Annotated in this window: 42 protein-coding genes, 1 tRNA gene and 1 pseudogene (2 of these 44 cut by a window edge); 23 read left to right on the forward strand and 21 right to left on the reverse strand. The window is 63.9% G+C overall.

The window, feature by feature from the left end:
* From fdhF to H5T74_08110, 7 genes are all read right to left on the reverse strand, one after another.
* Window positions 1–1638 carry the 5' portion of a formate dehydrogenase subunit alpha gene (gene fdhF, locus H5T74_08080; GenBank protein MBC7230331.1) on the reverse strand. It extends 435 nt beyond the left edge of the window, so the window shows 1638 of its 2073 coding nt (coding positions 1–1638); it begins with the start codon at window positions 1636–1638; the stop codon falls past the left edge of the window.
* 4 nt (window positions 1639–1642) lie between these two features.
* Window positions 1643–2449, reverse strand: a complete 807-nt coding sequence (locus H5T74_08085) for a 4Fe-4S ferredoxin (protein MBC7230332.1) — start codon at window positions 2447–2449, stop codon at window positions 1643–1645.
* On the reverse strand, window positions 2446–2898 hold the full coding sequence (locus H5T74_08090; protein ID MBC7230333.1) for a hydrogenase iron-sulfur subunit: 453 nt from the start codon (window positions 2896–2898) through the stop codon (window positions 2446–2448). The genes H5T74_08085 and H5T74_08090 overlap by 4 nt, the downstream gene beginning before the upstream one ends.
* A gap of 19 nt (window positions 2899–2917) precedes the next feature.
* Window positions 2918–6031 (reverse strand): CoB--CoM heterodisulfide reductase iron-sulfur subunit A family protein, encoded by a 3114-nt coding sequence (locus H5T74_08095; protein MBC7230334.1) that lies wholly within the window; start codon window positions 6029–6031, stop codon window positions 2918–2920.
* A gap of 223 nt (window positions 6032–6254) precedes the next feature.
* Window positions 6255–7127: a CoB--CoM heterodisulfide reductase iron-sulfur subunit B family protein gene (locus H5T74_08100; protein ID MBC7230335.1), complete on the reverse strand. Its 873-nt coding sequence runs from the start codon at window positions 7125–7127 to the stop codon at window positions 6255–6257.
* Between the two features lie 172 nt (window positions 7128–7299).
* Entirely contained in the window at window positions 7300–7836 is a 537-nt protein-coding gene (locus tag H5T74_08105) for a 4Fe-4S dicluster domain-containing protein (GenBank protein ID MBC7230336.1), read from the reverse strand.
* Between the two features lie 732 nt (window positions 7837–8568).
* Complete coding sequence (locus H5T74_08110; protein MBC7230337.1) at window positions 8569–9228, reverse strand: DUF3786 domain-containing protein; 660 nt, start codon at window positions 9226–9228, stop codon at window positions 8569–8571.
* A gap of 996 nt (window positions 9229–10224) precedes the next feature.
* Here H5T74_08110 and H5T74_08115 point away from each other — a divergent pair.
* The 7 genes from H5T74_08115 to H5T74_08145 all read left to right on the forward strand — a co-directional run bounded on the left by H5T74_08115 (window position 10225) and on the right by H5T74_08145 (window position 24198).
* A complete protein-coding gene (locus H5T74_08115; protein MBC7230338.1) occupies window positions 10225–11004 on the forward strand; it encodes a prepilin peptidase in 780 nt (259 codons plus the stop codon).
* Window positions 11005–11023: 19 nt separating this feature from the next.
* Window positions 11024–11542, forward strand: coding sequence for a DUF2889 domain-containing protein (locus H5T74_08120; protein ID MBC7230339.1), 519 nt, complete (start codon window positions 11024–11026; stop codon window positions 11540–11542).
* A 277-nt stretch (window positions 11543–11819) separates the two neighbouring features.
* Window positions 11820–14381 carry a hypothetical protein gene (locus H5T74_08125; GenBank protein ID MBC7230340.1) on the forward strand — a complete coding sequence of 854 codons (2562 nt, stop codon included), beginning with the start codon at window positions 11820–11822 and terminating at the stop codon, window positions 14379–14381.
* Complete coding sequence (locus H5T74_08130) at window positions 14378–16957, forward strand: hypothetical protein (protein ID MBC7230341.1); 2580 nt, start codon at window positions 14378–14380, stop codon at window positions 16955–16957. The genes H5T74_08125 and H5T74_08130 overlap by 4 nt, the downstream gene beginning before the upstream one ends.
* A 288-nt stretch (window positions 16958–17245) precedes the next feature.
* Window positions 17246–19786, forward strand: a complete 2541-nt coding sequence (locus tag H5T74_08135; protein ID MBC7230342.1) for a glycosyltransferase family 39 protein — start codon at window positions 17246–17248, stop codon at window positions 19784–19786.
* Window positions 19787–19841: 55 nt separating this feature from the next.
* Window positions 19842–21956: a DUF2723 domain-containing protein gene (locus tag H5T74_08140; GenBank protein MBC7230343.1), complete on the forward strand. Its 2115-nt coding sequence runs from the start codon at window positions 19842–19844 to the stop codon at window positions 21954–21956.
* The gene (locus tag H5T74_08145; GenBank protein ID MBC7230344.1) at window positions 21946–24198 is read left to right on the forward strand and encodes a YfhO family protein; all 2253 of its coding nucleotides are present in this window, start codon (window positions 21946–21948) and stop codon (window positions 24196–24198) included. Before H5T74_08140 ends, H5T74_08145 begins: the two co-directional genes overlap by 11 nt.
* 224 nt (window positions 24199–24422) lie before the next feature.
* On the opposite strand, the gene H5T74_08150 is transcribed toward H5T74_08145, so the two are convergent.
* The gene (locus H5T74_08150) at window positions 24423–24770 is read right to left on the reverse strand and encodes a prepilin-type N-terminal cleavage/methylation domain-containing protein (protein ID MBC7230345.1); all 348 of its coding nucleotides are present in this window, start codon (window positions 24768–24770) and stop codon (window positions 24423–24425) included.
* Between the two features lie 354 nt (window positions 24771–25124).
* On the opposite strand from H5T74_08150, the gene H5T74_08155 reads away from it, so the two are divergent.
* Window positions 25125–26231 carry a hypothetical protein gene (locus tag H5T74_08155; GenBank protein MBC7230346.1) on the forward strand — a complete coding sequence of 369 codons (1107 nt, stop codon included), beginning with the start codon at window positions 25125–25127 and terminating at the stop codon, window positions 26229–26231.
* 182 nt (window positions 26232–26413) lie between these two features.
* On the opposite strand, the gene H5T74_08160 is transcribed toward H5T74_08155, so the two are convergent.
* Entirely contained in the window at window positions 26414–27355 is a 942-nt protein-coding gene (locus H5T74_08160; protein ID MBC7230347.1) for a DMT family transporter, read from the reverse strand.
* 322 nt (window positions 27356–27677) lie between these two features.
* The gene (locus tag H5T74_08165) at window positions 27678–28070 is read right to left on the reverse strand and encodes a hypothetical protein (GenBank protein ID MBC7230348.1); all 393 of its coding nucleotides are present in this window, start codon (window positions 28068–28070) and stop codon (window positions 27678–27680) included.
* A gap of 255 nt (window positions 28071–28325) precedes the next feature.
* Between H5T74_08165 and H5T74_08170 the strand changes: the two genes are divergently transcribed.
* Together H5T74_08170 and H5T74_08175 are read left to right on the forward strand one after the other, a co-directional pair.
* The gene (locus H5T74_08170) at window positions 28326–28733 is read left to right on the forward strand and encodes a hypothetical protein (GenBank protein MBC7230349.1); all 408 of its coding nucleotides are present in this window, start codon (window positions 28326–28328) and stop codon (window positions 28731–28733) included.
* A 213-nt stretch (window positions 28734–28946) separates the two neighbouring features.
* Window positions 28947–31313 carry an FtsX-like permease family protein gene (locus H5T74_08175; GenBank protein MBC7230350.1) on the forward strand — a complete coding sequence of 789 codons (2367 nt, stop codon included), beginning with the start codon at window positions 28947–28949 and terminating at the stop codon, window positions 31311–31313.
* 254 nt (window positions 31314–31567) lie between these two features.
* Here H5T74_08175 and H5T74_08180 read toward each other — a convergent pair whose 3' ends face one another.
* A complete protein-coding gene (locus tag H5T74_08180) occupies window positions 31568–31960 on the reverse strand; it encodes a hypothetical protein (GenBank protein MBC7230351.1) in 393 nt (130 codons plus the stop codon).
* Between the two features lie 445 nt (window positions 31961–32405).
* Here H5T74_08180 and H5T74_08185 point away from each other — a divergent pair, with 445 nt between their 5' ends.
* The 3 genes from H5T74_08185 to H5T74_08195 all read left to right on the forward strand — a co-directional run bounded on the left by H5T74_08185 (window position 32406) and on the right by H5T74_08195 (window position 36275).
* Window positions 32406–32501, forward strand: coding sequence for an AURKAIP1/COX24 domain-containing protein (locus H5T74_08185; protein MBC7230352.1), 96 nt, complete (start codon window positions 32406–32408; stop codon window positions 32499–32501).
* 328 nt (window positions 32502–32829) lie between these two features.
* Entirely contained in the window at window positions 32830–34467 is a 1638-nt protein-coding gene (locus H5T74_08190) for a glycosyltransferase family 39 protein (protein ID MBC7230353.1), read from the forward strand.
* A 221-nt stretch (window positions 34468–34688) separates the two neighbouring features.
* A complete protein-coding gene (locus H5T74_08195; GenBank protein ID MBC7230354.1) occupies window positions 34689–36275 on the forward strand; it encodes a hypothetical protein in 1587 nt (528 codons plus the stop codon).
* A gap of 54 nt (window positions 36276–36329) precedes the next feature.
* Here H5T74_08195 and H5T74_08200 read toward each other — a convergent pair whose 3' ends face one another.
* From H5T74_08200 to H5T74_08220, 5 genes are all read right to left on the reverse strand, one after another.
* Complete coding sequence (locus H5T74_08200) at window positions 36330–37904, reverse strand: FecR domain-containing protein (protein MBC7230355.1); 1575 nt, start codon at window positions 37902–37904, stop codon at window positions 36330–36332.
* Window positions 37901–38476: a sigma-70 family RNA polymerase sigma factor gene (locus H5T74_08205; GenBank protein MBC7230356.1), complete on the reverse strand. Its 576-nt coding sequence runs from the start codon at window positions 38474–38476 to the stop codon at window positions 37901–37903. The genes H5T74_08200 and H5T74_08205 overlap by 4 nt, the downstream gene beginning before the upstream one ends.
* A 276-nt stretch (window positions 38477–38752) precedes the next feature.
* Window positions 38753–40327, reverse strand: coding sequence for an AMP-binding protein (locus tag H5T74_08210; protein ID MBC7230357.1), 1575 nt, complete (start codon window positions 40325–40327; stop codon window positions 38753–38755).
* A gap of 383 nt (window positions 40328–40710) precedes the next feature.
* Complete coding sequence (locus tag H5T74_08215; GenBank protein MBC7230358.1) at window positions 40711–41886, reverse strand: acetyl-CoA acetyltransferase; 1176 nt, start codon at window positions 41884–41886, stop codon at window positions 40711–40713.
* On the reverse strand, window positions 41883–43313 hold the full coding sequence (locus H5T74_08220) for a hydroxymethylglutaryl-CoA synthase family protein (protein ID MBC7230359.1): 1431 nt from the start codon (window positions 43311–43313) through the stop codon (window positions 41883–41885). Before H5T74_08220 ends, H5T74_08215 begins: the two co-directional genes overlap by 4 nt.
* Before the next feature lie 1088 nt (window positions 43314–44401).
* Between H5T74_08220 and H5T74_08225 the strand changes: the two genes are divergently transcribed.
* On the forward strand, window positions 44402–44818 hold the full coding sequence (locus tag H5T74_08225) for a hypothetical protein (protein MBC7230360.1): 417 nt from the start codon (window positions 44402–44404) through the stop codon (window positions 44816–44818).
* Window positions 44819–44851: 33 nt separating this feature from the next.
* Window positions 44852–45457, forward strand: a complete 606-nt coding sequence (locus H5T74_08230; GenBank protein MBC7230361.1) for a carboxypeptidase regulatory-like domain-containing protein — start codon at window positions 44852–44854, stop codon at window positions 45455–45457.
* 283 nt (window positions 45458–45740) lie between these two features.
* Here H5T74_08230 and H5T74_08235 read toward each other — a convergent pair whose 3' ends face one another.
* Window positions 45741–47885, reverse strand: coding sequence for a DUF3160 domain-containing protein (locus H5T74_08235; GenBank protein ID MBC7230362.1), 2145 nt, complete (start codon window positions 47883–47885; stop codon window positions 45741–45743).
* A 234-nt stretch (window positions 47886–48119) separates the two neighbouring features.
* On the opposite strand from H5T74_08235, the gene H5T74_08240 reads away from it, so the two are divergent.
* The 3 genes from H5T74_08240 to H5T74_08250 all read left to right on the forward strand — a co-directional run bounded on the left by H5T74_08240 (window position 48120) and on the right by H5T74_08250 (window position 51051).
* On the forward strand, window positions 48120–48662 hold the full coding sequence (locus H5T74_08240) for a hypothetical protein (GenBank protein MBC7230363.1): 543 nt from the start codon (window positions 48120–48122) through the stop codon (window positions 48660–48662).
* A 260-nt stretch (window positions 48663–48922) separates the two neighbouring features.
* Window positions 48923–49912, forward strand: coding sequence for a HAMP domain-containing histidine kinase (locus H5T74_08245; GenBank protein ID MBC7230364.1), 990 nt, complete (start codon window positions 48923–48925; stop codon window positions 49910–49912).
* 35 nt (window positions 49913–49947) lie between these two features.
* On the forward strand, window positions 49948–51051 hold the full coding sequence (locus H5T74_08250; protein MBC7230365.1) for a hypothetical protein: 1104 nt from the start codon (window positions 49948–49950) through the stop codon (window positions 51049–51051).
* A gap of 54 nt (window positions 51052–51105) precedes the next feature.
* Here the strand turns inward: H5T74_08250 and H5T74_08255 are convergent, their stop codons facing one another.
* The 3 genes from H5T74_08255 to H5T74_08265 all read right to left on the reverse strand — a co-directional run bounded on the left by H5T74_08255 (window position 51106) and on the right by H5T74_08265 (window position 54161).
* The gene (locus H5T74_08255) at window positions 51106–51483 is read right to left on the reverse strand and encodes a gamma-glutamylcyclotransferase (protein MBC7230366.1); all 378 of its coding nucleotides are present in this window, start codon (window positions 51481–51483) and stop codon (window positions 51106–51108) included.
* Between the two features lie 46 nt (window positions 51484–51529).
* Complete coding sequence (locus H5T74_08260; GenBank protein ID MBC7230367.1) at window positions 51530–53212, reverse strand: FAD-binding oxidoreductase; 1683 nt, start codon at window positions 53210–53212, stop codon at window positions 51530–51532.
* A gap of 157 nt (window positions 53213–53369) precedes the next feature.
* Window positions 53370–54161: a hypothetical protein gene (locus H5T74_08265; protein ID MBC7230368.1), complete on the reverse strand. Its 792-nt coding sequence runs from the start codon at window positions 54159–54161 to the stop codon at window positions 53370–53372.
* A 421-nt stretch (window positions 54162–54582) separates the two neighbouring features.
* Here H5T74_08265 and H5T74_08270 point away from each other — a divergent pair, with 421 nt between their 5' ends.
* The 5 genes and pseudogenes from H5T74_08270 (at window position 54583) to H5T74_08290 (ending at window position 57289) form a co-directional block, all read left to right on the forward strand.
* Window positions 54583–55347: a metallophosphoesterase family protein gene (locus H5T74_08270; GenBank protein ID MBC7230369.1), complete on the forward strand. Its 765-nt coding sequence runs from the start codon at window positions 54583–54585 to the stop codon at window positions 55345–55347.
* Window positions 55348–55400: 53 nt separating this feature from the next.
* Window positions 55401–56177 carry a HEAT repeat domain-containing protein gene (locus H5T74_08275; GenBank protein ID MBC7230370.1) on the forward strand — a complete coding sequence of 259 codons (777 nt, stop codon included), beginning with the start codon at window positions 55401–55403 and terminating at the stop codon, window positions 56175–56177.
* A 140-nt stretch (window positions 56178–56317) separates the two neighbouring features.
* Complete coding sequence (locus H5T74_08280; protein MBC7230371.1) at window positions 56318–56599, forward strand: HU family DNA-binding protein; 282 nt, start codon at window positions 56318–56320, stop codon at window positions 56597–56599.
* A 195-nt stretch (window positions 56600–56794) separates the two neighbouring features.
* Window positions 56795–56871, forward strand: a tRNA-Lys gene (locus H5T74_08285).
* Window positions 56872–56938: 67 nt separating this feature from the next.
* Window positions 56939–57289, forward strand: a pseudogene (locus H5T74_08290) (HEAT repeat domain-containing protein).
* A 35-nt stretch (window positions 57290–57324) separates the two neighbouring features.
* Here the strand turns inward: H5T74_08290 and H5T74_08295 are convergent.
* Window positions 57325–57671: the 3' portion of a 4Fe-4S binding protein gene (locus H5T74_08295; protein ID MBC7230372.1), read on the reverse strand. 721 nt of this gene lie beyond the right edge of the window; only the last 347 of its 1068 coding nucleotides appear in the window; its start codon lies off the right edge, out of view; its stop codon occupies window positions 57325–57327.

Below are 57671 nucleotides of genomic sequence, written 5' to 3' on the forward strand. Positions count from 1 at the left end.
CACGTGCAGGATGGGGGTCCCGGGGTGGTCCTCGGCCGGGCAGGGCCACTGCAGCCCCCTCGTCCCCAGGCGCGCGTAGGTCATGCCGGCGTAAGAGGGCGTTACCTTGCGGATCTCCTCGAAGACCTCCTCGGGGGAGGAGAACTCGAAGCCCGCGGCGCCCATCCTGCGGGCGATCTCGCATATGATCTCCCAATCCGCCCGGGCCTCTCCCACAGGGGCGATGGCCTTCCGGATGCGCTGCACCCTACGCTCGGTGTTGGTGAAGGTGCCGTCCTTCTCGGCGAAGGATGCCGCCGGAAGCACCACGTGGGCGAGCTCGGCCGTCTCGTTCTCCATGATGTCCGACACCACGAGGAAATCGAGCTTCTCCAAGGCCTCACGCACGTGGTTGATGTCGGGGTCGGAGACCATGGGGTTTTCGCCCATGACGAAGAGCGCGCGCAGACCGCCCTCCGCCGCCCGCCCGGTCATCTCCACCACGGTAAGCCCCGGCTGCCTGGAAAGCCCTTCCACTCCCCAGGCCGCCTCGAACTTGGCCGCCACCTCCTCGTCGTTGACCCGCTGGTAGCCGGGATAGACGTTGGGAAGGCCGCCCATGTCGCAGGCGCCCTGCACGTTGTTCTGTCCGCGCAGGGGGTTCACGCCGCTTCCCGGCTTGCCGATGTTGCCCGTGAGCAGGGCCAGGTCGGCCAGGGCGAGGACGTTGTCGGTGCCGGTGGTGTGCTGGGTTATGCCCATACAGTAGACGATGGAGGCCCGCTCCGCCCCCGCGTAGAGGCGAGCCGCCGCCGCCAGGTCCGCCGCGGGGATGCCCGTGAGCTGCTCCACCCTCTCGGGAGTGTATTCAGCCACTGCCTTCTTGAACTCCTCGAAGCCCTCGGTGCGCGCGGCGATGAACTCCCGGTCCTCGAGCCCCTCGGATACGATCACGTTGGCCAGGCCGTTGATGTACGCCACGTCGCTCCCCGGCCTGGGGCGCAGGTATATCTCCGCGAACTCGCTGAGGTGGATGGCGCGGGGGTCGATGACGATGAGTTTTGCCCCCTTGCGCGCCGCCGCCAGTATCTTTTCCCCGATGATGGGATGCTGCTCGGTGGTGTTGGACCCCACCACCAGGATGACCTCGGCCTCCTCCAGCTCTCCGATGGAGTTGGTCATGGCCCCGCTGCCGAAAGCTGTCGCCAGACCGGCGACGGTGGGGCTGTGTCATAAACGTGCGCAGTGGTCCACGTTGTTGGTGCCGACCACCGCGCGCGCCAGCTTCTGCAGCAGGTAGTTCTCCTCGTTGGTGCAGCGGGCAGAGGCGAAAAAGCCCAGCGCGTCGGGTCCGTGCTCCTTCGCCGCCTTCGCAAGCCCCTCGGCCACCGCCGCCAGGGCGGTATCCCAGTCCGCTTCCACCAGCTTCCCGTCTCTGCGCACCATGGGCCTGGTCAGGCGGCGCTCGCTGTGCACGAACTCGTGCGCATTCCAGCCCTTGATGCAGAGGGACCCCCTGGAGACGGGATGGTCCTTCTGGGGAAGGGTGCCCACCAACCTCCCGCCCCTCACCTCGAGCAGCACCCCGCAACCCGTCCCGCAGTACGCGCAGGTCGAGGGGACCGCGCGGTAGCTCAAGCCCTTGCCGTTCTCGCCCATGTCCTCACTCCCGTTCCAACTTCTCGATATCCTGCTCGCTGCCCAGGAAACTCAGGGGGCTCCTCTCCTCCGCGCTCTCCCCGGCGCGGTAGCCCAGCTTCTCCTCCATGATCTCCTGCATCTTGCGATAGAGGGAGCGCAGGGGGATCTCCGCCGGGCAGGCCTCCTCGCACAGGCCGCAGTCGATGCACCTCCCGGCCATGTCCAGGGCGCGGATGATATGGAAGGAGGGGAACTCCGGCGGGATGACCCCGGGTTCCACCAGGTGGGGGTTCTCCAGGGAGCAGTCCTTGCAGAAGCACATGGGGCAGATGTTGCGGCAGCCGTAGCACTTGATGCAGCGCGCGAACTGCTCCTTCCACCACTCCAGCCTCTCGGCATCGGAGAGCGCCTCCACCCTCAAGATGACCTCGCGACCCGGCGCCGCCTCCGCCTTCTCTCCCAGGGCGACCTCGGAGGGATAGGGGCGGGGGCAGCCGCACCTCTCCGCCTCTTCGGCGCTGCAGGCCACTCCCACCAGCACCAGGCGGTCGAGGTCCACCTGCTCCAACTTGGAGAGCTCGACGAGTGCCCGCTCATCGCAGCCGCGCACCAGCACCGCGAACCTTCCCTCGGGGTATTCCCGCAGCAGCTCCATGAGTATCTTCCCCAGGGGGTAGCGCGCCTCGCCCACCGCCGCCTGCTCCAGGTCGGGGGATTCGGGGTCGGTGATGAGCGCCGGGAGCAGCGTCCCGTCCTCCTCCCTCAAGCAGAGGAAGGCGTCGACACCTTCCTTCAGCTTCTCCCTTACCAGTGACTTGAGGTCACTCATGCCCCCACCTCCGCCTTCTTCCTGCGCAGCGGCGAAGGCCCCAGCGCCCTTATCTCCTCGGTGAAGGAGCGGATGACCTCGGCGTACTTCTCGCCCTCCGCCGCCGAGACCCACTCCAAGCGTAGCCTGCCCTCCTCCAGCCCCAGGAACTTCAATGCCTCCCTTAGCACCTGGAAGCGTTTGGCGGTCATGTAGTTGCCCTTGAGGTAGTGGCAGTCCCCGATATGGCAGCCGGCGATGAGCACCCCGTCCATGCCCTCCTGGAAGGCCTTGACGACGAAATAGGGCGAGATGGTGCCGGTGCACATCACCCTCACGTCCAACACGTTGGCGGGGTACTGCAGGCGCGAGACCCCCGCAAGGTCCGCCCCGGCGTACGAGCACCAGTTGCAGAGAAAGGCGAGTATGCGGATCTCCTCTTCTTCCCTTGCCTTGCTCTCCTCGGCCACGGAACCCACCTCCTCGCTCTCAATCCCGCCAGGCGGACGCCGCCGCCTCGATCTGCTCGAATATCTGGTCGGCGCGGAAGCCCTGCAGGCGGCTGGCGCCCGCCGTGCAGGCCGCGGTGCAGGTTCCGCAGCCCTTGCACAGCGAGGAGTTCACCACCGCTACCCTCCGCTCCGCGTCGTAGGTCACGGCCTCGAAGGGACAGAGCTCCACGCAGATGCGGCACCCCGAGCACCTCTCGGCGTCCACCACCGCCACCACGCCCTCGGTGACTATCTTCTCCTTGCTCAACACCGACTCCGCGCGCGCTGCCGCCGCCGCCGCCTGGGCCACCGACTCCTCAACGGACTTGGGGGCATGGGCCAGCCCGCACACGAAGACCCCGTCGGTGGCGAAATCCACCGGCCGCAGCTTCATGTGCGCCTCCAGGAAGAAGCCCTCGGCGTTGCGGGGCACCTTGAGCATGGGCGCGAGCTCGGCGTTGTCGGGGTTGGCGGTGACGCCCACCGAGAGCGCCACCAGGTCGGCGTTGAGGACCACCGTCTCCCCTCCCAGGTTGGCGTCGGGCACCCTCACCTGCAGCGTGCCCGCCACCTCGCGCACCTCGGGACGCACCACGTCATCGAAGCGGATGAAGACCACGCCCGCCTCCCGCGCCTCCCGGTAGAGGTCCTCGCGGAACCCGTAGGTGCGGATGTCGCGGTAGAGCACGAAGACCTCGGTGGAGGGGCTCAGCTCCTTGAGGGCCAGGGCGTTCTTCACCGCCTCGGTGCAGCACACCTTGGAACAGTACGGGCGCTCCTCCTCCCGCGAGCCCACGCACTGGATCATCACCACCCGCCCCGTGCGCCGCAGAGACTCGTTTTTTTGCGCGATGCGCTCCTCCAGCTCCCACTGGGTGAGTACGCGAGGGCTCTCGCCGTACAGGTATTCCGAGGGCCGGTACTGCCCTCCCCCCGTGGCCACGATCACCGCGCCGTGCTCGAGCAGGGTCTCCCTGCCCTCGCCGTCCCGGATGAGGGTCTTGAACTGGCCCACGAATCCTCCCACGTCCACCACCCGGTGGCCCTTTAACACGGTGATGAGCTCCTCGCGTTCCACCGCATCCACCAGCCCGCGCAGGTACTCCTGTACGTCTTTTCCGTCGCGGTTGAAACGGATGTTGCGCGCCAGGCCTCCCAGCTCCGCTTCCTTCTCCACCAGGTAGACCTGGAACCCGGAGCGGGCCAGGTTGAGGGCGGCGTTCATCCCCGCCACCCCGCCGCCGATGACCAGGCCGCGCGGCACGACCCCGCTCTCGCCCTCCGCCAGGGGCTCCAGACGGCGCGCCTTCTCCACCGCCATCTTCACCAGGTATTTGGCCTTGCGGGTGGCGTTCTCCGGCTCCTTCATGTGCACCCAGGAACAGTGCTCCCTGATGTTGGCCATCTCGAAGAGATATTTGTTCACCCCCGCCGACCGCAGGGTCTCTCGGAAGAGGGGCTGGTGGGTGCGGGGGGTGCATGATGCCACCACCAGGCGGTTGAGCCCGTGCTCATCCACCACCTGCCTTATCCATTCCTGGGCGTCCTGGGAACATGCGTAGAGGCGCTCCTCCGCGAACACCACGCCGGGGAGGCCGCGCGCGTATTCCACCACCGCCGGCACGTCCACGAAGCCCCCGATGTTGGAGCCGCAGCGGCAGATGATGGCTCCCACGCGCGGCTCCTCGCCGCTGACGTCCCTTTCCGGCGGATGCTCGCGGCGCGTGAGCAGGCTCCCCCTCGCCCCGTGCAGGGCCTGGGAGGCGATGCCCGCCGCGGCGGTGGCCTGGGTGACGGTGTCCGGGATGTCCTTGGGCTCCTGGGCCGCCCCGCATACCAGTACCCCCGGCCGAGAGGAGAGCACGGGGAGGAAGGAATCGGCCTCCGCGAAGCCGTAGCCGTTGACCTCCAGTCCCAGTCCCTCCCGGAGCCCGCATGGCGCCTCCAGCCCTATGGACAGCACCACCAGGTCGAACTCCTCCTCGCGCGTGCATCCCTCCTCGTCGGCGTAGCGCAGGAGGAGGTTTCTGGTACGCTGGCGCTCACGGATCCCCGAGACGAGGCCGCGCACGTAGCGAACACCCGACCTCTCCCCGGCGTTGACGTAATACTTCTCGAAGTCCTTGCCGTAGGCGCGCATATCGATGAAGAAGATGGTGGGCTCGATGGTGGGCAGGTGCTCCTTGGCGATGAGGGCCTGCTTGGTGGCGTACATGCAGCATACGCTGGAGCAGTAGCCGTTGCCCACCGTGACGTCGCGGGAGCCCACGCACTGGATGAAGGCGAGCTTTTTCACCTCCCGACCGTCGGAGGGGCGCGTCACGTGACCCTGGGTGGGGCCGTTGGCCCCCAGGATGCGCTCGAACTCCAGCGAGGTCACGACGTTCTCATACACCCCGTAGCCGTATTCCGTCTTGCGGGCGGCATCGAAGGGCCTGTATCCCTGCGCGGCGATGACCATGCCCACGCGGTAGACCTCCTCGCGCTCCTTCTGCTCGAAATCGATGGCTCCCGCCTGGCAGACCTTGGCACAGTTGCCGCATTTTCCCTTCGTCAGCATGCGGCAGACCTCGCCCTCGATGACCGCCGCCCCCGGCACCGCCTGAGGGAAGGGTACGCGGATGCAGCGCGTCTGGTTGAGGTCGGCGTTGTAGGGGTCGGGGATCTTTACCGGGCACTTGGCGGTGCAGTCGCCGCACCCGGTACATCTATCGATATCGACGTAACGGGGGCGGATGCGCAGCCGCACGCTCATGTCTCCCGGCTCCCCTTCGACGGAGAGCACGTCCGCCATGGTGATGACCTCGATGTTGATGTTGGAGGCCACCTCCACCATCTTGGGGGAGAGGATGCACATGGAGCATTCGTTGGTGGGAAAGGTCTTGTCCAGCATGCCCATGACCCCGCCGATGGAGGGGGACGAGTCCACGAGATAGACCCTGTACCCCAGGTCGGCCAGCTCCAAGGAGGCCTGGATGCCCCCCACGCCGCCCCCCACAACCATCACCGCGCCCACCGGGCCTTCGAGTGCCGGGCCGCCGTTTCCGGGCGTGCCGCTCTTTTCGACTGCCTTTCCGTGTCGGTCATTCCCTGTTTTCGTCGCCTGTTCCATCTTCTCGGGGGTCTTCTTGTTCCCGGCGGCCTTGACCTCGGCGGCCGATTTCTTCTCCCCGGCGGCCTTCCTTCCGCCACCGGTCGTCCTCTCCCTGTTCCCGGCGGCCTTTTTCTCTGTGTTGCTCTTTCTCTCCACGGATCCCATGCCTGTATCCTCCGCGCCCTTCGTACGCGCCGCGCCTTTCTTCCCGCTTTTCTCTTTCTCCGCCATCTCCGGCCTCCTACGCCAAGCCCTTCGCGTATAGCAGCGGCCGCGGGTCCACCAGGTGTTTGGCGAACCACTCCTCCGTCCCTTTCATGCCCAGTGCGAGGGCCATGAGCTCGGTGAAGAAGAACACCGGCAGGTCGTGTTCCAGACGGAAGAACAGCCTGCCCTCCCGCTGGCGCATCTCCAGGTTGGCCAGGCACATGGGACAGGCCACCACGATGCAGTTGGCGTCCGCTTCCTCCGCCGCCTCGAAAAGGCGGTTGACCAGCTTCACCACGATGTCGGTCCTGGTCAGCGAAAGACTGCCCCCGCAGCAGTCCGTCTTGTAGGACCACTTTCTCACCTCGGCGCCCATGGCCGAGAGCAGGTCGTCCATGAGGCGCGGGTTGTCGGGATCGTCGTTGGAGATCATGCCCCGCGGGCGCACCATGAGGCAGCCGTAATAGGATACGGGCCTCAACCCCTCCAGGGGCCTGGCTACCTTTTCCTTCAGCGCCTCCAGGCCCACTTCCTCGGCGATGACGTCCAGGAGGTGGACGATCCTGCCCTCGAAACGGGGATCGGAGCCCACGATGCGCTCCACCTGCGCTGCCGTGGAAGGGTCTTCCAGGATCTCCTTCTGGGCCTTCTTGAGGTTGTGGTAGCAGGCGGCGCAGACCACCACCAGGTCACCGCCCCGCTGCCTGGCCTTGGCCAGGTCGCGCCCGGGAAGGGAGAGGGCCAGCAAGTGGTTGGTCATGTGCGCCGAGGAGGCGCCGCAGCAGTTCCAGTCCGGCAGGGTCTCGAGCTTGAACCCCAGCCTCTCCGAGACCTTGAGGGCGGACTCCCCGTATTCCTCCGCCGAGGAGAGCTGGGAACATCCCGGATAAAAACTGTAGGTCTTCATACGGCCCTCCCTTTCGCCGTCTGCGGGCTTAAATTGCCGTGCGGGTCCACCGGGCTCGCATACCTCCCGCCCCGCTCGCCCTCTCCCGCCTTACGGTTAGTGTCTACCGCCTCGCCGGCACCGCTTATCCCGGATGCGGAAAAAGCCCCGGGGGAATACCGCCGCCCGGCCCTCATGACTTCGTCTCCTTGAAGATGCGCCGGACCTCGCGGTTGCCCCTGACCACGCTGGGGATGAGCTTGATCTTTCCTTTCTTGAGCATCTCCACCGCCAGCCCGATGTCGCTCAAGAGGTCCCCCGATAAGCTCTTGTACGCCCCCATGAGCACGGGCTCGCTGATGCGCCCCGTGGCCTGGATGTTGCCCAGGAAACAGCGGTGGAAGAGGGGTATGTTGCGCTCCGCGGGCTTCACGCCCTCCTCCAGCGCCATGGCTCTGAGGGTATCCATCACCCGCGCCACGTCGATGTCGTTGGGGCAGCGCGCGGTGCAGGTCTCGCAGGAGGCGCAGATCCAGATGGTATGGGACGCGAGCAACCTCTCCTTCTGCCCGTACTGCGCCAGCTTCATCACCTGGTGGGGGAGGATATCCATGGCGAAGTTGAATAGGCAGCCCGTGCTGCACTTCCCGCACTGGAAACACAGGCGCGGCTTCTCCCCGCTGCGCCTCTCGATCTCCCGCTCCAGTCCCGTGTCCAGGGTGTTGATCATTCCAGCACCTCCCATCCTACGGCGGAGACCCTCCCGGCTCTCGTCCATCTGCCGAAACCGGGAGGCGGTCATGGGTCACCGACATGCCTTACCCGTGCTCAACAGCTTCCTCTCTCGTCTCCACCGACTCCTCTTTTCCGACCTCCTCTTCACGACCGCTGCCACCGTCTTGTGGACGAAACGCCGTCCGAGACGCACAAGACGGAAAGATTCTATGCCCGCTGTGGGCCATCCGCCATAATCCATATCATCCGATAACGTATAAACCCGCACTTCAAATACCTACACGGGTTTTCGGGTGGCGTTACCCCTTCCATCTTTTAATATCACATTTGACTATTAAGTTCTAGTTAATGTCCGTTAACCTAATGCACCTCAATTGTAACCCTTTTCCGCGCCGCCATCCAGTACCCGCCCATCCAGTACCCGCCGAAAGATCGCGAGATGTTTGCGGGCTCCTTGGAGGCCGCAGGCAAAGCCCGGTTTTTCACTCACCGGGGGCATGCCGCCCCGCCGGTCACATCTCCCTTTTTTGCCACGCGAAATGATCGTCTCTTCCCGCCTCCCTCTCGGAGATATCTCGCCCCGGCAGAGGTGTTTTCCGTCAGTCCGCCCGTGGAACGTGGCGCGTGGCCGCCTCGCGAGGGTTTACCGCACGGCCAGATCTGCCGCGCCGGAAGCATGTCCGAGCAGGATGGAGGTCGGGACCTGGGAGAGGCGGGGAGCTTTTCTTCATTCCACCATCCAGAGGAGGTTTTCCGTCTCCTCCTCCGCGCCCGCGGCCCTGAGGAGGTAGGCCGCCAGCTGGGTGGCGAGTATCTTCAGGTCGTCGGTATTGAGATAACGCGAGCAGCAGCGGTCGAACAGCACCCGACAGTCGGCCGGGAACTCCTCGTCCCCACGGTGTAGGACCACCAGCAGCGGCACGCGTGGAAAGGCGCGGAAGACGAAGGACTCGTCGCCGTAATCCGCCCTCGCCCCCGCCAGCGGGGCGGCGGCGGCGGTGAGGGCGCCCGTGCTGTGCCCGAACACCCTGGCCAGGGGCTGCTCCACGGTGGGCACCAGGGTGGCGGCGTAGAACTTCCCTCCCGGAAGGTCGCGATAGGCTACCCACTCCCCCGTCTCCTCCGCGCCGCATGAGAGCTTGACATACCGCAATGCCAGCACCCGTAGGGAGAAGCTGTCTATTTCTTCGGGCACCTTCACGCGCCCTTCCGGCATCGCGACCTCGATCTCACGCCCGAAGGAAGGGATGACCAGCCTGAGTCCGCCCTCCGGGGTCTCCTGGGCGGAGAAGAGTCCCAGGCGGGCCTGCGCCCGAAGGTCAAGCCCCCTGATCTCATCGACGGCCCTCTCCAGGGTCGCCCTCTCACGTTCAACCGGGTCGGTCATGGGTCAAATATCCTCCGCTCCCCGCGCGGGTGCGCCCCTCTACAGTCGCCCCGATAACGGCGGGCAACGCCGTGTTAAGCGTAATCCACCCCACCCCGAGCGGTTTCCCTAAGCACCTACCGTTTTTCGGCTGCCGAACGCTCCACATCCGGTAGGCTGAAGGCGGTGTCGTTCTTAGGCTTGCGTGAGATCGCCTGCTTCGAGTACCTGCCCCGCCCGTTCCAGAAGTCGGGCACCAGCATGCGGGAATCCTTCATACGCCACCTCGCTCGTCATCAACCGTCTTTATAACATCAGTTTAATATAGTTTACTATACATTACAATAATTACTTTTCTTTATAATAATCAACATATCTTTTCCGGTATCCGTTCCTCCAGGACCTTCCTCAGATCGGGCAAACCGCACCATCTCCTGCCCCGGGGAGAAATGTCCGTTCACCTATCTCCGCCATCGTCCATACCCTCTTGCCGCTGCCGCGCATTTTCGCGAACGCGCCACACGCCGGCGACTCGCCGCCGTTGGCCGGTTGTAACTGCCCCCGACCGGCCGTGACCGTTATGGTCCCGACGCCGCCCCGGGACACCGACGCCGCGTTCTCTCGCTTAACGACGCGGTTTTTATTCTCTCACCTCCCGGAGACGTGAGGGCGATATCGGTGCCGGTTCGCGGGCATCCCTTCATCCGCGCGCGGGCGCCGTTCCCAATCCGCGACCCACCTTATGCACAGGCCGTTCTCTCGGGGGCAAGCCTTCTTATATATCCGGGTATCGCCGACGTGAGCCGCATTGCGGGCGCCGCAACCACACGGGGGGGACACTATACATTGTGTATTGAAAGCTATTTTCAGAGCAGGGTTCAAGGAACGCCTTCGCCTTGCCGTTCTTATGGAGGAGCGGTTAAGTGGCGGCGGCGGGACGACGGCGGCGCGGCCCCCAGGCCGGCACGACAGCTTTGGCAAGTGGACCTGGCTCTCTCCCCGGAGGTGCGGTGAGAGATGTTCGGAAAAGTCTATTACACCGTGGTGGCCTTTCTCTTCGGGCTGGTGGTCGGGAGCTTCGACAACGTGGCCATCTACCGCATCCCCGAAAAGATCTCCCTGTGGTCGCCCCGCTCCTTCTGCCCCTCCTGCGGCACCACCATAGCCTGGTATGACAACATCCCCCTGGTGAGCTTCCTGGTGCTCCGGCGCAGGTGCCGCCGCTGCGGCGCCCTCATCTCCTGGCGCTATCCCGCGGTGGAACTCTTAAGCGGCCTGCTCTTCGCGGCGGTCTACGTCGGGGTGGGTTTCCAGTGGACGGCGGAGTTGCTGCCGTATCTCTTCATGGTAACGGTGCTCGTCATCGTCTCCGCCATCGACCTGCGGCTGCAGATCATCCCCAACCGGGTCATGTACCCCGCCATCCCCGCGGCGCTGGCGGCCATGGGCGCGGTGGCGCTGGCGAGGGGGGACTATCATATAATCATCGACAGCCTGATAGGCATGGTCGTCATCTCGGTGCCCTGGGGGCTGGCGGCTCTGCTCTACCCCAAAGGCTTCGGGATGGGGGACGCCAAGCTGGCCGCCTTCACCGGAGCCATCCTGGGATGGCGGGCGGAGGTGGTGGGCTTCTTCATCGGCGTGGCGCTGGGCGCCCTCGCGGGTATCGCGCTGATGGTCGCGGGCAGGAAGGGCCGCAAGTCGCGCATCCCCTTCGGCCCTTTCCTGGCCGCCGGGTCGGTCATCGCCCTCTTCTGGGGCCAAAAGATATGGGATCTCTATACCGGGCTGCTGTAGAACGAGGAGGAACGGCAGGATGACGGAAGGATGGCAGTTCACGCGCGATATCGCCCTGAGAACCAGGCCCGGGGAAGAAGGGCGGCTGGTCATCGCCGCGTCGCTGAGGGATCACCGGCTGGGCGAGCCCATCCACTACATCGACGTGGAGGCGGAGGTGGGCATCGCGGACGGGACCATCCACCGCATACGGGGAGAGATGCCCCACATCCCGCATGAGGACTGCCGGCTGGCGCTCAGGCGCCTGGACCTCCTGGTGGGTGAGCGCATCATACCGGGGTTCTCGGACCTGGTAAGGGGCGTGGTGGGCTCCAGCGAGGGGTGCACCCACCTCGCGGTGCTGGTCATGAACCTCGGCAACGTGAGCGTGCAGGGGCGGGCCGCTTTCGCCCACGCCATGCTGGGAGAGGGGGAGGCGCGCCGCATGATAGCGGCGCAGGCGGAGGAACTCGGCCTTCCCGGAAGCTGCATCACCTGGCGCGAGGACGGCCCTATCATGAGCAGGTTACAGGATGCGCAGGGGGGCCTTGAGGCTTGAGGGCTCTTTGCAATGGGGATGACCTTCTTCGGGGAGTCTTTTCTCGCATGAACAGGGTATCTGTAAGATCAAGCTGTATTTTGCTGGGAAGAACCGGAAAAAGCCCTGACGGCGAGGGGTATTCGTCCGCGCTCAGACCTTTTGGTCGGATTCATTCTCCGGCAACGCTCTCGCGGATAGACGGCGAAAGCGATGGCCCCGCGTTCCTCGATCCGGAGGGTCGCCGCGTTCTAACCGGTTTATGGTTCCGTTATGATCGACAACGATCATGGGGCTGATGGCCTTGAAACCGAAGCTCATGCCATTCATTGGAAGAGAATCCGCCCTCGTCCTCCTCTTCTTCCTCCTCCTGGCGGTGGTCTTCACCTGGCCCCTCGCCCTCCATCTCCACGACGGCATCCTGGGGGGACACGGAGACCCCCTCCTCAACACCTGGATCCTTTCCTGGGATGCACGGACGGCGTTCACCCACCCCACCGGGCTGTTCCAGGCGAACATCATCTATCCCTCGCGAGACGTCCTCGCCTACTCGGAACACCTCATCACCCTCGGCGTGGCCGCGGCTCCCATCTATTACCTGAGCGGTAACCCTTTGCTCGCTTACAATCTCGTCCTGCTCCTGGGCCTCGTTTTCACCGCCTTCGCGGCTTACCTGCTCGCCAGGGAGCTCACCGGCAGCAGGTGGGGGGCGGTTGCCGCGGGGGTGTTTTTCGCCTTCTGTCCCTACAAGATAAGCAAGCTCGGACATATCCACATCCTGCTGGCCCCCTTCATGCCCTTGATGCTCCTCTACCTTTACCGCTACCTGGGCAAGGGCGGACGGAGGAACCTCGTCCTCTTCGGCCTCTTCCTGCTCCTGCAGTCCCTCTGCAGCTGGCACTACCTGGTATTCTGCTCTCTTTCCGCCGGGCTGCTCTGGCTCTGGTTCGCCCTCCTCTCCCGCAGGCGCTCCCTTCTGCCGCGCCTGGGATATGCGCTGGCCGCGATGCTGGCGGCCCTGGCGCTCACCCTGCCCTTCGCCCTTCCCTACCTCAGGGCGCACGCACGCCTCCCCGATTTCGAGAGGACCCTGCGGGAGGCCGAATACTATTCCGCCTCCCTCTCCGATTACCTGCGAGTCCCCCGGGAAAACCTCCTCTACGGACATGCGCCGGCGCCGTTCAGCAAGGGGGATGTGATGCCGGAAGGAGTGTTGTTCCCCGGCATCACCACCATCGCCCTCGCCCTCGCGGGCCTTTTCATACGCCGCCGAGAGGATGACTACCTGCCCGCCTTCGACCCCTGGAACTTCCGCTACGGCGCGCTCTACTTCCTCGTCCTCGCGCTGCTCGGATTCCTGCTCTCGTTCGGGCCCAAGATGGGAGGGATCACCAACTACCTCTATACCGTTCCCTTCCACCTGGGCCTGTTCAAGGTCATCAGGGCTCCGGCCCGCTTCTACGTCCTCTGCTCCCTGGGGCTCTCCATGCTGGCGGCCTTCGGGGTGACAAAGGTTTCCCTGCGCGTCTCCGCCCGCACCGGAAGCCCGCGGGCCGGCCGCCTGGCCGCCGCGTTCCTGATGGCCCTGCTGCTCCTGGAATGTCAGACCTTCAACCTCAAGGTGTACCCGGTGCCGACGGGGAAAGAGGTTCCCGAGGTCTACCGGTGGCTCTCCCGGCAGGGCGACGTGCGCATAATCGAGCTCCCGGCCCCCAAGCTCGGAGAGGGAGCATATCGATACGATGCATGGATGATGGGGTATACGCCCGAGGATATCCTGACCAATATGCCCAGGGAGGGCATGCTCGTCTACCTGAGCACCTATCACTGGAAGAAGACCGTGAACGGCTACAGCGGCTACCTGCCCTTCTTCTACCGCCGCATCATGACCGAGATGCAGGCCTTTCCCTCACGGCGCTCCCTCGAACTCCTTGGCGGACTGGATATAGACTACGTGCTCTGGCACTGGGACTGGGTCCCGGAGGAGGAAAGGGACGCCTGCCGCAACCGCCTCGACGCGCAGGACGGGATCTCCAGGGTTGCGGATATCGGCCAGGTGGAGGTCCTGGCAATCGACCGGCCGGCAGGGGCAACCCCGGAGGACCTCGAGTTCGCCCTGGCGGCTCCCGACTCCGCGCCCGCGGAGGAGGGATTCAACATATCTGTCCTGGTGAGAAACACCTCCAGTCTGCCGTACGTTGATTTTCGCGAGGGAGGACAAGATGTCAGGATCAGGATGACCTGCGGTGATGGACTTACCCGTGAAGAGGTCCTACGCGCCCCCCTGCCCTTTTTCCTGCAACCGAACGAGTCGGTAGCTCTGCCCGTTGAAATCGGTATCGCGCTGCCGCCCGGAAACTATTCACTCCAGGTCGAATCAGCCGATGAAGGGGGATACATGTTCTCATTCTCCAGGGAGATCGCCTTGCGAGATCCCTCATCCATGTGCGGCCAGGGCATCCTATCCGGAGCGGTAGGCGCCTTTTTCGGTGAAACGGACAACCTTTACGCCTCTCCCCACCAACTTTTACCCTTGTTGTTGAAGATCGAGAACGGCGGCGATGTTTTCTGGAAGTCGGAATGGACGGAAGAGGAGCTGAGGAAGGGGATCCCCTACGGCCTGGTATTCGTAGGCGCGCAGTGGATGGTCGATGACTCGCCTGCATGGGAAGCTCAAGCCGGCATCCTACCCTGCGACATAGCCCCGGGCCAGTCGATAATCGTTCCGGCGTTGTTAAGGACTCCCGATCTTCCTGGTAGATATACGCTCTTTCTATGCCCCCGGGAAAAGATCGAGGGTTGGTTCGGAGGTTATATCCTCCTGGAGATCGAAGTTCGACCGGAGGCGGAAAGTAGATGAGTCTTCCCTCGTGCCTCAGGATCCCCAACTTTTCCCGCAGGAAGGAATCCACCCTCGTCCTCCTCTTCTTCCTCCTCCTGGCGGTGGTCTTCACCTGGCCCCTCGCCCTCCATCTCCACGACGGCATCCTGGGGGGACACGGAGACCCCCTCCTCAACACCTGGATCCTTTCCTGGGATGCACGGACGGCGTTCACCCACCCCACCGGGCTGTTCCAGGCGAACATCATCTATCCCTCGCGAGACGTCCTCGCCTACTCGGAACACCTCATCACCCTCGGCGTGGCCGCGGCTCCCATCTATTACCTGAGCGGTAACCCTTTGCTCGCTTACAATCTCGTCCTGCTCCTGGGCCTCGTTTTCACCGCCTTCGCGGCTTACCTGCTCGCCAGGGAGCTCACCGGCAGCAGGTGGGGGGCGGTTGCCGCGGGGGTGTTTTTCGCCTTCTGTCCCTACAAGATAAGCAAGCTCGGACATATCCACATCCTGCTGGCCCCCTTCATGCCCTTGATGCTCCTCTACCTTTACCGCTACCTGGGCAAGGGCGGACGGAGGAACCTCGTCCTCTTCGGCCTCTTCCTGCTCCTGCAGTCCCTCTGCAGCTGGCACTACCTGGTATTCTGCTCTCTTTCCGCCGGGCTGCTCTGGCTCTGGTTCGCCCTCCTCTCCCGCAGGCGCTCCCTTCTGCCGCGCCTGGGATATGCGCTGGCCGCGATGCTGGCGGCCCTGGCGCTCACCCTGCCCTTCGCCCTTCCCTACCTCAGGGCGCACGCACGCCTCCCCGATTTCGAGAGGACCCTGCGGGAGGCCGAATACTATTCCGCCTCCCTCTCCGATTACCTGCGAGTCCCCCGGGAAAACCTCCTCTACGGACATGCGCCGGCGCCGTTCAGCAAGGGGGATGTGATGCCGGAAGGAGTGTTGTTCCCCGGCATCACCACCATCGCCCTCGCCCTCGCGGGCCTTTTCATACGCCGCCGAGAGGATGACTACCTGCCCGCCTTCGACCCCTGGAACTTCCGCTACGGCGCGCTCTACTTCCTCGTCCTCGCGCTGCTCGGATTCCTGCTCTCGTTCGGGCCCAAGATGGGAGGGATCACCAACTACCTCTATACCGTTCCCTTCCACCTGGGCCTGTTCAAGGTGGTCCGTTTCTCGGCCCGCTTCTACGTCCTCTGCTCCCTGGGGCTCTCCATGCTGGCGGCCTTCGGGGTGACAAAGGTTTCCCTGCGCGTCTCCGCCCGCACCGGAAGCCCGCGGGCCGGCCGCCTGGCCGCCGCGTTCCTGATGGCCCTGCTGCTCCTGGAATGTCTGACCTTCAACCTCAAGGTGTACCCGGTGCCGACGGGGAACGAGGTTCCCGAGGTCTACCGGTGGCTCTCCCGGCAGGGCGACGTGCGCATAATCGAGCTCCCTGCCCCCAAGCTCGGAGAGGGAGCATATCGATACGATGCATGGATGATGGGGTATACGCCCGAGGATATCCTGACCAATATGCACAGGGAGGGCATGCTCGTCTACCTGAGCACCTATCACTGGAAGAAGACCGTGAACGGCTACAGCGGCTACCTGCCCTTCTTCTACCGCCGCATCATGACCGAGATGCAGGCCTTTCCCTCACGGCGCTCCCTCGAACTCCTTGGTGGACTGGATATAGACTACGTGCTCTGGCACTGGGACTGGGTCCCGGAGGAGGAAAGGGACGCCTGCCGCAACCGCCTCGACGCGCAGGACGGGATCTCCAGGGTTGCAGATATCGGCCAGGTGGAGGTCTTTGGCGTAGCGGGAGCGGCGCCCGCTGGCGACGCATCCCTGGAGGCGGCTATGGCCTGCCCCCGCGCTGTGCCCGGCGGCGAGTCCTTCAACATGTCCTTGATGGTCCGAAACGAAGGAAAAACGTCCTATACCTCGGCGGATGAGGAGCAATACCGTGTGCGTATCTCTTTTTCCGATCCCTCCGGCAAGGTCTTTAGCGAGCAAATACTGCGCTACCGACCGCCGTTCTATCTTGCCATGGGCGAAGAGACGCCTCTCCCTCTCTCTCCGGCCATCCCTCCACCGCCCGGGGAATATAACATCGTCGCAACATGTATGGACGGGCCTCTTGTCGGAAACATCCTGGCAGGAGAGATAGCCGTTCGGGAGCTTGCGGAAATGGCTGGGTCCGGCTCACTTGACGCCTCCCTCGCCCTGGACGGCGACACGCAGCCCCTCAACATACCCGAACCGGACGGGCTTTTCCCGGTCGTGGTGAGGATAAGAAACACCGGCGATAACCTGTGGAGATGCAGGTGGGAAGAAAAAGACCTTCTGGGCAGATGCCCGTTCGGGCTCGTCTACCTCGAGGCCGTGTGGGCCATGGGTGATGCGCGGGCATGGGAAAAAGAGGGGGCGGTGCTGCCCTGCGACGTCGCGCCGGGACAGGAGATCGCTTTCACGGTCCTTGTGCGACCCCCCGACCAGCGGGGTGACTATACTCTTCTGATCAGCGCTTACGACAAGGACGTGGGGAGATTCGGGGAGATCGCGACCTCGGATGTCCGCGTCGCCCCGATATCCGAAGGCGGAGCCCCGTGAGCGTTCTCGCCGGGTTCCCCCTTAAGGCAGCCGGCGCATTATCGGTACTCGCGGACGACGGGCGCGAATACCGGGCGGGACCCTGGGCTCACCGTGGCGGGTACGCCGCGCAGGCGACATCTCGCAGGCTGTCCCTAATCGCGCCGGCCTGAAAGGTCGAATCATAAGAAGGGGTCGCCGGGGACCTTACGGCTTTCCGCGCACAACCCCGAACAGGCCGAGAGAGATACGAGGAGCAGCCCTTAAGACATGTCGATTGCAGCAAGAGCGGAGGAGAAGCGGTCGGACATGGCCGGGATAAGGAGGCCGGGTCCGGAATACGCTCTTGTGCTGCTCCTCTTTCTGGTACTGACCATCATCTTCACCTGGCCCCTGGTGCTGCACCTCCACAACGGGGTACTGGGCGGGCACGGGGACACTCTCCTCAATACCTGGATAATGTCATGGAACGCGCACGCCCTTTTCTCCCATCCCGGCAGCCTCTTCCAGGGAAACATCATCTACCCTTCACGCGATGTGCTCACCTATTCCGAGGTGATGATGGTGGAAAGCCTGTTCGCAGCGCCCGTCTATCACGCCGCCCGAAATCCCGTTCTCGCCTACAACATCGTGCTCGTCCTGGGTTCGGTCCTGGGCGCATTCGGATGCTATCTCCTGATAAAGGAGTTGACCGGCAGCAGGTGGGGCGGTATCGCCGGCGGCGTCTTCTTTGCGCTCTGCCCTTACAAGATGAGCAAGATAGGGCATCTGCAGATCTTTTTCTCCCCTTTCCTTCCCTTCATGATCCTTCACCTCTACAGGTATCTGGAGCATCACCGTACGAGGAACTTGCTCCTCTTCGGGACCTTCTTCCTGCTGCAAGCCCTATCCAGCTGGCACTACCTGGTCTTCTGTTCGCTTTCCGCCGGCTTGCTGTGTTTCTGGTATGCGCTTTTCGCCAGGGACTCCAGGCAATGGTCGCGGCTTGGGTTGGCGGTCCTGGTCATGTTCGTGGCGGTTGCGGCCATGGTTCCTCTGGCCATTCCCTATTTCAGGTCAAATGCGCGCCTGCCGCATTTCGAGCGTACCCTCGATGATTCGGAATACTGGTCCGCTCGCCCCGGTGATTTCCTGAACGTGCTCCCCGAAAACCTGATATACGGATCCGCGCCCGCCTTTTTCACCGAGGGCAATATCCTGGCGGAAAACGTGCTCTATCCCGGGCTGCTGGTGGTTATCCTGGCCCTCGCGGGCATCCTGATCAGAAAGAGGCGGGGCGATGACGCGCGAGTGTTCCAGAGGGACGCGTCGACAATGAAGGGCTATTTCGCCCTGCTCATCTTCGTGAGCGTGATCTTGATGCTGGGCCCACGCGTGGGAGGAGTGAAAAACCCTTTCTACATATTCCTGTACCATCTCGGGCTGCTGAAGTTCATCAGGATGCCTTCCCGTTTTTTCATCAACGCGGTTCTGGGCCTGTCGGTGCTCTGCGGTTACGGGATCGCCAAGATATCCCTCTGGGCAAGGTCCTGGCGCAACAACCTGACCGTGGCTAAAGTCGTCGCGGGCTGCCTTGTGCTTTTCCTGATCCTCGAGATCGCCACCTTCAACCTGACCGTTTACGCCGTACCCGTCTGGGGAGAGGTTCCCGATGTCTACGCCTGGCTGGAAGAGCAGGGCGATGTTCGCATCATCGAGCTCCCCACGCTGCCGCTGGACAATTCCTGCTATGATTTCAGGGTGCTTCCGCTCAATCCCGTCGACCTCCCGAGTTACCTGTTCCGCGAGGGGATGCTGATGTATCTCAGCACCTACCACTGGAAAAAGACCGTCAACGGGTACAGCGGGTATCTCCCGTTCTTTTACAAGCGCATCATGAGCGAGATGCAGGGGTTTCCCTCTCGTCGCACCGTCGACCTGCTGAGCGCGCTGGATATCGACTATGTGATATGGCACTGGAACTGGGTGGACGAAGAGCGCGAAGGCGAGATGCGCGCACGGCTGGAGAGCTGGCAAGGCCTTGAGCGCCGTGAAGACTTCGACCGCATCACCGTGTACGGGGTCGCGAAATCCGGGAAAACCGGCGCGGAAGGGCTGCAGGTCTCCCTACTCGCGCCGCGGGTGATGGTGGAAAAAACGACTTTCAACGCGAGTCTTCTGGTAAGAAACGCGTCCGAATCGGTGTTTGTTTCGACGAAGGAAGAGCGGCAGGAATGTACCGTCTCTTTCGTGGACGAGCGGGGCATGACCGCCCTCGCATACCGCTCGCGGTATCCCGCCCCTTTTTTCTTGGAACCCGGAGAATCGACCGTCCTTCCAATAGAGGCGGGACCCGTACCGGACGAAGGAGTATACGAGCTTGTCCTGCAGACCGGGGACGGCGTACTCCCCTCGGGGGAATACCGTGCCGAGGTGCAAACGCTTCCGCTTGCGGAAGCGGGCGGTTCGGGAAGCATGGCGGGTAACGTCGACCTGGAGGGGCCGGGAAGGATCAGGATACCCGTGCCCGACGGACTGCACCCGGTGAATATCTTGGTGCGGAACCAGGGCGATATCCTGTGGCGCGCTCTCCGGGACGAGGACGACCTCTTGGATCGCCTGCCGTTAGGACTGGTGTCCCTCATGGTCGCATGGGGCATGGACGGAGCCGCGGCCCGGAAAGAGGAGGAGCACATGTTGCCCGGTGACCTCGCCCCGGGAGAGGAGACCCCGGTGCCGATTCTCGTCAGGCCTCCGGATAAGCCCGGAACATATGAGCTCTTTGTCGGACTATACGATGCGGATATCGGGTGGTTCGGAACGCCCCTTACCGTAGAGGTGGAAATAGAGGGATCGAAGGAACTCCGATGAAGAAATATACGACCGTATAGAGATGAAAAAAGCGGTCGGGCAACGAGGAACGTGGATGTCATCACCGTCGGTCAACGGATTGAGAGAGCGGCTCGGGAAGGCCAGGTCAAGCCTCGCGCACAGACTTGACGGATACTACGCCTCCACCCCTCCGTATGCCTTGAACGCATGGGACAGGCTTGCCGGCCTGGCGGTATTCCTGTTTTTTTTCGTGCTATATCTTTACACCTGCGGCCACGGCCCGAATATCGCCGGAGACTCACCGGAGCTCATCGCGGGCACCTACAGCCTCGGGATACTGCACCCTCCAGGGTATCCGCTCTTCACCCTCCTGGGCTACCTGTTTACGCGCCTGCCCTTTGGGAGCATCGCTTTCAGGGTGAATCTCTCCTCCGTTCTCTTTCACTCCCTTACCCTCCTTGTCGTATACCTGTCGGCCCTGAAGATGACCCGCAGCCGGGCCGCTTCCTCCATCGCCACCGCCGTGCTCGGTTTCTCGAGTGTCTTCTGGTTCTATGCCCAGATCGCGGAGGTCTTTCCGCTCAACAGTCTTTTCGTCGCGCTGCTTATATATGTCGCCATTAGGGCCCGCGAGGAATGGCTCCGCGGCAACAGCCGCGGCTGCACGAGAAGGATGGTGCTCCTGGCGGGCCTGGCCGGCCTCAGCCTGACCCACCACCATACCATCATCTTCGTGTTCCCCGCCCTTCTCCTTTTCCTGCCCCGTCAACTTCTCGCCTTATGGCGAAGGCCTTCTCTCCTGGCGGCCTGCATGCTGGCATTCCTCGCCGGGCTCCTGCCGTATCTCTACCTCCCGCTCCGCGCCTCCCAGGAGCCGTTCATGAACTTCCTCAATCCCTCGACCTTCCAGAACTTCAAGGACAGCATCACGAGGGCATATTACGGATCGTCACGATTATGGATCGGTCCCGGGGCCGACCACCGCATAGACCTGGTCTTCTACTTCATCAACGGACTGTATTGGCAGGTACATCTCCTGGGATTGACTTTCGGCGTGTTCGGGATGTTCCATGCAGCAAAAAGGCGTATCGGAGATTTCCTGCCTCTCTTCACCGCCTTTTTTCTGAGCGCGGTCGTTTTCGCTCTCCTTGCCAACGTCAAGGTGCAAAACGCATTTGAGCGTTCGACCATCGAGAGGTTCTTCATCATGCCGACGATCATCCTCTGTTATTTCATCGCCATGGGCTTGAGTGCCGCATCAAAAAAGCTCCGAGAGCTGCTCGACAACCTGGCCTCAGTAAGAGACGACATCAAGAAAGGTCTGGTCCTGGCGCTGGGCATGCTGGTGGTGGCTCTTTTCTGCCTGCCCGCGTCGAAGACCGCCTCCGCGGTCAACCTTAAATATGATCCGGTGGGGGAAGCCTTTATCAAGAACCTCACCGCATCCCTCGAAGACGGCAGCGTCCTGTTCGTTACCGGAGATGTGCCCGTCTTCCTGATGGAATACTACGAGGTGGTGCAAGGGGACGAAAAAGACCTGACCATACTCATCTATCCCTTCCTCGACCAGTCATGGTATTTCTCGCACGTGAGGAAATATGCTTCCCGGATATATTTCCCCACCGTGGAAGAGATCCGGGCGGACATCACCGACGACCCCACAAAAGACACGAGAAGCCTGGTGGCGGAGCGCATAATAAACGGCAATCCCCAGGTTCCCGCTTTCTACATCCTGCATACCCCGGTACTCGACGAATCCCTGGAATTCCAGCCCAGGGGCATCTCCTTCAAACTCGTGCCGAGAGATGCCCCGTTCGACCCGGAGGAGTATTACGAAGGGCAGTTAGCATATTATGGGAGATTTATCGTGGATGGTCTGTCCGATTCCTTCTATACCGGTAACCGGAGGGAGCTCGACCTCCTCGCCCAGATCGCTGCCTACCCTTACGAATTGGGTAAATATCTCGCAGGCAAAGGCGAAAAGGAAAGGGCTTTGTTCTTCTTCTCCTACACTTACCAGTTGTATCCAGCGCCGGAGGTGCTCAAGAGGATGGCGGATACCTATGCGGAGATCTCCATCCCGGAAGAGGCCTACCGGTATCTTGACCTTTACGTAAATTCCGGAACCTACTCGACCATTAATGTCTGGGATGCGCTTATGGACATGGAAGATATGCTGGCCGAGGGCAGGTTTGGTGATGCGCGGTAATGCCATGACCCGTCTTGTCCTGGCGGCACTGTTCCTGGCAGTGCTGCTCCTCTTCACCTACCCTCTATGGAGCACCGGACAGGTACTGTACATGGGCGACATCAGCAACAGCGATATAACCGAGTTGAATCTCCCCGCGCGCTATTTGCTGCACGAAGGACTCCACGGGGCTACCTTTCCCCTCTGGACACAGCGGATCGGGTGCGGCTTCCCGCTCCTGGCCGAAGGTCAGGCCGGCCTGCTCTACCCCTTAAACCTCGCACTTTTTTACGCCTTCAAGCCGGGTTTCGCCTTGAATCTCTCGCTCATCATCAGCCTGTTCCTCGCCCTCGTCTTTTCCTACCTCCTTTTTCGCCAGTACAACCTCGGCAGGGTGGCCTCTTTTTATGCGGCCGTATCCTTTTCCTTTTCCGCATACGTGATGGCAAAACTAAAATTCACGTACATGATCAACTCCTACGCCTGGCTTCCCCTGGCCATCTACGGTATTGAAAGGGCTTTCGCAAGGCGTAACCTGAAGTATTTCCTGTTGACGGCATTTGCGTTCGCGATGCAGATACTCTCGGGAGGAGCGCAGGTGTTCGCCATTTCCTTCTCCGCCGTCCTCGTGATCCTGCTGTGGAGGTCCGCGAGCCTGAAATCCCGGTATCCCGAGATGGATGCCGGCAAAATGGTGCGGTTAACGGTCATGTTCGTTCTGGCCCTTATCGTCTGCCTGGTCATGGGGTTCGGTTTCGCCGCCCCCCAGCTGATACCGCAGATCGCGGGATATCCGCATTTCAACCGCTCCGGGGGAACCGATTTCGCCTGGTCGCTGGGGAAACCCATGCGCCCCCGTAACCTCGTACAGATGTTCTCTCCCTACCAGTATGGAAACCCCGCCTCGGGCACCTATGACCTCGAGTACGATTATTTCTGGGAAAACATAGCATATACGGGGCTGTTGACCATGGTCCTTGCCCTCGCGGCCGTGCTCTTCCTGGCCAGGAAAAGCAGCGAGGTGAGGATGTGGCTCGCGATAGGCGTGTTCTCCCTCCTGATCGCGCTGGGCAACAACACTCCCCTGGCGGAGATACTATGGAGATACGTCCCGGGTTTCAGGATGTTCCGGTTCTGGCAAAGGTTCCTGCTCCTCACGACCATGTCCCTTGCTTTTCTCTCCGGCGCCGCCGTCGACCACGCGTTAAACCGTCTCGGGGACAGCGGGCGCTGGAGAGGCGGTATTTCTGCACTCATCATCCTCACCCTCGTCCTCGACCTGGGATTATTCGCTCACAGACAGGTATCCACCATCGAATCCGACAGGATCCTCGAGGACAATGAACTCGCCACATGGCTCAAGGAAAACCTCGGCGATGAACCGGGTTACCGCATCTCCGTGCTGGGGGAGAGGGATGTATGGGAACAGGCCATACGTGAATCAGGAGGCTGGCTCGGAGACAAAGAGGCTTATTATCAGTTCATGGAGTTGTTGCCTCCGAACCAGAACATCTACTTCGGCATCGACGGGGTGACGCAATACGGCGATTACGGTCTCTATTATCCTAAGGTGCTGGATTCCCTGACCCATTTCATGTACCTGAAAGAAGCGGGCTGGAAGGTAAGATACACTCGAAGTGCCGTGAACGTACTAGCCCTGGAGAGCGTGAAATACCTCCTAACTCCCTTCGAGCTCGGGGTAGAGGGGATCACAAGGGTCAGGACGCTCCAGACCGACATGAAAGGGGTCTCTATAAACGTCTACGAAATTGAAAACCCGATGCCGCGAGCATATATCGCCTCCGATTTCGAGATCGTGGAAAAGAGCCCCTTGCCCATGCAGCAATTGATAGAGACCATGTGGGATGGAAGCCGCGTCAGGGAAAGGGTCATCCTGGAAGAGGAACCGGCAATGCACCATGCCGGGAAAGAGATGGGGGGAGAAGCGCGTTTCGTTTCCTACAGCGACCGCCGCATCGAGCTCGGCGTCGAATCGGAAACAGGGGGCATACTGGTGCTGAACACCGCATATTACCCTGAATGGGAAGTTTATGTCGATGGAGAGAGGCGGCCGCTCCTGAGAACAAACTACGCTTTCATGGGGGTCGAGCTCGAAGCGGGAGGGCACGTGGTGGAGTTCATATACCGTCCGCGGTCTCTGACCTATGGCGTATTCATCCTCGTTGCAGCCCTCGCCCTGGCCGCCCTGCTGCTGCTATATGACCGCAAGACCCGTTTCCTGCATATCGAGATACCCTCGTAAGGTACCAGGGAGGCGTAAACGCGGACGCCATCCCGGAATAGGGGATTGGCCCGGCATGGCTTGAGGAGAAAGACGACGGTGAAGATGATATGGCCAGGATGGTCTGGGCATACAGGACCACCGTCACCCTGCGACCGGTGATCAGTCACGGCGGGATAAGTTCGAGTCCGATGCAAAAATCAAGGAGGGGGAGGAGACTCCCCTCCCCCTCCCGGATCAACAAACTAGATGGTACCGTGATTTGAGCAGCTCGGGCTCGCCGGCGCAGTCCCGCTATGCCAATCGATACTATTGGGGTTGGATTCATAAACGGAGCCATTCTGCGGACACGTCGGGGTCTTCTCGATGTATGCAGGAACCAGATCTCCTATGGCCTGCGGATAATGCCCGTCGTTGCTGGCAGCATAGATGTTGGACGCGGACTTGATGGTTTTCATGTTGGACTGGCAAGTCCTCTTCTCCGCGCTGCCGCGAGCTGCCAGGAATACCGGCACTGCGATACCCACCAGGATACCGATGATGAGGATAACGATCATCAACTCGATGAGGGTGAAGCCTTCCTGCCTGTGCATTCTCTCACCTCCTTTCCTCTGGATATATAACAAATGCCTCCCACCGAAACATCTCGTCTCTTAGCTCCCACCTCCCTCCTTCGTAGCCGCAGACTCGTATCTATATTTGATTTTCGGCATTTTCGCCTTAATACTTAACCATCTTCCCCGGGATTTAAACCCCGTATCCCGCAGGGATGCCGCTCTCCCTACGCTATAATCGGTATCGACTCCCATGACAATAACTGCAGCGGACTCCGGGGAGCGGCCGGACGCGGCGGCGGACGGCGTTTCCGGGGAGGTAAAAGGTGAGGGGAGAGAGCGCAATCGGCGAAATCTCGCGCAGCTCCAGTGGCGGACGGCGGGAGGTAAAAGGTGGAGGGCAGCGGAAGGATTCTGGCTGTTGATGTAGGGGCGGGGACGCAGGACATCCTGCTCTTCGACGCGGGGAGAAAGCTCGAGAACTGCGTGAAGCTGGTGCTCCCCAGCCCCGGCGCGCTCCTGGCGAAGCGGATAAGGGATATGGATGCCGGGGAGACGGCCGGGGGACTTTTCGTGACCGGACGCACGGTGGGGGGCGGGGCCTTTTCCCGCGCCCTCAAGGAGAGGCTCCGTGCGGGTACCAGGGTGATCATGTCCCGTGAGGCGGCCTTCTCCCTGCGCAACAACCTGGCCGACGTGGAGGCCATGGGGGTGGAGATAAGCGAGGAGCCGCCCCCGGGGTTCCGCGGCGCCGTCCTGTGCGCGGACGAGCTGGACCTCAGCCCCCTGCGAGAACTCCTCCTCTCCGTGGGGGAGTCCCTGGACGACCTCGACGCCGCCGCAGTGGCGGTGCAGGACCACGGGACCTACCGGCCCGGGGAGAGCAACCGCAAGACGCGCCTCGCCCACATGCGGAGCCGCCTGCGGGAGGACCCGGACCCCCTCTCACTCTCCTTCCCCGAGGGGGAGATACCGGAGGTCTTTCCTCGCATGAGGTCGGCCGCCGGTCGCTTGCGAGAACAGCTCTCCTGCGAGAATATCCTGGTCATGGACACCGCTCCTGCGGCGGTGGCGGGCTGCCTCGCGGACCGGCTGGTGGCGGAAACGGCCTCCGGGAACCTCCTGCTCATCAACGCGGGCAACGGCCACACCCTTGCCTGCCTGGTCTCTGGAGGAAAGGTGAAGGCGGTTCTGGAACACCATACCAAAAAGCTTGAGCCGCGTTCCTTCGCCGCCTACCTGGGGGCTTTCTGCGCGGGCGAGGCCGTGGACGACGACGAGTTCATGGCCTCCGGACACGGTCTCTTCTACCTCCAGGACCCGCCGGGCTTGGAGAATATCGACCTCGTCGCGGTGACCGGCCCCAACCGCGAGCTCCTCGAGGGCACCGGCCTGGAGGTCTATTATCCCTCTCCGGGGGGTGACATGATGATGACCGGGCCCCTGGGCCTGGTGAGGGCGGCGCGATACCGCTTCGGGACCACGCAGAAAGTCCAATGAAGAGCGAACCCTGTCCATGACCGGCCCCCGAAGCAAGAGGTATCTACGGTATCTCCTCCGGGCGGGACGGTGAGACGGGGTCCCTCGGACTGGTGAGGGCGGCGCGATACCGCTTCGGGACCACGCCGGAAACCCCGTGAGCCGCACCGCTCACGCACTGAAGACAGGCGCCGTCGAAAGACTTAAGCAGCAGGGCCGTTGCGGTATCTCCGCGGCATGCGAGGCGCCGTACCGCCCTGCGCCTCCTCCCATCCTACGCAGGCCAGACCGGCGAGGATCATGGCCGTGCCCAGCAGAAGCGCCGCGTTCACCTCCTCCCCCAGCAAGGCCCAGCCCCAGAAAAGCGCAATGGGGGCAACGAGGTAGATATAGAAGGAGGCCTGGGAGGCACCCAGGCCCTCGAGGCCTTTGGAGTAGAGTTGGTAACCCAGGACCGTGCATCCCAGGCTGAGGAAGGCGAGCCAGCCCCAGCCGGCGCGGGACAGGGAGGCCATCCCGGAGGAGAGATCGCGGGCGATGACGCCCAGGGGAAGCAGCGCCAGGGTACCGGCGAAGATGGCGTAGGAGGTGATGAAAAAAGCGCCGTGGGCCTCGGCCAACGGCTTCAAGAGCACGGTGTACACCGCCCACGCCAGGGCGGCGAGGAGCACATAGAGTATGCCCTGCACCCTGCCTAACCCCAGCTCCTCGCCCGCGCCCAGTATGGTGACCACCGCGACTCCCCCCAGGGCCAGCGCTATCCCCGCCGCCTTCCACATGCCAAGGCTCTCGTGAAGGAGGAAGCGGGAGAGCAAGGCCGCGAAGACGGGAGTGATGTTGGCCACCAGCCCTGCGGTCCCCGCCGGCACCAGCGTCTCCCCGTAGGTCACGGCAAGGTGATAGCCGAGGACCGCAGCGACCCCCGCCGCCGAGACGAGGAACCATTCCCCGCAGCTGAGAGCAGGCCGCCTCCTGCGGTAGAAAGCCACCACCGGGGCCAGGAAGAGCGCGGTGAGAAGGAAACGCGCCAAGTTCAGGGAGAGATAACCGAGCTCGTCCAGCAGGACCTTCATGGCTATGAAGGCCAGGCCCCATATCCAGCAAACCAGCAAAAGGTAGAGATGATAGCGCAGCTTACCTGCCACCGGTCCCTCCCTTCGGCCGTCCTTTTATGAATACTGAATCCTGCGCCAGGGGGTAGGTGGCGAAGACGGCCGCGCACAGGGCATGTCCCGGGACGCTCACGAGGCCATACCCCGCCTCGCCCCGCCCCGCTCCGCGAGCCGGTATCCCAGCTTGAGCGCCAGGGGGTAGGTGGCGAAGACGGCCGCGCACAGGGCATGTCCCGGGACGCTCACGAGGCCATACCCCGCCTCGCCCCGCCCCGCTCCGCGAGCCGGTATCCCAGCTTGAGCGCCAGGGGGTAGGTGGCGAAGACGGCCGCGCACAGGGCATGTCCCGGGACGCTCACGAGGCCATACCCCGCCTCGCCCCGCCCCGCTCCGCGAGCCGGTATCCCAGCTTGAGCGCCAGGGGGTAGGTGGCGAAGACGGCCGCGCACAGGGCATGTCCCCTGGGGCTCACGTTTTCGTGGTCGAAGTGGAACACGCCGGAGTTGATCATCCAGTCCCGGCCCGATTCGGCCCGGCACATCTCCCATATCCAGCGCGTCCATTCCAGGTTGAAATACAGGCTGATGCTGGTCACGTAGAAGACGCCGATGGTCGCCAGGTCGAGGAACTTCCTCACCTTCGCCCTCTTCTCCTCGTCGCGCACCAGCCTCTCGGTGCCCCGGGCATAGAGATAGCCCAGGGAGACCAACCAGGGCGGGTCGATCAGAAAACTGTCGTAGGGCAGCATCTCCCCCTCCTTCTTCGCTTCGGCCGACGTCTCGCTCCTCTACCGGAGCCACTGTCCCTCCCAACGCGCGGGGCAACGGAGCGCCTGGCCGCCCGGTCACGGCTCCAGGACGAATGCACCGGCGCCCTGCTCCATTATATGCCACAGGGGGAGCCGGCGCTTCCTCCACCTCGCAACCCCGGCGGCCGCGCGGTTCCCCCGGCGAGCTAATGCCCACAGGCGGGCTTTTAGGGTAGACTGTCAGGGGGTGATGACATGGAGGCTCACCTTTTGCTCTGCGATGCCGCCGAGGTGGTGGGTGACCGGGTGTTCGTGCTGGGCGGCGGATGGATCGGGCGCAGCCGCCGCATGCCCGACATGGCCGTGGTGGTGCTGCTGGACGTGCCGTGGGACCAGGCGAACCGCCGCCACGATATGGAGCTCGTGCTCCTTGATGAGGACGGCAACGCCATCAGCGCCGGCGACCCCCCGCGCGAGGTGCGGGTGCAGGGGAGCTTCGAGGTGGGAAGGCCCGCGGGGCACCCGGCGGGCATGCCCCTTCGCTTCCTGCAGGCCGTCAACTTCCACCGCCTTCCCCTGGAGCCCTCGCGCCGCTACAGTTGGGACCTGCGGTTGAACGGCGAGCCGGCGGCCAGGTCGTCGTTCTTCACCTTCCGGGACTGACCCCGCGCTTCCGGGGCCGTCGCCGTCCACGTCCCGGAATATCCGCCCTCGCGTCGGTCTCCCGAAGGCGAACCGGCCGCAGCCTCCGCCCTTCGTGACCTGACCTCATACCGCAACCGGCCGTCATGGTACATAATGTTCCTTAGCCCGAGGCGAGACGCCGCAAGCCGGGGAGGCAAGGACGGCCGCCTTTGTAGAGAGATGTGGTGCGGGATGAAGATGCTGCGGAAAAAACTGTGGCGCGAGATCATGCAGTCGAAGTTCCGCTTCTTCGCCGTGGCCTCGGTGGTGGCCATCGGCATCATCCTATACACCGCTTCCTACATGTCCTACCTCAACCTGTCCAAGTCCTACGAGTACACCTACGAGAGACTGAACTTCGAGGACCTGCTGGTGCGCGTGGAGCGGGCACCGGAACGCGCGGCGGAGCGCCTGCGCGAGCTGCCCAACTTGGACCTGGTGACGCCCCGCATCAGCGACCCCATGGGCATGGAGCTGGCGGACGGGACGCGCATCACGGGACAGGTCATCGGCATCCCCACCCAGGGGACCTACGTCAACACCCTTCATCTGCGCAAGGGCCACGGGCTCAGCGGACAGGAACGGGAGCTCACCTGCCTGGTGGAAAACCATTTCGCCGATTTCAACCGCCTCGAGGAGGGAGACGTCATCTATGCCGTGAAGAACGGGGAGCGTATGCCGGTGAGGGTGGCGGGGGTGGTCTCCAGCCCGGAGTACATGGTGGTCTTCCGCAACCGGCAGTTCCCCATGACCTCGGCTACCGTGTACGGCGTCTTCTATTTCAACATGGAGCAGGCCAGGTTCCTCACCGGATTCGCGTCCAGTTCCTACAACGAGTTCGCCATGACCCTCAAGGACTACGCCCTGCTGAAGACCACGGAGGAACAGGTTAGGGCCGTATTGAAGCCCTACGGCATTGAGGAGGTCACCACGCGGGACAACCAGATCTCGAAGATGCTCCTGGAGATGGACGTGCGCCAGTTCCACGACTTCGCCATCTTCTTCCCCATCCTATTCTTCACCATCGCCGCCTTCAGCATTTACATGATCCTCTCGCGCATGGTGCGCACCCAGCGGCCCACCATTGGGCTCATGCGCGCTCTGGGATACTCCGCGCGCTCCGTGCTCCTGCACTACATGTCCTTCGCCGTCATCGTGGGACTGGTGGGGGTGGCCCTGGGGAGCGTGCTGGGGTGGGCGGTCACGGGCATCGTGTCCAAGGTCTACTCCAGCACCATGAAGATACCCTTCGTGAGGTTCGGGACTTACCCTTTTGTCTTCCTGTACGGCTTCCTCCTGGCCATGCTCTTCTGCGTGCTGGCGGGCCTGGTGCCCGCCCGGCGCTCCGCGGCGGTGCAGCCCACCGAGGCCCTGCGGGGGGCCATAGACGTGACCAGCTACGCAAAGGTCTCCTGGGTGGAGCGGCTGCTGCCCCGCATCTCTCGCCTGCCCGTCTTCTGGAGGCTGCCCCTGCGCAACATCTTCCGCAACCGCAGGCGCACCGCCTTCACGGTCATCGGCATCGTATTCTCCATCGTCCTCATCATGCTCAATCTGGGACTCAACGACACCGTCAACGCCAACATGGACCGCGCCTTTAACCACCTCTTCACCTTCGACATCGCCGTGCTCTTTCTGGAGCCCCAGACGCGCGTGACCCAGAGGAAGATAGAGAACATCGAGGGCGTGACCAGGGTGGAGCCCACGGTGGGCTATCCCTGCACCATCAGAAACGGAGAAAAGGACGTGGAGAGCATCATCATGGGCGCCCTCGCGGATACGGTGATGCGCGGTTTCCTGGACGAGCGCAACCGCTCCGTGAAGTTAAGCCCCAACCACTGCCTGATAAGCCGGAACTACCGCGATGAGCTGGGGATCGCGGAGGGCGACACCATCACCGTCACCTCTTCCCGGCGCTCGCGCTCCTTCGTCGTCTCCGACTTCATCATGGAGCCCATGGGGTCCTTCGTCTACGTGCCGGTGGAGGAGGCCAGGGAGCTCCTGGGATACGGAACCAGGTCCTCCGCCTTCTACATCAAGGTGGATCCAGGATACTACCAGGAGGTAAGGGAACGGCTCTACGCCATGCCCGAGGTGCTGACCATGGTGGACCTCTCGCAGATCAAGAAGGAGATCGATTCCTACATGGCCCTGCTCTATATCGTCATTGCGGTGATGCTCATCTTCGGCCTCATCATGGCCTCCTCGCTGGTCTTCAACACCTCCACCATCAACATCATGGAGCGGGAACAGGAGGTGGCGACCATGCTCACCCTGGGGGTGCCGCAGTGGAAGGCGTCTCTCTCCCTCACGCTGGAGAACGTGATCATGGGGCTGCTGGGCTTGGTGCCCGGCTACATCGCCGCCCGCATCGTCATGGCCCAGGCCATGAAGCTCTACGAGAGCGACCTCTTCGCCTTCACCCCGGCCATCTCGGTATGGACCCTGGTCATCACCGGCGTGCTGGTCATCGCCCTCATGGTGCTCTCGGAATTCCCCTCGCTGCGCCATATCCGCAACCTGGACCTGGCGCAATCCCTCAAGCGCCGTTCCATCTAGGCCGGCATCCGAACGGAGACCTCTCACCCTTTGAGCGGCTGTCAGGATGGCGATTCGGCCCAAAGCTCACGCCCGGCAAGCTGTTTCGCCGATCGGTATGGACAGGCAGCCCGTCATAAGGCTTCCTGGAAATCTATGGAAAGGGCATCGCGGAATAAGGCCGGCCGTACGGGGGAACAGCCTTGTCGCCGAGGCTCCGCATGTTGCCCTCCGAATGAGCGGTGAAGCCGGGCCGGTGCTGTGTGAGCGGACCGTCATTCCGACTCTTCGCCGGCGGTTTCGATGCGGTAGCACTCCGCGCAATAGACGAAACCGCCGTGCAGGCCTTCGACCACGCCCACGAAGAGCCACTCGTCGACCTCGAAGTAGTGCCCGCATGCGGTGCACAGCGAACCCGCCTTGACCTCGAACCCCATGCGTCGCTCGTCCAGGCCGGGTTCCTCCACCGCCAGCGCCGGCTCCAGGCTCAACACCCCCTTGGGGAGGTCGTTCGCGTCCGGACGGCAGCCCTGGCAGTACAGGTATTCCCTGATCTCGTCGACCTCCACTGCGAGCGCGTACACCTTTTCCCCGCCCTTGAGGCGCCTTCCGCAGCCCTCGCACACGCCCCCGCCGCTGACCAGCCTGCCGCTTATGAATTCCCTCAAGCCGACTTTCCTCCTCGCAAGGGCCATGCGTCCATCATCACCATTTTACCCCCTGCTTCAAGCTCCCCAGGCAGGGAGGTCCCGCGCTCTCCGACATCATCGGCAGTCATGTCCACGGGGATGGGGGCTGGGAACAGAGCCCGCGGTGAAGGGCATCGACGGGGGCGGCGGCGAGGGGATGAGCGGTCGGAGGCAGGCATCCGGTCGACGCCCGTTACGCGACCCCGAGAAAGCGGACCGGGACCGCGTTCTCCGGCGTTGCGGCAACCCCGTAACCGCGCCTTCCTCACCCGCCGATCCACGGGGAAATTTTCCTCCGGAAACATGAACGGGGGTCGAGACGACCTCCCGACCGCATCCCCCTCACTTCTTCCCCTTTTCCGCGCACCATGTTGTATAATGTTTAAGAATTGCTCCAGCAAAGCGAGCCAAGAGGTGATGATAATTGAGTTCGGTGGTGAAGAAGCGCCGCAAGAAGATGCGCAAGAAGAAGCACAAGAAGCTGCTCAAGCGCACCCGCTGGCAGAGAAGGAACAAGTAGCGGACATCACGAACGTCCCGTTCCTCTCTCCGATCATCTCGTGAAACCGCCCTGCAGGCGCAAGAGCGAGAGATTATTTCGCTTCCCGCCTTCCGACGCCCCACCACGCTCCGCTTTCCCGCAAGCACCTTTGTCGGGGCAACGGGATTCAGGTATGCTCCCCGTAATCCGATGCATGCATAGGGAAAAGGAAGGGTCTTTCGATGTAAACGGACGGGTCATGGACACTGAGACCGCTGTTGACCGTGTGCCTGGTACTCCCGGCGTCGTCGGTATGGCGCCCGTTTCACCCCGCATTGGGTCAGCCATTCATAAGGTACCCTTACTCTTGTTCTTTGCCCTCCTCCTCCTATACACGCTGACGCTCCAGACCTCGTTATCGAGTGATTGCATTCCGAACGCCTACCTCCCGCTGTCCGTGCTCAAGCACGGGTCTATAAGCCTCGGTTTTTTTTCCGAACTCTATGCCCGTGGGAGGCCGTATTTCCTGGTTCCATACGGCGGAGGCCTGCATTCCATCTTCGGGATCGGCGCGCCCCTGTTCGCCCTCCCCTTCTACCTCCCCTTTCTGTTCCGCGACTCCACACCTTCCTTCACCACCCTCATCTACGTCTCCAAGCTGGCGGCATCGTTTTATGTCTCCCTCAGCGCCGCCCTGCTATTCGCGGCGCTGCGCAGACTCACCACACAGCGGCGCGCCCTGCTCATCACCACGGTCTATGCCCTGGCGACGCCCGCGTTCTGCACCGCCTCGCAGGCGTTATGGCAGCACGGGCCCTCCCTCTTCCTGCTCTCCCTCGGCATCTACCTCCTGGTCCGCGGGATCGAGAGACCGCGGTGGTCCGCCTGGCCCGCCCTCCCGCTGGGGATCTCGGTACTGGTGCGCACCACCAACCTCGTGTTCCTGCCCCCCGTGATCATCTACCTCGGCTGGAAAAAGAGGCGGGAGCTGCCCTGGTTCTTGCTGCTCCTGCTGCCCGGCGCGCTGGCAACGGCGTTCTATAACCATGCGGCTTACGGGTCCGTCTTCCGCTTTCCCCTCATGGCGCCGAAATACCTGCTCCCGGCAGGCGAGTTCATGGCCTACAACGAATACAACGGTTTCTGGAGGACCCCCTTCCTCACCGGATTTTTCGGCAACCTGATAAGCCCGAGCCGTGGCCTTCTGGCCATCTCCCCCGTGCTCATCCTGGCTTTTCTCGGCCCGGCGACCCTTATTTCTAAATCCTTCCGTAAAGACAGATCCTACACCGAACTGGCGCTATGTTTCTTCGCCGCTTTTCTTCTCCAGCTCTTGTTGGTGGCGAAGAAAACGGACTGGACGGGTGGCAGCTCTTTCGGGAACCGGCTGCTCATCGACACCCTTCCTTTCCTCGTTTTCCTCATCCTTCCTGCCATGGAATTCGTTGGCGAACATGCGCGGCAGGCGGTGCGAAAATGCGCTTGGTCCATATTCATCCTGCTCTTCGCCGTCTCTTTCGCCTTGCAGCTGGAAGGGATAATCCCCTACGACCGTGGGAGCTGGGACCTACAGGGGCCCATCGATCGCAGGGCTTGGGACTGGCACGACAGCCAAGTGGCCTTCTACCTGAAACACCCCGAGCCCGTGGTCCCTCCTCTCGTCAGGGAGATCACGGGGAAAGCCCCGGGGGTCGCGGACCTCGAGATAGGGGTGCTGGAGGGGCGTCCGTATTTACGTTTCAGAATGAGCGAATACGCCAAAATCATCTGGAAGGTCATCTCCATGCAGGACGCAGAGACCGAGTTCTCCCTGCCTTTCTACGCGGCCAAGGGCGAAAACGAGCTCCTCTTTGCGGAAGAGTATTTCGGGGAGAACGGGCGCGAGGCCATGGAGCGGCTCATCCGGATGCTGGCGATGCCCTGCCGGCACGAGTTCGTGGTCATGGACCCCCTGACGGGCGTCGAGAACCGACACCTCCTGGTGACCTCGGCCATCCCGCCGTGACGCCGCAGCGGGCGGGCACTCCGCGCCCGCTTCCCCGCCATGCCGCATCACCCGTTGTCCCTTCCGGCACCGCCTCAGCTGCCACGCGGGTGGACGGGCCGCCCCCGCCGCGCATTCACGCCCATACCGCCGTGCACCGTCGGCAGCCGGGCGCTTCATATTGCCGGTCCTATCTGACATAATGATGCCTGGTGTTTTACATGAGGAGAACGAGCGCAGCGTTGACCATGGCCGTGCTGGCGGCCCTTTTTCTGTTTCCGAGCGTCACCGCTCTCCCCGCCGGGCGCGGAGAGATCGCCTACCTCGTGGACCTGACCCGGTCGGGATCGGGGGAGGTGGGGATCACCCTGAGCCTGGATGCGACGGAGAGCCCCCTGGTGCTGGAGCTGCCGGACGAATACGGGGACGGTCTGGCGAGCGGCCTCTCCTCCCACGTCGTGGGAGAGAGGGCCCTGGACGCTTCCGGCGCCGAGCTGGCGGTGAGGCGCGAGGGAGAGCTCTGGTATATAGACCATTCCGGCCCGCTCACCTTTTCCTATTCCCTGCGCCTCGACGGATATTCCGCGGGCACGCCCTACCTGGAGGCGCTGGCCGTGGAGAGCGGGAGCTGGCCGTATTTCCCGTATATTGACGGGGATAGCGCTTACCTGCCCGGCTTCGCCGTCTTCGTCCGGCCCCGCGGCGCGGAAGGTCTCCGTCCCCGGCTGGAGATCGACCTGCCCGCGGGATGGCGCGCTGCCCTTCCCTGGGAGGATGAGCCCGAGAGCATGCGGGACCTGCTGCAGAACCCCGTCTATGCAGGCGACATCACCCTTGCCGAAAGGGGTTCCCTGCTCGTGGCGGCGGCGGCCGGTGCCCCGGCGGCGGAGGTGGCGGGGCTCGAAGAATACGCGGACAAGGCGGTCTCCCTTCTGGAGCGCGCCCAGGGCATGCTCTGGGGCTTGGACCTGCCTGCCGGCCAGAGACTGCTGGTGATCCTGGCCCTGCGGGGAGAAGAAAAGCCGGCAACGGATGATCCTTCCGGCACGGCGCTCTATCCCTCCGTGCCCTTCTCCTCCGCCCTTGCCCTGCCCCTGCCCCGCGACGCCAACCCCCTTTCCGACGCCGTGCTCGAGGCCACCGCCCGGGGCATGTCGTCGCTCCTGCTCTCCCGCGGGCTCTACCTCCAAGAGGAGGCGGCCTGGCTGCGCGAGGGTGGTGCCTGGTACCTCCAGGACCTGCTTCCATACGAGACGGGTATCTGGGGAGCTTCCCTGTTCTGGGACCGCTTCAACCGGCATTATGACACCTACCGCGCCGCGCGGCAGAAGGGCGGCCCCAGCCTGGAGGGCGCGGCGGCGCTCGCACGCGACTCGGCCCCGGCGGCTGCGGTGCTATGCTGCGGCGGCGCGGCGGCCTGCGCCGCCTTCGACGCCGCTCTCCGCTCCCTCCAGCCCATCGCCGGCGACCTTCCGACCTTCCTGCGCAGCCTGAGGGAGATGTCCTCGCCCGGCAGCGCCCTCACCAGTGAGAGGGTACGCGCGGCCCTGGAGAGCGCCACCGGGAGAGACTGGTCGTCGTTTTTCCGCGAGCACGTCTCCGGGGATTCCCCCATCCACCCCTCCTCGTTCTCATCCCTGAACGTCACCGGACCCGCTAGTCAGCCCGGCGGCCAGGAAGCACCCCAAGGCAACACCTCCCTCTCGGGATGGGTGCTGCTGGGGGTGGCCGTGGCGCTCGTCCTCCTCATACCCTTCGTCCTCGAACCCTACACCATGCGCCCTCGCAAGCCCGGCTTCCTCGAGCGCGAGCTGAGCAAGGACGAATGACCGGAGGGGACGCGCTCCGTTTTTCGCGCGGCGGCTGACGCAGCATGTGCCCGCTCAGGGCACCACCACCTTCACCGCGTTGCTGTAGACGAGGATGGACCCGTCCCTGTATATGCCCACGCGGTAATAGTAAGCGTGTCCGGAGCTTACGGAGGTATCCGCGTAGGACCTCGATCCCGCGTCCACGAAGGTGCAGGTGTCCCCGGGGTAGGAGGGCGCGGGGTTGGTCTCGGAGCGGCACAGCTTGAAACCGGAATAGGAGCCCGTGCCGGACACCTCCCACGAGAGGACCGCCTTCCCGCCCTCCACCGCCGCGCTCAGGCATATGCTGAGCTCCTGCTTCTTCCCCGGCACCGTCACCTGCACCGCGTTGCTGTATCCCAGCACCTCTCCCCGGTCGTACACCGCCAGGCGGTAATAATAGGTACGGCCGCCCTCCACGGAGGTGTCGGTGACGGAGCGCGTGCCCTCTCCGTCGATGTACTTCCACCAGTCCCCGGGGTAGGAGGGCGCGGGGTTGGTCTCGGAGCGGCATAGCTTGAACCCCTGGAAACCGCTGTAGCCGGTGAGGGTCCAGGTGAAGTCCACCGCGCCCTCGCGGGCCGCGGCGGCAAGGGCCACGCTCTTCTGGACGGGCGGTTGCGGCGCCGGCAGCGGGGAAGGCTGGGGTTGCGGAGGAGCAGGCTGGGGCGAGGAGGGCTCCCGGGGCGGCTCTTCCTGCGTCTTCTCTTCCTCCGCCGCCTCCTCGAGGAGTCGTAGTATCCCCACCGGAAGCCCCAGCTCCTCGTCTAAGGCCTTGTTCCAACGTATCCACTCGTCGTCCAGGTGTTCGCGGGTTATGTCATAGGGCTCGCCTATGCCCCCCTGGAAGAAGTCGAGGGCGTCGCCCTCGTCAAGACTTGAGCCCGGCTCGCCGCCTGTCACCACCTTCACCGCGGAGTGGATGGAAAGCACCCTGCCCCTGCCGTCCTCCACGTCGAGCATGAAGGCCGTCCCCAGGGCGTTCACGGAGACCCCGCCAGAGCGCGCCAGATAGCGGGTCCCCTCGGCCACGCGGTGGTAGGTCCTTCCGCGCACCACCTCCACCTCGACGCCCTCTTCGCCCTCCACCAGCGCGACCTCCGTGTCCCCCTGCAGGCGCAGGATGCTCCCTGACCCGAAATCCATCCACCCCCTGGCACCCCGCGCGGCGATGACCGTGTCTCCCTCCGCCAGGGCCTCCCCCTCCACAGCGGGCCGCTCGTTCCCCTCCCCGTCCCTGACGGTCACCTCGCCCCTGTCTATGTGCAGGCTCGCCACCTCCACCCTCCCGGTGACCGTCGGCGCTCCGCCGCGCAGGAGGAACAGGGCAAACACCGCCGCTCCGGCGATCAAGCATGCCGCCGCGGCGATCCACGCCGCCCGCGGGAGGGTCACCATCCTGCGCTCACAGGGATCGGGCGCGCCTGCCCCGGAGGCCGCGCTCTCCCATATCCTCGCGCGCGCCGCCTCTTCCAGAGGAGGTACCACCGGCATGACCCGCTTGACCCTCTCCCCCAGGCGGACCAGCTCCGACAGCTCGCGGTCGAGGGAGAGGTCCTCGCCGTCCAGGACGCGCATGAGGTACTGGGAATAGTATCTGTTCCTCATGCCTCCTCCCCTCCCTCGAGCCTCTCGACCTCACGCCGCAACGCCTTGAGGGCCCGGTGCAGCCGCACCGCAAGGTTTCCCCTGCTGCATCCCAACATCTCCGCCATGGTCTCCGTGTCCAGCTCGTCCACGAACTTCAACTCCAGCAGGGCGCGCTGCCTCGCCGGGAGCCCGGCCAGGGCCTTGAGGACGAGCTCGCGTTCCTCCCGCCTCTCGAGGTCCTCCGTGGGATCCTCCCCCGCCTCTAGGACGGGGAGCACATCCTCGAGGTTCACCCTCTTCCTCCTGCCCTCGCTGCGGTAGTGGTCCACCACGGCATTGGAGGCGATGCGCACCAGCCAGGAGAAGAACGACGCGCCCTTCCACTGGAAGCCGCCGATGCCGCGCAGGGCCTTCTCGAAGACGCGGGCGGTGATGTCCTCGGCCTCGCTCACATCTCCCACCCGCCGGAGGACGAAGGCGTAGATGCCGTCCACGTAATGCTCGTAGAGCTCCGCGAAGGCCTCCATGGAGGTCCCGGCCGCGAGCACCAGCTCCTTTTCTCTTTCCCGGTCCATGGGCACCAGGGCCATGTCTGCTCCTAGGGTTAGAAACGGCCGCGACCCGGCGTTCTTACACGCCGGCGCGGCTCGGCTCACGGCTCCCGTCGAGCTTTGTTGAGCTATATTGTCTATTCGGAACGGCAGCCCGCGGCCTTGAAAGGTGCGGGTGCGGCGGACGCCGGCGCGCATATCCCCCGCTACTTCCCTTCCTCGCGCCCGTAAGCGAGCCGGCCCCCTGCCCGGGCGAGCAGAGGGCCGGCGGCGCGGTCTCGGGATCCGTGCCCTCCCGCGGGATGTCCCGTGTGCCTATCCCTCCTCTTTTTCCAGCTCCTGGTAGAGGGCGTATTTGTGTACCTTGCCCAGGGGCGTGAGGGGCAGCTCGTTACGGAAGACCACCTGGTCGGGCACCTTGTAGCTCGCCAGGTGCTCGCGGCAGAAGGCCTTGATCTCCTCCTCCGTCACCTCCGCCCCCGGCTGCGGGACCACATAAGCCCTGCCCTTCTCACCCATCACCGGGTCGGGATAGCCCAACACCGCCGCGAAGAGCACCTTGGGGTGCTTGAGGAGCACCTCCTCCACCTCGGGAGGATAGACGTTCTCCCCCCCGCGGATGTACATCTCCTTCTTGCGCCCCAGGATGTGCACGAATCCGTCCTCGTCGATGAACCCCATGTCGCCGGTGTAGAAGAACCCCTCCTCGTCGAAGGCGGCCGCCGTGGCCTCGGGCTGGTTGTAATAGCCCTTCATCACCGCCGCCCCGCGCACCGCGATCTCCCCCGACTCACCCCGGGGCACCTCCCCGCGCTCCGGGCTCATGATACGCACCTCGATGCCTTCGTTGGGGACCCCGATGGTGGTGGATATCTTCTCCCGGGGATGTTCCCGGCGGGTGAAGGTGATGGCGCCGCTGGTCTCGGTGAGTCCGTAGCCGATATAGGGCACGATGCCCATCTTCTCCTCGATCTGGTCCACAAGCTCCGGCTGCACCGGCGCCCCGGAGATGACGGCATGCCTCACGGATGAGAGGTCATAGGAGTCGAAGTCGGGCTGCATGAAGAGGAGGATGTACTGGGCCGGCACCTGCCCCATGATGGTGATGCGCTCGTCCTGCACCGTCTGGAGGACCTGCTGGGGGATAAAGGTGTCCAGCATCACCAGGGTGGTGCCGTTGACGAGCATGCTGGCGATGGCCATCACCCCGCCTCCCACGTGGTTGTTGGGGATGTCCATGAGCAGGCGCTCGTCGTCGCTCAGGCCGGAGGAGCTTATCTGTCCCTTCACGTACTCGGTGATGTTGCGGTGGGTGAGCATGGGGGCCTTGGGCTGTCCCGTGGTGCCGGAGGTGAAGAGGAGGAAGACGGTGTCGTCCTCCTGCACCTCCTTCTTTCTCTCCTCCAGCTCGGCCTCCCTGCCCTCTCCCGCGGCCAGGAACTCCTCATAGGTGATGGCGCCCTCCACCTTGGCGGCGTCCTCTTTACCGCCGATCACCACCACCTGCCGGAGGGCGGGGAGCTCGTCCCGCACCACGTTTATCTTGGCCAGGAAGTCGGAATCCATGAAGGAGGGCTCGGCGAGCACCACCGAGGCATCGGAATGTCCCAGGATGTACCTGACCTCGGCGGGGGCGAAGCGCCAGGACACCGGCACCGCGGCCGCCCCCACCTTCGCGCAAGCCAGGTAGCCGAAGACGAACTCCGGGTGGTTGGGGATATACAGGCCTACCTTGTCTCCCCGCCGCACCCCCAGGGCCAGCAGACCGCAGGCCACGCGGTTGACCTCGCGGTCGTATGCGGCGTAGGTCACACGCCGGTCACCGTAGACGATGGCCTCGCGGTCGGGCCTCTCCTTCGCCCATCTCTCCAGCGGTTCGTAAAGCAGCATCTCACACCTCCCTTTCCTTGTGGGGTCGTACCTCCTACCTCCGGTTTCGGGGTCGTGTTTCCGAGAAGGCGATGGCGCTAAACCGCATTCTCACCCCCATCTCACTCTTGCCGTGGTCAAGCCCGCGGATGTGGCTTCTCTAACGGTTGCCGAAAACCACAGCCGCGACCCGCTTCTCCCTTCTCCTCGTCATCTACCGCCGGCTCGCAGTCCATTTGCGGCATCCGTGCGGCTCGCCACCGCGCCGCCAGTCCCTGCAACCTCCATTTCCGCGCCGAAACGCCGGCGCCCGTTTCGCGTCCTTCCCCGTACTCGCAGGCCGTCCGGCTCTTCCCGGATTGCGGCCAGGCGCGGGGTCGCCGGGGTCCCCGCTCCCTTCCCCCTCACCTATACCTGTCATCCGAGCTGAGCACGGCCACGCCGCACACCACGCCTCCCAGTCCTCCCAGGTTGTGGACCAGCCCGGTTCTGGCGCCCTCGCGCTGGCGCCCCTCCGCCCGGCCCTGCAGCTGGCGCGTGATCTCGTACACCATGCGGCAGCCGGTGGCCCCGATGGGATGTCCGAAGCACTTGAGCCCCCCTGAGGGATTGACGGCCACGTCGCCGTCGATGGAGGCGCGGCCCTCGCGCACGAACTTCCCTCCCTCGCCCTTGGCGCAGAACCCCAGGTCCTCGTAATTGAGGATCTCGGTGATGGTGAAACAGTCATGGACCTCGGCGCAGTCTATCTCCTCGCGGGGGTTCTCGATGCCCGCCATCTCGTAGGCAACCCTGGCCGCCTTCACCGTTGGGATCCAGGTGAGGTAGTCGAAGTCCGGGTCGAAGGGCAGGAGGTTGGAAAAAACCGAGAGTCCCAGACCGCGCAGCACCACGTAGTCGTCGCGGTACTTCCGGGCGATCTCCCTGCGGGTGATGATCACCGCCGCGGCGCCGTCGGATATGGCGCAGCAGTCCAGGAGCCCCAGGACTCCCGAGACGATGGGGGCCTTCATCACCTGCTCCAGGGTCACCTCGCGGCGGAAATGGGCTTTGGGGTGGGCGGCGCCGTTGTAGTGGTTCTTCACCGCCACGTGTGCCAGGTCCTCCTTGGTGGTGCCGTACTTGCGGGCGTGCTGCGGGAAGGCCAGGCCGAAAGCGCTGGGCGCGGTGAGGCCTTTCAACAGCACCGGGTGGCCGAAGCCGGCGGTGGGCAGCCCGCGGCCTGCCTGGTCGGTGAGTTTCTCCACCCCCGCGGCCATGACCAGGTCGTACATCCCGGAAGCCACCCCCAGGCAGGCGTTGCGGAAAGAGTCCAGCCCGGAGACGCAGTAGTTCTCGGTATGGGTGATGGGGATGTGGTAGAGCTTGAGGGGGTCCGCCAGGGTGGCACCGGAGAGACCCGTGAAGGGGTACTGGATACCGATCCAGGCGGCCTGGATGTCCTCGGGCTTCACGCCGGCATCCTCGTAGGCCTCGTAGGCCGCGGCCACCAGCATGCTCTCCACGTCCATGTCGAAGTTCTCGCCGAACTTGCTGGCTCCCACTCCGATGATGGCGATATCGTGCAGGCTGCAGCTCATACCGCGTCACCCCCTCCCCTCACCGGACGGCATTTCCAGAAATAGGTATAGAAGTCCTCGCCCTCGAAGAGCCTGCGGAAGGTGAGCTCCACCTCCATGTCCAGCTCCACCGCTTCCGAGTCGCGGTCGGTCATGTGCAGGAAGATGCGCCCCCCGCCGTCCAGGTCCACCAGGCAGAGGGTGGTTGGCGACTCCATGGACTCGAAAAGGTGATCGTTTATGAAGTTGAAAAGCCTGCCCCGGCGGGCCAGCCTGACTTCCTCGCGCTCGCCCCTGGCGCGGCAGCGTGAGCACACCGCCTGGGGCGGGAATCTCACCAGGCCGCATTCGCGGCAGCGCGATCCGTACAAGGAATAGAGCTCGCGCCGTTCCCGCCAGAGGATGGTGGTGGAGCTCGCGTATTCGGGCCTGCCCATGCGCAGGGCATCCCGGTAGCGCAGGAAGACCGGGTAGCTGTCCAGGGAGGACCAGGACGCCAGGTGCCCCCGCAGGCCGCGCCGCGGCAACAGTCCCTCCAAGGCCTCGGTGACGCGGAAGAGCAGCACGTCCACCCCTTCCCCGTAGTTGGCGAGGAGGATGAGGTCGCCCGCCTTGACCCCGCTCTCCAGTGCTCCGGCCAGCATGAGCAGGGGCTGTGCGGTGCCCGTCCACCCCACGGACGCGAAGAGCGCGTCCTGCATCTGGGTCGCGGGGTCGAGCTTCAGCGCCTTCGCAACCGCCATGTGAGCGCGGAAATCGGGAGCGGAACATACCGCGCGCGACACCTCTTCCGGACGCACGCCAAACCTCTCCATGGCCTTCCCGATCCCCGCCGCCATCCTCTCCGTATAGCCCTTGGTCTGGGCCATGCGGGCGTTGAACTCCCTGAGGGTGCGGTCGCGGGCCTCGCGCCTCCAGGTCATATAGGTCTCGTCCGGAGAGGAGTAGGAGCCCAGGTACTCCGCTATCACCCCCTCGCCCGACCCCACCAGCACCGCTCCGGCCCCGTCTCCCAGGGTCTGCTCCCATGCGGTCATGGGCTCGGCGAATCTGGCGTCCGCCGCGGTGACCAGGATGTCGTCGGCCTTTCCCGCCTTCACCGCGTCGAGCGCCGCGCCCAGGGCAGAGGTGGAGGCGCGCAGAGAGAGGGCGAAATCGCAGGTGTAGGCCTCGTCAGTAACGTCGAGCACGACGGCGATGAGGCTGGCTGAAGACTTCTCAGCATAGGGCGGGGTGGTGCTGGCGAAGAACAGCCCCCCGAGGTCGCTCGCCTCCAAACCCGCGAGGCAGTCCGAAGCCGCCTCGCAGGCCATGGTCAGGCTGTCCTCGTCGAAATTGGCCACCGCCACCGTCCCCGGCGCGCCGGGGATGCCCCAGGAGCGGGCGACGGTCTCGCGGCTCATCCTGAGCCACGGCACATAGGCCCCGAAGGATTTGATGCCGATCATATCTACCTCCCTCCCCTCCGAAATGACCGACAGAGGCGCCGCATACTAGGGATACCCATGGGTCGCCGTGCCGTTCACCGTGTCTCGTCCCCGCCGCGGTCACGCCGTCGGGAAGCGCGCTCCGGGTCTTTTTGGCCGCGACCGCGCTCTCCCGCGACGGCGTCATACCGGTAGGCCGGGATGGGAAATCGGGCCGCCCGCCATTGTATGGTATATATTACCAATGCATGCCCGACGGAGCTGGCAGGGTATGGCGGTCGTACACCCGCGGTGCAACGCGAACTCCCTCCCCTCCGATCATCCGCTCAAGACTGCACCAGCCGATTGATGCCATAGTATGAACCGATACTTCATATTATCACACCACGGCCGGGGCCGTATCCTCGATACCGGTCGCTTCCGCGAGATGCCCGGGGAACGCACCCATCTGCATCATGTCCCGCAGCGAGATGCCCGGGGAACGCGCACGGCTGCATCGTGTTCCGCCTCTGAATCACCGGGAAGGTTTCTCCTCACGGTTTTCCTGTCATGGCATTCACGGCAGGGATGCCCCGCTCCGTGGAGGCCGAAGAGCTGATCCCGGCCTCCCTTGACCCTTGAATATTTGACCCCTTATCTGTTTGACTTTAGGGTTACTTTCTGGTAGCCTGATGTTGAATATGATGACGCGTTTCCGTTCGCCCACTCGTTTAGGGGGCGAGGACAGCGGACGCAAGGTGGACAGGCGATGAAGACCGCAAAGACCGTGGAGGCAATAAGCAGGGAGATGAAGAGGCCCGGCCCGGGCATGGCCGGGTCTTTTACATAGGGCGGTAAGACGGACGGAAGAAGGGAGGCCTGGGGGGCAGGCGACGTGAGCGGGCTTTGAGGGGAAACAGGGGTTCGCCCTCAGGACCGTCTTGAGACCGGGATTCGCTCGGCGTAGATTCCCCGCTCTCTCGGGCAGGGTACAAAGAAACGCGTTTACCGGTCATCATGCAGAGCCACGAGCTTCGTCGTCCCGTGCCCGCCGCAGGGTACCCATCGCGGGATGGAGGATACCGCAGGACCGCCTCCACCCGCGGGACGCGAGAAGGAGGTAGATGCGCATGAGGAAGACGAGGAGATGGCCGGTTTTCCTGGTCATCGCGACGCTGGTGGCCACCGCCGTGCTGGCGGGCTCCGCCGCAGCCCTGGCGGAGGAGGCCCAGGGGTCGGCGTCCGTAGACACGCGAGGCGTCATCGAAGCCCTGGTATGGGACGACTTCAAGAGCCCGGACGGCAAATACACCGACGCCGACCTGGTGGACGGCATCAAGGTTAACCTCTACCATCTCGAGGAAAAGCAGTGGGTGACCAGCCTCGACCCCACGGTCGAGAATTTCGAGGGACCGGACCCGAATACCTACCTTTTCTACATGGATTCAAAGAACTTATTCGGCGGCACGGTGCGGGAATACTGGAACGGCAAGTGGGTCCTGGTGGGCAGCAAACTGACCGGTCCCGGCGGGTACGTCTTCGGCTAGGAGAACCCCCTCACCGAGTACCAGCACGGCTGGGTGGGGTGGAACAACCTTCCGCTGGACGCATGGGGGGACAACACCTTCTACAAGGTGGAGCTGGATGTCAACGGGACCTTCAAGCCCCTGGACGGCGGGGAGAGGGTCGCACAGCTCAATCCCTGGAACCTTCATAGTGTGCAGTACCTGCCAGGGACCTTCGACACCACGCCGCCCTTCGCCATCAATTCCACCTCCGCCTACATCGGGGGGACGGTGTGGAGCGACGCCAACGCGGACCAGTCCAGGCAGTGGGCGGAGCGGCCCCTGGAGGGCTGCACGGTGGTGCTCACCAACCGCTACGGGTCCAGGGTGGCCACCGCGACCACCAACCGCTACGGCTACTTCTACTTCCAGGGCCTGCAGCCCGGCACCTACAAGGTGTGGGTGATGAGCAAACGCTACTTCAAGCAGGTGGCCCCCTACTACAAGCTCCTCACCTGGCCTCCTTGCGGGTGCGAGAAGGGTCACTACACCATCAGCGCCGTGAAAGGCAAATACTACGAGAACAACGACTTCGGGCTCCTGGACATGAAGGACTCCGTATGGGCCACGCTTTACTACGGCCTGTGGTGGATCGGCCTTTTGCAGTACCAGTTCCGGTAGGAGCTATCGGGCCGTCCGAGGGGTAAAGGCATAAACCTGAAGACCGCAAGGTCACCGGGCCCCGGCCGTGCCGGGGCCCTTTTCCTTTCCCCTGCAACAGCATTTCGGCACAGGCGCTTGGTGAGCGCCTCATTAAAGGCCTGTGCCGGTATACAGTGTCATCAACTTCAGCAGCGAAGGCTTCGGCAAGGCGCTTGGTGAGCGCCTCATTAAAGGCCTGTGCCGGGGCCCTTTTCCTTTCCCCTGCAACAGCACTTCGGCAAAGGGCGAAAGAGGCGGGCGTTCATGGCAGGAAGGAAGCCGTCCATGCCGGAGGTTCCGGCATGGATCCCGATCTTACGGCCTCTTCCCAGGTTTCAAGCGTATGGCTCTGTCCCACCGGCTTCACGAACTCGTAATAGGAGAACCCCGCCCCCACGGTAAGGGTCAGGCGACCCTCCACGGGCGCCACCACGTAGTAGATGAGCGGCCTTCCCGTCGCCGCCTGGAGGACCTCGCCGTAGACCGGGTCGCGGTAGAGGTCGCTCAACCCGCAGGCGCAGGCGTCACGGTCCGACGGGACCTCTTCCGGCCCGTGCAGAGGCAGGGAGGCGATGAAGGAGAGGGTGTCCCCTACCGCCGCAATGGCGGCGTATTCCTCCGCGGTGGGGATCTCGTTGCGGAGCTCCTTTTCCGAGACGCTCTTCAGGGTGAGGAGCAGCCCGTGGAGCGCCTCCAGCCTCTCCTCGCTCTCCGGCTCGGAGAGGCCGCGCTCCCGCAGACCGCGCCGCAGCACATCCGCCAGTGCGGCGAGCTTCCCATAGGCATCGGGCAGGGGCTCCACGTAACCCTTCTCTCCCTGCCCCATCCCCGCCCGCGCAACGTTCTCCGTCCCCGCGCTTCCTGCGACCTCTCCGGGCTCCTGCGCGTCATCCCGCCTCAGCTCCACCCGGAAAGCGAGAAAGGAACAGAGGTTGCGGTCAAGCCACGCCGTCTCCTGCATGAAGCGGGGGTATCCTCCGCCCCGCGGTCCCAGGACCCCGCGCAGCACCTCCTGCCAGCCGCCGTAGAGGTCCACGCGGCTGGGAGCAGTCATTGGTGCTGCGAGCTCCGCGCGCATTTCCGCCAGGCCCTCGCGGTAGGCTTCCGTTCCCTCCCCATAGACCTCCTCCAGGAGCTGCGCAGCCCTATCCGAACCCAGGGCGGCCGGGATGTCGAGTCCCCTGGGAAGCTGCCGTCCCGGCACCTCGTCCGCCACCAGGGCGGGAAACACCGTGTCCTCCAGCCTCTCGCATCTACCGAGGAGGCGGAAGCAAGGGGGGGCCGCACCGCCCGCTTCTCCCCTGCCTCCTTCTACTTCCTTCCTCTTATCCCCCGCTACCCGCGACAGCAGCTCGTCCACGGCGGAATCGTTCTCGAGGTCGCGCAGTGTGAAGCTCCTTCCGAACACTCCGCCCATAATCGGGGCGAGGACGTAGGGGTTGAAGTCGGCGGTCACGCCCGCCAGGAAGGCGTTGACCTGGTAGATGCGGTCCCAGAGGGCGAGGGCGGGCTCCCCGTCCACCTCGGCCACGTGCAGAGCACCCATGAGCACCGCGGCGCGCCTGGCCATGTCGCGCCCCCTCCTGACCTCCTCCGGGTTAGTTCCCTCCTCCATGATGAAGCCCATCTCTCCCAGCCAGGCAACGGCGCGAGAATATCCTTCCATCTCAGACCCGGTCCGGTAGCGACCCTGCGGGCTCAGGCGCCCGTAATCCACCGCGGTGCCGAAAAGAGGGGAGACCGCTTTTTCGCCCCCGCCGCGCACGAGGGCGAGTTCCTCCTCGACGAGGCACGCGGCCTCCGGCGGCATGTCCGCTTCGCAGTCCAGGAGGTCGGCCGCCACCCCCAGGTAAGCCAAGGCCGCCAGTGCCGCCTCGCGCACCGCGCCCTTCGCCTCACGGTACCATCCAAGCACCACCTCCAGCATCCCGTTCACCAGTTTACGGAGATCGCCCACGAGGACATCGCTTTCCAGGTTATGGTGAATACGCGTGCCCAGACAGTGAAAGGCGAACAGGGCGGCGTCCAGGGTCACGAACTTCGCCCCTCCCATCTCCCGGTAAGCGCGGTCGATGCGGTCGTATTCCCCGGGCACCGCGACGAAGGCGTGTGCCGCCAGTGCTTGTCTCGCCTCCCGGTCCGGGGGAGCCGCAGCGGCTCCCGCGACGCCGGAGAGGTCGGCGCTCACCGCGTAGGGGGCGACCCTCGCGGCGGTGGCCGCCGGCACCGGGTAATAGAGGGCGAAGCGGTCCTCCATCACATGCGTGGAGAGCTCGATCCTGGCTTCCCCTCCCCCGCATCCAGCCGGGAAGGTCAGCCATGCCGGCAACAAAGCCGCCAGGACCAGGAAGACAGCCGCTCGATACGCCGGGCGCACTCTCACCTCCATGGGGTCAGCCCCGGACATGGGACATCACAACCTCAACGCTCCCCGCCGGATGCGCCCGCGGCCAGCCTCCTCTACCCCCGAAGAGGCCTCTCAATCCCCGCAGGACCGGCAATAGGTATGATTATAATAATGGATGGCGGCGGTCGGGAGTCATTGGCGTACGATTTATGGAGGACTTCCGAAGCCGGGGAGGCGACGGTATGGTGAGAAGCGAACTGCGATGCACTCTGGAGAGGCGGAGATTTTTGTCCCATGTCCAGGGCTGACCCCATATTGTTGTTGATCGCTGCGGTGCTGTTTCTGTCGGTGCTCCCGGCGGGTTGCGGCGAGACCGGAACGCCCGTGCAGATAGTGGAGCCCGAGACGCCGATCCCCGGTGAGATCCCCGGTCTCTCCGCTGATCAGAGCAGGACGGTGGCGGAATACGGCTATCCCGACCACTTCTTCATCTCCATCGACCCCTACAGCTCGGACCGTGTGGAGCGCTGGACCTATTTCAGGCTGGGGAGAGTGCTGGACTTCGACAACGGACGCCTGTGGGGAGAGGAGCCGGTGGATGACCAGTCGGAGCACTATCCTCCCACCGACCTTCATCCCCAGGACTTCCGGACCACACTCACCCCCGCGGAGGCGACGGCGGCGCTGGGGGAGCCTCTGTTCACCCACGAGGCTGGGGACGGCCTGATGCCCGAGAACACCATCATGGTCTACGAAAAGGCGGTGCTGCTCTTCCGGGGCGAGAAGCTCATGGGAGTGGACACGCAGGTCAGGCCGCCCGCTCTGCCGGTGCCCTGAGGACAAGCGGGGATTAAAGGACGACCGGATGGGAACAATAGGTAATAAACGCCGGTTATCCCCGAGGACACGCGCGGGATAAAATGCCGAGCCGTCGAGGAACGGCGCCGAGACTCGAGCGCGGTGCATGCGGAGCCGGGACATGCCGCAAGTCGGCGTCTCCTTTCGTGAACCGCACCACCCGAGGGCAGGGCGGTCCCACCTGGTCGGCGGGAGGCCGGAGATGCTCGGTAGGGCGTTGAACGAGGGTGGCGAGGAAAATGAGGGGTGCCCACAAATACCGATACGCCCTGTACGGCTTCCTGGTTGGAGCCGGCTTCTGCGGCCTGCTCTTTCTCCTGCACTACCTCATCTCCTCCGGGACGCCCGGACAGCTGCTGCGCGAGTTCCCCGCCGCCGTCGTCCTCGCCTTCCTCAGCCTGCCGCTGTGCCTCCTAGCCGGCTACCTCCTAGGGGCGGAAAAGGATCAGCGCGCCTCCGCGGTGCTCTGGGAGGAGAAATACCGGGAGCAGGAGAAGAAGCTGGAAGGCCACGCCGCCCTCCTCGCCCGCAACCAGGTCTCCAGGCACATGGCTAGGATCGCGGCCCAGGAGATGAAACACCCCCTGACCTCCATCGTGGGATACGTCATGACCCTGCGGGAATACTGGGACAGGCTGGACGACGAGGCGAAGCGCGAGTTCCTGGAGTTCATCAAGGTCTCCTCGTCGCGCCTGGAAGGGATAACCAATGACCTCATGCGCATCATGGAGCTCGGCGCCCATCATCAGAGACCGCACGACGAGAAAGTGGAGGTGGCGGAGATCGTCTCCGAGGTCTGTGCGCTGATGGAAGAGGTCTTCGCGCAGCGCGGACTCAAGGTCGCCCTGCGCTTCCTGGACCGCATCCCGCCCATGTGGAGCGACTCCTCTCTGCTCTTCGACCTCCTCTACAACCTCGTGGACATCTGCATGCGCAGCAGTGAGGACGGCGGCATGGTCTCGGTGTGGTGCTCCCGCCGCGATTCCCGCCTCACCATGCACCTGCGCTGCCACAAATCCTCTCTTAACAGGAGGACTCTGGAGCGCCTGGGGGAATGGCCTCCCGAGGAGAGCGAGGGGGAGGCCGCCACCCTGGGCATGGAATACCACCTCGCCATGACCATGGCGGAGGAACTGGGAGGCGAGCTGAAGATGGACATGGTGGGAGAGAGCGGGGTATCCTTCATGCTGTCCTTGGGAGGTCTCGAGGCCTGTACCGCCAAGAGTTGAGGGAGGACCGCGAACGACGGAGGTGAAGGGCGACGATGGGGATGCGAAAGTGCCGCGGATGCGGGTTTCCCTACTGGCTCAGCAGGCTCATCAGCTGGAACGAGAACGGGACCATCACCATGAAGGCCAATCCCAACTACCGCGTGGTGATCATCGAGGCCGATTTTCTCACCGATCTCTTTTCCCGCATCGAGGAGAGCATGGGCCTTTCCATATCCCACCTCGTCTTCGAGGCCCAGCGCAACGCCGCTGTGGAGACCATCGGCTCCCAGCTGGCCCGCTTTCCCTATACGCTCGGCAGATGGGGGCCTAACCGGCGCCTGGCGGTACAGGCCTTCTGCCACCTCTCTTCCTGGCTAGGCCAGGCCTATGCGAGGCCGCTCCGCTACCGGCCCGGCAGAGGCGGGGAGGCAGTGATCCGCAACCCCTACAACCGGGAGCTCATGGCGGCCATCGTGGTGGGGGCCTTCGAGAGCCTCGAGCGCCGCCCCTTCGAGTATCGCTGGAAAGAACAGGAGGGAAATGAGGTCATTGTGGTGAGGGCTGCCGAGAGCAGGCCGGAGATCTCCCAGCGCATGGCCCTAGAATATCCTCCCATCCTCCCCGGACACTTCTACATGCCCCGCTGTCCCTCATGCGGCGTGCCGCGCGAGCTCGCCCACCTGCGCTGGGACGAGAGGGAAGGCACGATCACCGACACGCGCCGCGACGTGCGCGTGGTCTTCCTAGACGGTTTCGTCCCCAGCGTCGTCTTCCGCGAGCTGGAGCGGGAGCTGGGTTCCGACATCTACCCCCTCATCATCCAGGCCGAGAAGGACTACACCCACCGCCGCCTGAAAGACCTGGGGGTTTCGGGACACCTGGGAGGGGTGCTCCCCAGGCGCGAGCGGGAGAGCATCTACGAGAACGTCCTCGCCACCCTGCCCCCCCGCGGGCAGGGCAACCCGGTGCAGTACGAGTACGGCTTCGAGGGGCTCACGGTCACGGTGGAGAACCCCTACAACGAGCATCTCCTGGCGGGGCAGATGGCCGCCCTATTCGAGGCGGCGGAGGGGAAGGAGGCCGAGATCTCATGGTATTCGCCCCAACCCTCCAGCGTCGTCTTCAACGCCCGGGCACGCGAACGCCAGGGAGCGTAAAGGGGCCGGACAGCCCTCGCCGTCAGCATGCCGTCCGTCGGCGGCCCAATGCCGTTACGGCCACTCCGTGCCGTAGTAGGGACGGGCGTAGGGGGGCGCTTCCCGGTAGAAATAGATGAGGGCGGTGACCCGCTGCCCGCTCTCCAGCACCACCTCCATCTCCCCCTTCTCGAAACCCGCCTCTCTCTCGATGACGTCGATGATGCGGATCATCTCCTCGTAGAGCCCCTCCTGGGGTACCAACAGAACCCCGTTGACGAGCGTCCCGCAGTCGGACCCGGGCTCCACCAGCAGGGGATATCCGAAGGGGGTCTCGTAGAGCCTCCCGGGGATGCAGGCGGGAATGGCCTCCCTCACCGTATGGCTGATGTGGCGGAACATCTTCTCGCCGGGCTTGAGGTTTCCGTAGGCGAATACCGGTATCACTTCCATACCCCGATCCTGCCGCGCCTCTCCTCTTCTGCCTCTCCGGGTATCTTCACTGCGGCGGGATGAGTTTGCCGGGGTTCATGATCTCCGCCGGATCCACGGTCTTCTTCACCGCCCTGATGGTTTCCAGGGAGATGTCGCCCACCTCGCGCCGCATCCAGGGCGCGTGCTCGTAACCCACCCCGTGGTGGTGGCTAATGGTCCCCCCGTATTCCATGATCGCCTCCGAGGCCGCCCTCTTCGCTTTCTCCCATTGCTCCTCCTCCCTCCCCTCCTCAGCCATGGGAGCGAAGAAGGTGTAGTAGAGGGAGGCGCCCTCGCGGTAGGAATGGGAGACGTGACATGCCACCATGCTCTTCCTCCCCTCCTCCTCCAGGGCGGAGCGCAGGGCGCTGCGCACCTCGCCGTAGAGGTGCAGCAGGTTGTCCCAGGTGGTGGCGGTCTCCAGGGTGTCCACCATCACCCCCCAGTTGATGAGCTGCTCGCGGAAATAAGCGGTCTCATGGCGGCTCTTGTACCACTGGCGCCCGGGGCTGGTGCCGAGGTGGAAGCCTCCCAGCTGCCTGCAGAGGCGCAGGATGCCCACCCGCAGGTATTCCACCTCATCGCGCTCGCCCTCCAAGCCCAGCACCATGAAGGCGCCGTCATCGAAGGAGTAGCCCCGGCTGGCCAGCACCTTGAGGGCGGCGTCCTCCGCCTTCCTCTTCCACCTGCTGCCGGTGGTGGAGCGGAAGGCCTGGGCCAGGGCGGTCTCGGTGCGGTCGGAGAGCCTAACGCAGGTGGGGACCAGCCCCTGCTGCATCATCTCCCTGATGGCCGACACCCCCGCGGCGAAATTGCGGAAGATGAGCCCCCGGTAGTCGATAACGGAAGGGAGGGGCCGGATGCGCATGGTCGCCTCGGTGATGACGCCGAAGAACCCCTCCGACCCCACACAGAGCTGTAGCACCGATGGTCCCGCTGCCGTGGAGGGCACCTTTCGGGTGTCGATGACCCCGCGCGGTGTGACCATGCGCAGGGCCAGGACCATGTCCTCGATGTCCCCGTAACCGGTGGACTGCCTCCCGGAAGCGCGGGTCGCCAGCCATCCCCCGAGGGAGGAGTGGTCGAAGCTCTCGGGAAAGTGCCCGAGGGTATAGCCGTGGGCGTTGAGCTGTTCCTCTATCTCTGGCCCCAGGGCGCCCGCCTGGATCACCGCCGTCTGCGAGGTGGCATCGACGCGCAGCACGCGGTTCAGCCTGGCTAGGTCCATGCTGATGACCCCGTCCTTTCCCTCCGCCAGGGGTTCAACCCCACCCGTGACGCTGGAGCCGCCCCCGAAGGGGATGACCGCGAGGTTGTTCTCCTCCGCGATGCGGAGCAGGGCCACCACCTCGCCCTCCTCCCGGGGCCAGACCACCACGTCCACGGGACGCTCCACCCTGCGCTGGCGGAAACGCAACAGGTCGCGGTAGCTCTTGCCCATGGAATGGCTAACGCGATGGAACCTGCCGGTGGACAGGTTTTCCGGCCCGCATAGCTCCTCCAGGGTCCGCATGAGTTCCGCGCCTATGCGACAGGGAGGAAGGTCGATCTCCTCCAGCTGAGGGTCGGTGAAGCGGTCGCAGTCGAGGGCCATTCCCAGGTTTTCCCGCAAGAAGGGCATGATGTTCTCGCGGTTCTCGACGTCGAACCTCTGGTCCAGGTCTCCCCAGCCCCACCAGCGGGACTTCCCCTCCACGTAATCGGACATCGCACCTACCTCCTCGTCGCGCGAGCTCTGACCTCCAAGAAGTATTTTACCCCAAGCGGCCGCCCGAGCAGCCCGGGATTGCCCAGGTGAAAAAGGGGGCATCGTGTGCCGTCTCGGTTGAGACGGTATGGAGGGGCAAGCCGGCCTGGCCTGGACCTCAGGAGGGCAGCTTGAGCTCTTCCGCCCCGGCTGCCTCCGGGGGCAGCTCGATCTCGATGTCCCGGTCGTAGTCGTAGAGGTCCACGCGCATGGAACTCTTCATCTCGCCCACCTGGGGGATCCCCGCCATGGTATAGGCGATCTCCATGCGTTCCGCGAGCCCGCTCGAGGTGTTGATCCACACCTTTATATCGGCATTGAAATCGGTGACCGACTCCTCGGCCATGCGCAGCCAGTCCTCCTGCATATCCTGGCCGCTCTTCTCGATATACTCGCGATACGTCGCCAGGGAGGCGTCGAAAAACTCCTTGCCGAGGCGAAAGGAGATTAGGGCCCTTCCTTCCTTTTCCTCCTCCACCCTGGTATCTTCTGCCAGCTCCGCCATGATCTCCATCTGGTCCGCGTCCACCAGCCCCATGTTCATGTTCTGGGCTTTGTAAAGTCCCAGGTTCATCTTCTGCCACCCCTGGCCCGGAGCGTACTGGTAGTAGGTGTCCCCGATGATGTAGGCCTCCGCCTTGAAGCCTCCCATCTCCACGAACATGTGCTGGCGCATCCCGTCCGGGGCGTTCTGGACGTCCGCGGTGATCGCTATGCTCATGGGCGACGAGGCGGCTCCCATGCCTATCTCGATGTCTCCCTTCATGCGGTAACCCGCGGTGCCTTTCATGGCCTCGGTGGCCTCCTTGAGCAGGGAGAGGGCATCGCCGCCCGCCGAGCCTCCCCCGCAGCCCACGGGCATCCACGCCGCCACCAGCAGAACCAACAACACTGCCGCCGTCTTTTTCATAAGGCCTCCTCGTTACCGGGTCTCCTTTCGCCCCTTAATCATAAGCCGCCGCTTCCCCCTCCTCAACCGCCGCAGGTTCCGCGGCCGCGTCCCCAGGCAGCGGCCGACCTTCATGTAGGTCATAACATGCGCCTCCGGCCCCGGCGGAGAAGGCATACCAGCATCTTCGGCGGCACCGGACACCTGCTAGGCGACCCCGCGGAACGGGGAGGCGCTCGTGCCCTCCGAGGGGCACGGCAGGTTATACGTCGAGCGCGCGCGGTATATAATCAATACGATTAGTCCATTAGCTCAGGAAGGGATGGCGCCGGCACAACATGAGGTTGCCTCATAGGCTTAAAACACCTACATACAGCGTGTTCCTGAGCAGATGTCATAATCGTTTTGATCAATGAGCAAGGAATGCCAGAGGGGGTGAGCGTTGAGGTACGCGGTGTTCTCCGATATCCACGCGAACCTCGAAGGCCTCGAGGTGGTGCTGGAGAAATGCGAGCAGGTAGGGGCGGACACCCTCGTCTGCTGCGGGGACATCATCGGCTACAACGCGGACCCCAACGCCTGCGTGGAACTGGTCCGGGAGAAAGGGGTGCGGTGCATCCAGGGCAACCACGAGCGCGGTCTGCGCGACCTCGAGGCGGGAAGGACCCCCAACATGAACCCGACGGCCATGGAGGCCCTCCTCTTCACGCGGGAGGCGCTCACGGCGGATAACCTCGCCTGGCTGCTCTCCCTACCCGAGGAGGCGGAGATAGGGGGTTTCTTCCGTATCTTCCACGGCTCCCCCTGCGACCCCGACGCATATATCTTCGACTCCTTCGAGGCCGCCTACGCCTTCAAGGCGCTGGTGCACGATTATCCGCCCCCCGGAAACCTGGTCTGTTTCATCGGCCACACCCACGTATGCGCCGCCTATGCCTTCGATGCGGAGAGTCACCGTGTGGCGGAAAGGGGCGTGCGCGGCGGCGAGCTCTTCTCCATCAAGCCGGGGGCTCATTACATGTTCAACGTGGGGAGCTGCGGCCAGTACCGTGGCGGCATCCCCGCCGCCACCTTCGCCCTCCTGGACGGCGACGAGATGACCCTCGAGTTTCATTTCCTGGAGTATGACCTGCGCGCCTGCCAGGAAAAGGTCATCGCAGCCGGGCTGCCTTCCATACTGGCGCAGCGGCTGTCCCTGGGACAATGAGGGGGAGATGGTTTATAATCATGCATATGAAGGACCGGGATGACTTACATAAATTGGCAGCAGAGGGTGATCTGCCCGCGCTGGTGGAGGCCATGGGTCATTCCCAGCCTTTCATGCGGTTCGCCGCCTCCGATCTCCTCGCCGCCCAGGGCGAGAATGCGCTTCCCCTCCTCCTGCAGGCCCTGACGCACGAGAATCCCGACGTGCGCAAGGGCGCGGCCAGGGCACTGGGGATCATCGGAGACCGCAGGGCCGTCAAGCCCCTCCTAAGCCGACTCGAGAAGGAGTCCCCGGGCGTCAGCCAGTTCATCGTTGACGCCCTCGCGGACATCGGGGACCTCCAGGTGGTGGACGACCTCTGCACGGCCACACGCAGCCACAGTCTCTCGCTGCGTTACAGCGCAGTGAGAGCCCTGGGCAAACTCAGGGACCGCAGGGCGATACCCTATCTTGTGGAGGCCCTGAGCGACGCGGCGAGCATCGTACGGTTGCGCGCGGTGGAATCGCTCTCCGTCATGGAGGAGCCCAGCCTTTGGGCACCCATAAGCGAGATGCTCGCGGACTCGTCCGCCGGAGTGCGAGCGGTCGCGGCGCGCTCCCTGGGGGAGATGCACTGCCTGCGCGCGCTGGAAAGCCTCTTTCCGCTGCTCCGCAGCGATATCGAGAGCGACATCCTCGAGGCCGCCAGGGCTCTGGGCAGGATCGGCAGCAGCAAGGCGGTGGAGCCGCTTCTGGCGGCCATGGAACGCGAGGGGCGCGAGAACGTGCTGGCGGCGATCGCGGAGGCCTTGGAGGAGATCCAGGGCGCGGAGGGTGTGGATCAGGGCTGACCGACGGCGCCGGGGGCGAGATGGGGTGTTGCCGGGATCCCCGCTCGAATCCCCAGCCTTAAGGCTTCAATAAAAGGGAAAACCTGTAGGGCAGCGAATTATCTCATGTAAGAAGCGGGGTAACCAGAAGGAGGTGAGTCATGAACAAGGCGGAACTGATCGAAGCCGTGGCCAAGGACGCCAAGTTGAGCAAGAAGGACGCGGGAGCGGCCGTCGATGCGATGGTCAACATCGTGACCAACGCGCTCAAGAAAGGCGACAAGGTCACCCTGGTCGGTTTCGGGACCTGGGAGGCGCGCAAGCGCGCTGCCCGCAAGGGCATCAACCCCAGGACTGGCGAGGCCATCAAGATCAAGGCAACCAAGGTCGTCTCCTTCAAGCCCGGCGCGGCGCTGAAGTCGGCCGTAGCGGGAAAGAAGTAGGTAGGGCTGTTTTCGGAGAGTCGCACCCTTATTGAAGCCTAGAGCCGCCCCTTCGCGGGGCGGCTTTACTCTGCCCTGGCCGGGATATACCGGTGCACAGCCTTCAACTCCAGGCGATCCGGTAATGGACCCAGGATATGATCCCCAGGGTATCCCTTGCCTTTTTGCCGACCCGAAGACATAATATATTGGCGTGCGCCCGTAGCTCAATTTGGCAGAGCAGGGGACTCTTAATCCCAAGGTTGAAGGTTCGAGTCCTTCCGGGCGCACCACTGTCTATGATCTCCAGCGGACACGGGCGGCCTCACAACCTACCACCTCCGGCCTGGTCAGCAAAGCATACAGACGGCCCCGAGCGACGAGGACAAAGGGGTGCGCGTGAACGCCCTCGAGTCCCTGGGCGAAATGGGGGAAGCATCGGCGGTGGGGCCGCTGCTGGCCTGCCTCAAGGACAGGTCGGGCAACATCTGCGCCGCGACCGCCGTGTCCCTGGGAAAGATCGGGGAACCCCGCGCCCAACAACCCCTTTTCGAGGCGCTCGACGATACCAGGCCCCTGTTGCGGCCCTTCGCTGTGGAGGCGCTGGGTTTCGTGGGCAGCGAGATCGCGGTGGACCACCCAAAGAAGGCGCTGAAAGACTCGGACGTCTATGTACGGAAGGAGGCCGTCCGCGCCCTGGAGAGGCTGCGTAGGAGAGGGATACGTGTGGACCAGGAATACGGGGGTTATCCCTTTTTCTTCCTCGCCTTTCCCTCCATGATGGCCAAGCCCAGGTCCACCACCCGCTCGAAGGGCTCCTCGCGGTCCTCTCGCAGCAGCATGCTCATGGCGCCGCCGGGACAGGCTCCCGCGCACAGGCCGCATCCCAGACACCTGTCCCGGTCCACCGCCGCGGCATCCCCCACCTCCACTGCGCCCACCGGGCAACGCTCCACGCATTCCCCGCAGCCGGTGCAGGCGTCCGCGTCCACCGCGGCGCAGAAGACGGCGTTGAGGAACCTGTGCTTGTCCATGCCCAGCTTGGTGATGCCCTTCATGGAGGCGCAGCAGCAGGGACAGCAGTTGCACAGGT

The sequence above is a fragment of the Actinomycetota bacterium genome, from assembly GCA_014360645.1.
Classification (GTDB): Bacteria; Actinomycetota; Geothermincolia; order Geothermincolales; family RBG-13-55-18; genus Solincola_B.

Coding starts and splice junctions, on each gene's coding strand:
- H5T74_08225 (MBC7230360.1), top strand. CDS start 44,402: ATGAGGAAGACGAGGAGATGGCCGGTTTTCCTGGTCATCGCGACGCTG.
- H5T74_08200 (MBC7230355.1), bottom strand. CDS start 37,904: ATGAGGAACAGATACTATTCCCAGTACCTCATGCGCGTCCTGGACGGC.
- H5T74_08115 (MBC7230338.1), top strand. CDS start 10,225: ATGTTCGGAAAAGTCTATTACACCGTGGTGGCCTTTCTCTTCGGGCTG.
- H5T74_08150 (MBC7230345.1), bottom strand. CDS start 24,770: ATGCACAGGCAGGAAGGCTTCACCCTCATCGAGTTGATGATCGTTATC.
- H5T74_08130 (MBC7230341.1), top strand. CDS start 14,378: ATGAGTCTTCCCTCGTGCCTCAGGATCCCCAACTTTTCCCGCAGGAAG.
- H5T74_08135 (MBC7230342.1), top strand. CDS start 17,246: ATGGCCGGGATAAGGAGGCCGGGTCCGGAATACGCTCTTGTGCTGCTC.
- H5T74_08245 (MBC7230364.1), top strand. CDS start 48,923: ATGAGGGGTGCCCACAAATACCGATACGCCCTGTACGGCTTCCTGGTT.
- H5T74_08140 (MBC7230343.1), top strand. CDS start 19,842: ATGTCATCACCGTCGGTCAACGGATTGAGAGAGCGGCTCGGGAAGGCC.
- H5T74_08255 (MBC7230366.1), bottom strand. CDS start 51,483: ATGGAAGTGATACCGGTATTCGCCTACGGAAACCTCAAGCCCGGCGAG.
- H5T74_08105 (MBC7230336.1), bottom strand. CDS start 7,836: ATGATCAACACCCTGGACACGGGACTGGAGCGGGAGATCGAGAGGCGC.
- H5T74_08085 (MBC7230332.1), bottom strand. CDS start 2,449: ATGAGTGACCTCAAGTCACTGGTAAGGGAGAAGCTGAAGGAAGGTGTC.
- H5T74_08100 (MBC7230335.1), bottom strand. CDS start 7,127: ATGAAGACCTACAGTTTTTATCCGGGATGTTCCCAGCTCTCCTCGGCG.
- H5T74_08170 (MBC7230349.1), top strand. CDS start 28,326: ATGGAGGCTCACCTTTTGCTCTGCGATGCCGCCGAGGTGGTGGGTGAC.
- H5T74_08265 (MBC7230368.1), bottom strand. CDS start 54,161: ATGAAAAAGACGGCGGCAGTGTTGTTGGTTCTGCTGGTGGCGGCGTGG.
- H5T74_08260 (MBC7230367.1), bottom strand. CDS start 53,212: ATGTCCGATTACGTGGAGGGGAAGTCCCGCTGGTGGGGCTGGGGAGAC.
- H5T74_08280 (MBC7230371.1), top strand. CDS start 56,318: ATGAACAAGGCGGAACTGATCGAAGCCGTGGCCAAGGACGCCAAGTTG.
- H5T74_08215 (MBC7230358.1), bottom strand. CDS start 41,886: ATGAGCTGCAGCCTGCACGATATCGCCATCATCGGAGTGGGAGCCAGC.
- H5T74_08125 (MBC7230340.1), top strand. CDS start 11,820: ATGGCCTTGAAACCGAAGCTCATGCCATTCATTGGAAGAGAATCCGCC.
- H5T74_08145 (MBC7230344.1), top strand. CDS start 21,946: ATGCGCGGTAATGCCATGACCCGTCTTGTCCTGGCGGCACTGTTCCTG.
- H5T74_08240 (MBC7230363.1), top strand. CDS start 48,120: ATGTCCAGGGCTGACCCCATATTGTTGTTGATCGCTGCGGTGCTGTTT.
- H5T74_08165 (MBC7230348.1), bottom strand. CDS start 28,070: ATGCTGCCCTACGACAGTTTTCTGATCGACCCGCCCTGGTTGGTCTCC.
- H5T74_08095 (MBC7230334.1), bottom strand. CDS start 6,031: ATGGAACAGGCGACGAAAACAGGGAATGACCGACACGGAAAGGCAGTC.
- H5T74_08210 (MBC7230357.1), bottom strand. CDS start 40,327: ATGCTGCTTTACGAACCGCTGGAGAGATGGGCGAAGGAGAGGCCCGAC.
- H5T74_08250 (MBC7230365.1), top strand. CDS start 49,948: ATGGGGATGCGAAAGTGCCGCGGATGCGGGTTTCCCTACTGGCTCAGC.
- H5T74_08205 (MBC7230356.1), bottom strand. CDS start 38,476: ATGGCCCTGGTGCCCATGGACCGGGAAAGAGAAAAGGAGCTGGTGCTC.
- H5T74_08220 (MBC7230359.1), bottom strand. CDS start 43,313: ATGATCGGCATCAAATCCTTCGGGGCCTATGTGCCGTGGCTCAGGATG.
- H5T74_08120 (MBC7230339.1), top strand. CDS start 11,024: ATGACGGAAGGATGGCAGTTCACGCGCGATATCGCCCTGAGAACCAGG.
- H5T74_08235 (MBC7230362.1), bottom strand. CDS start 47,885: ATGTCCGGGGCTGACCCCATGGAGGTGAGAGTGCGCCCGGCGTATCGA.
- H5T74_08110 (MBC7230337.1), bottom strand. CDS start 9,228: ATGACCGACCCGGTTGAACGTGAGAGGGCGACCCTGGAGAGGGCCGTC.
- H5T74_08175 (MBC7230350.1), top strand. CDS start 28,947: ATGAAGATGCTGCGGAAAAAACTGTGGCGCGAGATCATGCAGTCGAAG.